The following is a 54834-nucleotide window of genomic DNA, read 5'->3' on the forward strand; positions in this document are numbered from 1 at the left end:
CGGGCTGAGCGCGCTCGGCGCCTGGTCGCTCGACGGCCGCGGCTGCACCGGCCCGGCCGACTGCGACCCCGACCTGACCCGGTTCAGCCTGATCGGTGTCTACGCCGGACAGGTCGCCGCCCTGGTGCTGGGCGCGCTGGCCGCCACCGCCGAGTACGCCACCGGCACCATCCACCCGACCCTGATGGCGAACCCGCGCCGGCCCATCGTGCTGGCCGCCAAGGCCACGGTGGTCACCGGCCTGGTGCTCGGGGCGGGCCTGCTCGGCGTGCTCGGCTCGGTGCTGGCCGGCCGGTTCCTGCTCCCCGGCAAAGGCTTCACCCCGGCGCACGGCTATCCGCTGCTCTCGCTCACCGACGGCCTCACCCTGCGCGCCGCCGCCGGCACCGTGCTGTACCTGGCGCTGATCGCCCTGTTCGCCCTCGGCGCCGGCCTGGCCCTGCGGGACACCGCGACGACCCTGACCACCGTGCTGGCCCTGCTGTTCGTGGCGCCGATGGTCGCACCGTTCCTCAGCGACCCGGCCTGGCAGCGGCACCTCGCCCAGGTCGTCCCCACGGCGGGGCTGGCCGTGCAGACCACGAAGCGGCTGGCCGAGCTGCCGATCGCGCCGTGGGCCGGCCTCGGCGTGCTGGCCGCCTGGGCCGCCGCCGCGCTGGTCGCCGGGACGGCCCGCTTCCTGCTCCGGGACGCCTAACGGCGACGGACCAGCCCATTGTCGTACGCGAAAATGACCGCCTGAATCCGGTCGCGCGCCCCGATCTTGGCCAGGACCCGTCCGACATGCTTCTTCACGGTCGACTCGGTGAGCGTGAAGCGCTGCGCGATCTCGAGGTTGGTGTCGCCCCGGCCGATCGCCTCGAGCACCTCCCGCTCGCGCTCGCTGAGGCTGGCCAGGCGAGGATCGACGGCCGGCTCGGCCGCGGAACGGCTCACGTACGCCTCCATGAGTTTGCGGGTCAGGCTGGGCGCCACCACGGCATCGCCGCTCGCCACGGCGCGGATCCCGGCGAGCAGTTCCTCGGGGCGGGCGTCCTTGAGGAGGAAGCCGCTCGCCCCGGCGCGCAGGCCGGCCAGCACGTACTCGTCGAGGTCGAACGTGGTGAGGATCAGAACGTGGGTGCGGTCGCCGGCGGCGGTGATGCGGCGGGTCGCCTCGATGCCGTCCATCCCGGGCATGCGTACGTCCATGAGCACCACGTCGGGTCGGGCCTGATCGGTCATCCGCACCGCCTCGGCTCCGTTCGACGCCTCGCCCACGACGGTCATGCCGGGCGTGCCGTCCAGCAGCATCTTGAAGCCGAGGCGCTGCAGCGGCTGGTCGTCGGCGATCAGGACGGTCGTCATGCGGGCTCCTTCAGCAGAACATCCACGAGCCAGCCGTCGGTCGTCGGGCCGGCGGCGACGGTGCCGCCGTAGAGGGCCGCGCGTTCCCGCATGCCGACCAGGCGCGGGTTCTCCGGCCCGGACCGCCCGATGCCGTTGTCGCGCACGGTTATCCGTACGCCGTCGTCGCCGGCCGCCACCGTGACCTCGGCGGTGGCGCCCCGGCCCGCGTGCTTGAGGACGTTGGTCAGCGATTCCTGGACGATGCGGTAGACCGCGAGCTGCAGTCCCCGGCCGAGCGTCCGCAGCTCGCCCGACGTGCGCAGGGTGACCGGCACGCCGGCCGCCCGCACGCTCGGCAGCAGCCGGTCGAGGTCGGCGACGCCGGGCTGCGGGCCCAGCTCCGGTCCGTCCTCCTCCTCCCGCAGCACGCCCACCACCGTGCGCAGCTCCGACAGCGCCTGTCGGCCGGTCTCGCCGATCAGGCGCAGCGGCTCGGCGGTCTGCTCGCCCCGGCCGGTGGCCAGCACGGCCGCCCCGTCGGACAGCCCCACGATCACCGAGACGTGGTGGCCGACGATGTCGTGCATCTCGCGCGCGACCCGGGCCCGTTCGTCGGCTACCGCCAGCCGGGCCCGCTGATCGCGCTCGACCTCGAGCCGCGCCGCGCGGTCCTCCAGGGCGGCCAGGTAGGCCCGCCGGGTGCGGACCGCCAGCCCGGCCGCGACCGCCCCGGCGAACGTGCCGGCCAGCAGCAGAAGGATGGCGAGCCGGTGCTCGGTGGCGAGCTGCAGCAGGTAGACCGAGACGAACAACAGGACGGCGGTGGCCGCGACCGCCCCGCCCAGCGCCCGCATCGACGCGCGCGCCGCCACCTCGTACAGCAGAACGAGCAGGACGATCCCGGTGGCGATCCAGATGTCCAGCGCCCACTCGGTGAACAGCACCACGGCGGCGACCACGAACGCCTCGACCGGCCGCCGCCGACGCCACCACAGCGGCACGATCAGGGCGGCGACGGCGACCGCGAGCACGACCGGCGACGGCTGCGGCTCGCTGTGCGGTCCGAACAGGCTCGGGAGGGTGAACAGGAGGATCGCGACGGCGACCGCGGAGTCGAGCAGCCACGGGCGCCGCCGGTCGAGACGGCGCAACCGTGCCCGCTGCTCCAGCAACCACCCGGTCATGGCCCGATTCTTCCCGCCCGGGCCGTCACGCGTCGGCTTTCCTCAGCCGGTAGGCGGCCGCCACGAGGACCGCGGCGACATATCCGGCGAAGATCGCGAGCCCGGTCCCGGGGCCGAGCGTCCCGTCCACGTGGTGCAGACTCATGATCGCGCCGCCCGCGTTGGTCGGCAGATAGGGCGAGATGGCCTCGCCCCACGAGGACGGCAGCAGCCCGGCCAGGCCCGGCACGATCAGCAGGACCGCGGCCAGCACAGCGATCGCGCCGGCGCTGGAACGCAGGAGCGCGCCGAGGCCGACGCCCAGCACGGCGACGAGTCCGAGGTACAGCCCGGCCCCGAAGAGACTGCGCAGCACGCCGTCGTCGCCGAGGCCGAGCGCGGCGATGCCGTCGTGCAGGAGCGGCGACCCGAGCGCGAACGCCGCGAACGCACCGATCGTCATCGTCACCAGCGCGGTGCCCCCGACGATCAGGCTCTTCGACCAGAGCACGGGCAGCCGGGACGGCACCGCCGCGAGCGTGGAGCGGATCATTCCGGTCGAGTACTCGCCGGCCGCCAGCAGGACGCCGAGAACGCCGACGGCGAGCGCCGCGAGGTTGTTGCCGGCCAGCGCGAGGCCGACCGCGTCCATGGTCCTGCCGTCGAAGGCGGCCGAGGCGACGACGCCGAACGCGACCAGGAGCACGGTGGCCGCGGCCGTGGTGATCCAGCTCGATCGCAGCGAGGAGAACTTGGTCCACTCGCCGTAGAGGATTCCGCGGGCGGACAGGCGGTAGGTGCTCATCGGGTTGCCTCCTGAAGGGCGGCGCTCGGCAGGCCGGCGCTGTATTCGACGGCGTCGCGGGTGAGGGTCATGAAGGCCTCCTCGAGGGAGACGGTCTGCGGGGTCAGTTCGAAGAGCGGCACGCCGTACGCGGCCGCCGCCAGCCCGATCTCGCGGGCGCTGCGGCCGGAGACCAGCAGTTCCTCGGCGGCGGTCGAGGTGACCGTCACGCCCGGTCCGGCCAGCACCGTGCGCAGCGCGGCGGGATCGCCGGTCGCGACCTTGACCCCGCCCCCGGCGAACTGGGCGACGAGCTCGTCGACGCCGCTGTCGGCGAGCAGCCGGCCGCGCCCGATCACCACGAGGTGGTCGGCGATCAGCGCGGTCTCGCTCATCAGATGCGACGAGAGCATGACGGTGCGGCCCTCGGCCGCCAGCCCGGCGAGCAGGTTGCGGACCCAGAGCACGCCCTCGGGGTCGAGGCCGTTGACCGGCTCGTCGAGCATCACCACGCCCGGGTCGCCGAGCAGCGCGGCGGCGATGCCGAGCCGCTGGCCCATGCCGAGCGAGAAGCCGCCGACGCGCTTGCCGGCCACCGCCGACAGCCCGGCCATGTCGATCACCTGGTCGACGCGGCGGCGCGGGATCCCGTGGGTGCGGGCGAGCGAGAGCAGATGGCTGACGGCGGTACGGCCCGGGTGCACGGCCTTCGCCTCGAGCAGGACGCCGATCTCCTGCAGGGGCGCGGCGTGCTCGGCGTAGCGCTTGCCGTTGACCAGCGCCTCACCCGAGGTCGGCGCGTCGAGCCCGACGACCATGCGCATGGTGGTCGACTTGCCGGCGCCGTTCGGCCCGAGGAACCCGGTCACCTGCCCCGGCCTGGCCGTGAACGACAGCCGGTCGACAACCGTCTTGGCGCCGTAACGCTTGGTCACATCACGTAGCTGAATCATGGATAAAACGCTACGGAGCGCCACCGGCGGCAGCGGCGTACCACGGGCGGCACTTTCCGGCCGCCCGTGGTACCCAGGTACTACTTGACCGCGCCCGCGGTGAGGCCGGCCTGGATCTGGCGCTGGAAGATGGCGTACACGACGATCATCGGCAGGATCGAGAGCGTCAGGGCCGCGAACAGCGTCGACCACTGCGCGTGGTAACCGGCCGAGACGCTGATCTGCGCGATGCCCTGGGTGAGCAGCAACTTCTGGTCGGAGCCCGGACCGCTGATCACGACCACCGGCAGCAGGTACTGGTTCCACTGGCCGACGATGTTGAAGATCGTGATGCTGACCAGGCCGGAGCGGGCCATCGGCATCATGATCTGGAAGAACTTGCGGGTGTGCGACGCGCCGTCGACCGTCGCCGCCTCCTCGATCTCGTACGGCAGCGTCTTGAAGAACGCGGCCAGGAAGAAGACCGTGAACGGCAGCGAGTAGGCGATGTAAACCAGGATCAGCCCGGTGTATGTGCCGAGCAGCCCCATGTTCTTGAGGATGTAGAACAGCGGGCCCAGCGCCATGAACGTCGGGAACGCGAGACCCGAGACGAACAGGTAGTAGATGAACCGGTTGCCGAAGAACCGGTACCGGGCCAGCACGTACGCGGCCATCGAGCCGAGCAGCATGGTCCCGGCCGTGCTCAGGAGCACCACGAAGACACTGTTGAAGAAGTAGCGCCCGACGTGCGCCTCGCTCCACGCGTCGACGTACGTCTGGAAGGAAAAGCTCTGCGGCAACGCGAACGGCTTGCCCAGGAAGATCTCGGTGTTGGTCTTGAAGGACGCGAGCACCACCCAGATCAGCGGGCCGGCGGTGACGAGCGCCCAGAAGACCAGGCCGATGTGGGCGAGGCCGGTGAACGCGTTGACCTCGCGCTTGGTGCTGGGCTTGCGGCCCGCGCTCTTGGCGGCCGGGGCGGGGACGACGTCGGCGCCTGGGACGCTGGTGAGGTTGGTCATCTCGGTCCCCCTCTCAGGCTTCGATCGACTCGCGCCGCGTGACCCGGAGAGTCAGCGCCGCGAAGGTCAGGGTCAGGAAGAACAGCACGACGCCGATCGCGGAGGCGTAGCCCACCTGCGAGAACTCGAACGTGTTGCGATAGATCATGAGGCTGAGAACCGAGGTCGCGCCGTTCGGGCCGCCCCGGTCGACGGTCATGATGTTGACGATCGCGAACGCGTCGAACGCCGCGATGCCGAGATAGACCCAGGCGACCTGGATCGTGCCCCACAGCAGCGGGATCGTGATCCGGAAGAACAGCGTGAAGCGGGACGCGCCGTCCAGCGCGGCCGCCTCGTAGATGTCGGACGAGATCGACCCCATGCCCGCCGAGAACAGCACCACGTAGAAGCCGATCGCCTGCCAGATCAGCACGACCAGGATGCAGGTCATCGCCCAGCGCTCGTCGGCCATGAACAGCCATGGGCTCCACGAGTCGGGGAACAGGCCGTTGAGCATGCCGCTCTTGTCCGGCCCGAACACCCGGCCGAAGATCACCGCGACGATCGCGAGCGCCAGCAACTGCGGGAAGAAGAAGATGATCCGGTACGCCTTGGAACCGCGCACGCCCCGGGTCACGCCGCCGCGCTGGCTGCCGCCCACGTTGAGCAGGAAGGCGAAGACCAGCGCGATGGCGATCGTGACAATCGGCAGCAGGATCAGCAGGAACAGGTTGTGGCGCAACGACTTCCAGAAGAGGTCGTCGTTCCAGAGCTTCTGGAAGTTCTCGAAGCCGATGTACTTGATGGCGCCGAAGCCCGACCAGCTGGTCATCGCGAGCTGGAAACTCTGGATGTACGCCGCCACCACGAAGGTGCAGTAGAGCGCCACCGGCACGACAAGGAAGCCGATGATGAAGGGATACTTGCCGTGCCGCATGGCGTCTACCTCTTAAGAACTCAGCTGCGGGTGAACTTGGTGACGGAGGAGTCCTTCGCGACCGCTTGGGACGCCGCCTCCATCCGCTGGCAGAACTTGTCCGCGTCGCCGCCCTTGAACATCAGGTCGTTGGCCGCAGCGCGCGACTCGTCGTCGAGCTTCTTGTACCAGGTGTCGAACAGGTAGCCCATGAACACGTCCTTGCCGGCCTTGCCGAGCAGGTCGTTCGCGCTGGTCAGACCGGGAGAGATGGTCTGGCCGTCCGCGGCGCCCGACACCACGGTAAGCGACTTGGTGAGCTTGGTGAAGCCCAGCGCCGCCTCCTTGGAGAGCATGGCCCGGATGTACTCCTTGCCGCCCTGCGGGTTCTTGCCCTTGGCCGCCGCGAAGTAGATCTCGCCGGCCGCCGCGTTGATGGCGGTCGCCGGGAGCTGGTCCGAGGTGGTCACGCTCGGGTACGCGGCCACCGCGTACTCGAAGGTGGGCGGGGTGTCCTTGGCCTGCTCGTTCTCGAGCCAGGAGCCGCAGGGGTAGAACGCCAGCTTGTCCTGGTTCTGCTGCAGCTGGACCTCGGTGTGCTTGAGGCCGAGGAACGTCTTGTTGATGTACTTGTTGCCGATCTCGCCCCAGGCCGCCGCGGCCTTCTTGATCGGGTCGGCCGTCCACGCGCCGGGCTTGAGGTTGTCGATGTCCTTGAGCGCCTGCTCGGTGCCGATCTTGGCGGCGCTGGTGAGCAGGGCACGGACCATGTAGTACGACGCGTTGGCGCCCGCGAAGCCGAACGGCGTGATGCCGGCCGCGTGGATCTTGTCGCAGAGGGCGGTGAAGTCGGCCCACGTGGTCGGGACCGTCCAGCCCTTCGAGTCGAAGAGCTTCTTGTTGTACCAGAGGCCGAAGACGGTGAACGAGTAGTTCATCGCGAACGGCTTGCCGTCGTACGAGCCCTGCTCGACGGCGCCCGGCACCAGCGTGTCGGCGACGGTCTTGCCGGACACGTCCCAGGACGGCGCCGCGAACAGGTCGGTCAGGTCGGCCGCCTGGCCGGCCTTCACGATCGCGCCGAAGTCCATGAGGTTCGAGCCCGAGTTGTTGATCATGTCCGGCGGGGTGCCGGCGTTGATCCGGGGCTGCACGACCGTCGAGATCTGCTCGGTCTGCGAGAACGTGACCTTGGCGTCCGGCCACTTCTTGTTGAACAACGGGGTGTCGACGTCGGTCGAGTACGCGGTGCCCAGACCACCGTTGAAGATGATGATCTCGACGCCCGCCTTGGGGTCGATACCCAGCGGGTTCTCGGCCGACTTGGTGCCGGTCGACTGCTGCTGGGTCTTGTCGTCGTCACCGCCGCCCACACAGGCGCTCAGCATGCCCACCGCGGGGGTGGCCATCAGACCGACGGCGGCCGCGCGACGCAGCAGCGTACGGCGGTCGACCTCGGCCTTGGCGAATATCTCGGTCACAGCATCTCCTCAGTGCTTGTGCTCATCTGTGGGGGATCCGATCAGCCCTTCACAGCACCGGCGGTCAGACCGGTGGCGATGTTGCGTTGGATGATCAAAAAGAAGATCACCACCGGGATCGAGGTGATGATCGCACCGGCCATGAGTGGACCCCAGGCGGTACCGCGGGTTGTCTGGTTCTGCAACAGCCAGGCCATCAGGTTCTGCTTTTCCGGGCTGTTGAGCGTGTTGATGATGATGAATTCGTTCCAGGCCTGGATGAACCCGAAGACGCTGGTGGCGACCAGGCCGGGGCCGGTCAGGGGCAGGATGATCCGCCAGAAGACCTGGCCGCGCGAGCAGCCGTCGATCAGAGCCGCCTCGTCGAGCTCGCGGGGAATCCCGGAAATGAAGCCACGCAACGTCCACACGGTATAGGGCAAGATCAGGACCAAGTAGGTGATACTCACACCGATCAGACTGTTGGTCAAGGACACGCTCTGGAGCATCAGGAAGAGCGGGATGAGCAACGCGATGAACGGCACGAGTTGCACCGCGAGGATGACCAGGATGATCCCCCGGCGGCCGTAGAACTTGAACCGGGCGATGGCCAGCGCGGCCAGGAACCCGACCACCAGCGAGCCGGCCACCGCCAGCAGCGTGATGATCAGGCCGTTGAGCATGTCCTGAAGGAACAGGGGCGCCTTCACGGCCGACAGGAAGTTGTCGAAAGTGGGGTGCTTCGGCCAGAACGTCGGCGTCAGCGCCAGCACCTCGTCGGCCGGCTTGAAGGCGGTGTTGAGCACCCAGTAGATCGGGAACAGCATGAGGATCGAGAAGACGATCCCGGTGGTGTTGGCGGCGATCGTCGCGGCCCGGCTGCGGCCGACGGTGATCACGCCCTCGTCGACCCGCCTGCGGCTGCGGGTGCGCACCGCGGGGGCGCCTGGCGTCGTGGCGACCATCAGTCCACCTCCCCGATCTTGAACATCTGCCGGATGTAGAACGCCATCACGCCGAGCATCAGCAGCACCGTGATCACCGAGATCGCCGAGCCGAGGCTGTACCGAGACTGCCCGAACGCCTGCGTGTACGAGTACGTGGCGAGGGTCTGGTACTGCGGCTCCGGGTGGCCGTCGCGCAGCACCCAGTTCTGGGTGAACAGCCCGAAGTCCCAGATCACCGACAGCGTGGTCACGATGATCAGCAGCGGCTTGAGGATCGGCAGGGTGATGCTGCGCAGCGTCTGCCAGGGCGATGCGCCGTCCACCGTGGCCGCCTCGACGAGCTCCTTCGGCACCTGGGTGAGCCCGGCGTTCAGCGTGATCGCGATGAACGGGATGCCGGCCCAGACGACCAGCGTGGTGATCACGGACCAGCCCTGCCACGGGTTCACGAACCAGCTGTGGTTCTGGTAATCGACTCCGGGCAGCTTGTCGATGACGTAGTTGACGACGCCGAAGTCGGAGTCGGTGATCCAGCGGAAGGCCTGCGCCGCGACCAGCTGCGGCATGGCCCACACGAACATCATCGCGACGATCATGAACAGTCGGACGCCGCGGGCCACCCGGCGCATCAGCAGCGCGATCCCGAGTCCGACGACAACCGTGAAGATCACCGCGACCACCGTGAACGCGACCGTGCGCCAGACGACGGCCCAGAAGTCCGTGTCGGAGAGGACCTTGGTGTAGTTGTCGAGGCCGACCCAGGGGGCAGGGCGGCCGCTGATCAGCTCGCGAAGCCGCATGTTCTGAAAGGACAACTCGACCATCCGCACCAGCGGATAGCCGAGAATCCCGGCGAGCAGCAGCAGGGCGGGGAGCGACAGCAGCCAGGGAAGGCCGGAGGTCTGACGGCGGCGCGGCCGGGTCGCGCGGCCGGGTGCACGGTGCGGTGTGGACCCGCCCGTCCGGCGGGTCGTCGATTCGACGACGGGCATCAACGTTCCTTTGCCGTTTGCGGCCGCCCGCCCCAAGGGGCGGGCGGCGCGTCGGAGGGGATCAGTCGTTGAGGGTGGTGTTCATCTGGTCGTCGGCCCACTTGGCGCCGTCGGCCACGGACTTCTTGCCGGTCAGAACGTCGGTGAGCATCGTCTGCAGGATGTTGCCCTTCTCGACGTCCGCCCACTTCTCCGCGTTCGGGGTGAACCAGCTGCTCTTCGCGGCGAGCGCGGCCGGCGCGATGGCCGGGTTGTCGGTGGCGGCCTTGTCCAGCAGCGAGGTCGAGTTCGGCAGCGCGTTGGCCTTCACCAGGCCGGCCATCGAGGTGCTGTCGGTAAAGGCCTTGATCCACTGAGCGGCCAGCTGCTTGTTCTGGCTCTTGGCGGGGATGCCGAGGTTCGAGCCGCCGAGGAAGGACGGGACGTCGGGCATCGGCGCGGCGGCCAGCTTGCCCTTGACCTTGGTGTCGACCAGCGGGGAGTTCGGGTCGTTCGGGTCCTTCTTGACCTGCTCGGCCGCGCCCTGCTCCCAGGCGTTGCCGTAGAACATGCCCGCCTCGCCCTGGGCGAAGATGCCGGCCTGGTCGTTCTCGTTCTTGGTCGGGTCGGCCTTCGAGTACTTCTTGACCATGTCGACCCACTTCTGCAGGCCCGCGATCGAGGACGGCTGCGAGAGCTGGCCGACCCACTTGTCGCCGTCCTGCTTGGCGATGTCGCCCCCGGAGGCCTTGACCCAGGACATCGCGGCGTACCAGTACTGGCCCGGCATGTAGACGGCGCCGAACTTCGCGTCCGACTTCTGCGCGGTCTGCAGCTTGTCGGCGTCGGACAGGAACTCGTCGTAGCTCTTCGGGGCCGCGGCGATGCCGGCCTTCTTGAACAGGTCGGTGCGGTAGATCAGCACCCGGGCGCCCGCGTAGTAGGGCACGCAGTACGTCTGGCCCTCGAAGTCACAGGCGCCCTTGAGGCCCTGCAGCCAGGTGCCCGAGTTCTCGTAGTCGGCCGGGTTGATCGCCGCGAAGGCCTGCGAGAACACGTACTTGGGGAACTCGGTGTTGCCGAGCTCGATCACGTCCGGCACGTCCGAGCCGGCCAGCGTGGCGTCGAGCTTGGTGAGGTGGTTGGCCCACTGCTGGTACTCGACGTTGACCTGGGCGCCGGTGGCGTCGGTGAACCGCTTGGACGCGTCGTCGACCACGCCCTTCCAGCTGCTCTGCGCGTCGACCATCAGCCAGACCTTGAGGGTCTTGCCCTTGCCGTCAACGGCTCCGGAAGCGGACGTCGTGGGGGAGTTATCGTCGTTGGAGCCGCACGCGGCGGCACCGAGCAGCGTCGCGGCGATGGCCGCGGCTGCAACGATCTTGCGCTTCACGCTTCCTCCTGAGGGGAATATCGTGTGAAAAAGGGGGATGTTTTTCAGTCGTGTCGTGTTCCGTCCTTGGCCGCCTTGTGGCCATGGACGGCTTGAGCGGTGCGTTGAAAGGCCGCGTGCGAACGTTCGTGGGTCCGCTGCGCGACCGCGACGTAAAGAAGATCGAGAACGACCAGCTGGGGATGGCGCGCGCTGAGCGCATCCGGCCGGAACGTCGTCGCCTGGGTAGCGGTGAGCAGAACGATGTCGGCGAGCTCCGCCAGGGGCGACTTGGGAAAGCTGGTCAGGGCGATCGTGGTCGCACCCCGGCTGCTCGCCTCGGCGAGGAGCTCGATCGTCTCGCCCGTCTCGCCCGAGTGCGAGATGCCGAGCGCGACGTCGCCGGGCCGGGACAGAGCGGCGCTCGCCAGGCCGTTGTGCACGTCCGTCCAGGCCCACACCGGCACGCCGATGCGGTGCAGGCTGAACTGCATCTCCTCGCCGACCAGCGCGCTCCCGCTTGCGCCGAAGATGTTGACCCGGTGCGCCACCGCGATCGCCCCCGCGGCCCGCTCCACCTCGGCGAGGTCGAGCAGCGCGGCGGTGTCGTGCATCGCCCGGGTGTCGGCCGCCATGATCTGCCCGAGGACCCGCTCGAGCGGATCGTTGGGCTGGATCTCGCGACCGATGTCCACCGTCCAGCCGGCCGACCGCGCCCGTCCCGTCTCGGCCGCGATGCCGAGCCGCAGATCGGCGTATCCGTCGAAGCCGAGCGCGCGGCAGAACCGGGTGACGGTTGCCGGTGAGGTGCCGCTGCGCTCGGCGAGCTCGACGATGGTGGCTCGCGAAGCCGCCGCCGGATCGGTGAGCACCTGCTCGGCCACCCGCCGGAGCGCGCCGGTGAATTCCGGCAGCAGCGAGCGGACCCGCAGAAGCACTCCGTCCGACGGCTGGCCCTGATCGGCGACCAGGGAGTCGACGACCGCGGTCGGCGCGGCGCCGTCCATCTCTGGCTCGCTCATTGGCCACCCTTTCAGGAAGGACTGTTTACTGTCGCGGTAAAAGTTCTTACTAAACGCCCCTCCATGTCAAGGCCATGGGCGAAGTTTTCAAACCGTTACCTGACCAGCACCGATGAACGCGCGTTTACGGCACCACCACTTGACGCTCATCAATCCGGAAATGTTCTTTACGACGTGACCGCAGTCACATGCGCGGTTTAGTCCTGTTTTGTCCTAGCCCTTTCGGCCAGTCTCGCCTCGCCGCTAGGCCGATAGCTGATCCACCAAAAGGCTGATCTCTCGAACGGTTCGTAACAACGCCGCAACCCCTCAAAACAAGATCAAAACTTTTACCGTACGAGTCCACGACTCCCCGCCGAAGTTCCCCGAACCGGCTTCAGCGGCCGGCCAGGCGTCCCCTCCCGCTGGTCACCCGGCTTCCGGCCCTTGCCGCCCTCACCCACCGCCACTCACTCCCCGTAGCCCTCCCGCGCTCCTGGCGTTGTGCGGCCAATCCCGCTCCGTGGACGGCCGGCCCGGGCTAGCCATGGCCCTGGCTTCTGCCCGGTCGCCGAGGGTCCCGCCGATCGCGCTCGGCGGGCGGTCCCGCTGGCTCGCCATGGCCCCGGGTGGCTGCCGCCGATCTCGCTCGGTCGATGGTCGCGCTGGCGTGCCACGGCCCGGGTGGCTGCCGCCGATCGCGCTTGGGGTGGTCCCGGCCGGCCACGGCCCGGGTGCCAGCCCGGTCGCGCTGGGTACCGCCGAACGCGCTTGGTGAGTGGTCGCGCTGGGTCGCCATGGCCCGGGTGGCTGCCTGGTTGCGGCTGCGGCCGCCCGCGCACCCGGGCGTGGAGATCTAGGAGACCTTCGCCCGCAGGTCCGCGGTCCCCCGGGAAATAGACCGCGATGTGGGACGCGCAGCCACCATGCGGGAGCCCTAGCGCAACCGGCCGCACCCACCGCGACCAGGCAGACCACCCGGGCCATGGCAAGCCCAGGCCCGCCACCCACAAAGCGGGGCAGGCCGCGACAGAAGGGTCAGGCGGACTCGCGGATCGCGTCCGTGAAGGCCTCGGACCGGTGCTCAAAGTTCCGATAACGCCCATAACTAGGCGCCGCCGGGGAAAGCAGAACCACCCCGCCCGACGGAGTCATCTTGCGGGCGAGCCGGACCGCCGCCGGGAGGTCCTCGGCGATCTCCGTCTTCACGCCGGGAAGGCCGGACAGCGCCTCGATGATGCGTGGACCCGAGTCCGGGATGCCGATCACGGTCAGTTCGCGGTCGGTGAGGAATTCGCGTAGCGGAGCGTAGTCGAGGCCGCGGTCGGTGCCGCCGACGAGGACCGTGAGGGGACGGCTCGCGTACGCGTCGATGGCGTGCATGGCCGAATAGGGGCTGGTCGAGAGGGTGTCGTCGACGAAGGTGAGGCCGGAGGGGTCCTCGATCTCGGTCAGGCGGTGCGGGAGTCCCTCGAAGGACTCGACCGCCGCCTGGAGCTCGTCCTTCATGCCGGGGACGTCGACGCCCAGGCCGTCCAGGACGGCCAGCGCCACACAGAGGTTGCGGCCGTTGTGTGCGCCCTTGAGGTGCAGCGCCTCGCGGTGGAAGAGCGGGTCGTCGCTGCAGTGCACCCACTCGTCCTTGATGTGGAACCGCGAGTCGTCGGCGCCGGCCGGGATCGGCGGGAAGCCGTTGAGGTCGCAGAGGCCGCGGATCTCGTCGCGCAGGCGGAGGTCGGCGCCGTTCACGACGATCATCTCGGGGCCGTGGCGCAGCACGTTGAGCTTGTCGCGGTAGTACTCGCGCTCGCCGCCGTGCGCGTCGAGGTGCTCGGGGAACAGCGCGGTCACGACCGCGACCCGCGGCGAGTCGGTCAGGTCGGCGCACTGGTAGCTGGACAGCTCGAGCACGTACAGCGCGGCGGGCGGCAGGTCGAGCAGCGGGACGCCGATGTTGCCGCCGAAGACGTTGGGGCGGCCGACGGCGGCCAGCAGGTGGCTGATGAGGCTCGAGGTGGTGCTCTTGCCTTTGCTGCCGGTGACGCCGATGGTTCGCGCTGCGTTATCGGCCATCCAGAGGGCGCTACCGCCCGTGATCGTCACGCCGCGCGAACGGAGGTCCGCCATCCACGGGTGGGTCTGCGGCACGCCGGGCGAGCGGACGACGACGTCGGCGGTGACGAGCGCGGGGAAAGCGTGGTCGCCACCGGCCAGCGGCGCCAGCGAAGCCAGCTCACCCTCCCAGGGGATGGAGAGGAAGTTCGCGCTGTCATCGACCGCGATCAGGCGCGACGGCTCGTGGGGCGCGATCGCCTGCACCGCGGCCCGGCCCTCCCGGCCCGTGCCCCAGACCGCCACCGACCGGCCGTTCAGGTCTGCCAGACGCACGTCGCATCCCCTCCTCGTCGAGTAGGCCCTGTGTCGGAGTAGGCGCCGGGCTGCGGCGTGGCCCAGCCGCCGTCTGGCCGCACGCCACGAACACCCGAATACAACCCCGGTATTCGGGCGCCCGCGGCGCACACCCAGACGACACCTGGACCTCGCCTCGCTTCGACCCCTACTCCGACACAGGGCCTACTAGTATTGCCGGTCGACCACGAGACAGGAGATTCCGGGTGCGGTTCGACGTCATGCGCTTTCCCTCGTACGCGTTCGACCCGCAGACGGGGGTCGCCACGTTCGACTACGTGCTTGACGGGCCCGAGCCGCTGTCGTTCACCGAGACGATCACCTTCCCGGTCGCCGGCAGGCCCGTGCCCGACGCCTTCTACCGGGTGCTCGACCTGCTGCACGTGGTCGCCGGCGTCAGTTACTACAAGGTCGGCGCGCCGGCCCGGATCGTGGCGCCGACGCCCGTGCCCCGAGCCGCAAGGGACTACTTCACCGCCGTCTACACGCACGGAATGGCCGAGTACGCGTATCGCAACAAGCTGGCGTACGTCCTGGATCTGACGGTCGAGGTCCCCGCGGGCGTGACCGAGCCGGCCGCGCCGGTCGACAATTCGCAGGGGCGCCCGCTGTCGGCGGTCGGCGGCGGCAAGGACTCGATCGTCACGCTGGAGATCCTGCGCGGCGCGGGCCTCGACCCCGTCCCGTTCTCGGTCAACCCCAACCCGGTGATCAAGGCGGTGAACGCGGCCTCCGGCCTGCCCGCGCTGGCCGCCCGGCGCAAGCTCGACCCGAGCCTGTTCGAGCTGAACCGGTCGGGCGCGCTCAACGGCCACATCCCGGTCACCGCGATCAACTCGCTGATCGCGATCGCCACAGCGGCCTGGCACGGCCTCGGCCCGGTGGTGATGTCCAACGAGCGCTCGGCGAGCGACCCCAACCTGATCTGGAACGGCCACGAGATCAACCATCAGTGGTCGAAGGGGCTGGCCGCCGAGGGCCTGCTCCGGGCGGCCGTCGTCGCGCACAGTGGCCTGACCGAGCCGTACTTCTCCTTGTTGAGGTCGTTGTCGGAACTGCACATCGCCCAGCTGTTCGCACGGCACCACGCCTACGACGACGTCGTGACCAGCTGCAACAAGGCGTTCAAGCTGCACGATCCGACCGTCCGGTGGTGCGGCGACTGTCCGAAGTGCCGGTTCGTCTACCTGGCGATGGCGCCCGCGATGGACCGCGACCGGCTCAACCACATCTTCGGCCACGACCTGTTCGCCGATGCCGCGCAGGTGCCGGGCTTCCTGGAGCTGCTCGGCATCGACGCGCACAAGCCCTTCGAGTGCGTCGGCGAGGTCGAGGAATCGCTGGTGGCGCTGTCGATGCTCACCGACGACGCGCCGGTGCTGGTGGCGCTGCGCGCGGCCGTGCCGCCGTCCGCATGGGCCGAGGCGTCCCGCGAGGCGGTGCTCACGCCCGGCGGCGAGACCCACGTGCCCGAGGCGTACGGGAAAATCCTCGACGCCGCCATCGCGTGAGTGAGATCTACGTCGGCAGCGCCGACATCGACGCTCCGAAGGAGCGCGGGTGGCTGCTGGGCCACTTCATGCCGCCCGGCGACCCGCGGCACAGCCCCGAGGTCGAGGTCAAATGGGGTCACCACCCGCGCGACGACCGGCGCGCCGAGTGGGTACGCGGCGAGCACCGCACCGCCGTGCTGTTCCTGATCAGCGGCCGGTTCACGCTGGAGTTCCCCGATCGGCGGGTGACGCTGGCGAACCCGGGCGACTACGTCGTCTGGGGCAAGGGCGTCGACCACTCGTGGCACGCCGAGGAGGAGTCGATCGTGCTCACCGTGCGGTGGCCGTCGGTGCCGGGGTACAAGGTCCCGTGACGATCACTCCGGAGCGTCGTGGTGGATGTGGTCGGGCTGCACGCCGAGCAGGTGCAGCGCCGCACTCGTCGCCGCCAGCATCAGCGGCGGCCCGGCCAGATAGACCTCGTGTTGTGACCACTCCCCATAGGCGGCCACCGCGTCGGTGACCAGGCCCGACGCGTACGGCCCGGGATCGCCTTCGGACACTACCGGCACGACCGTGGCGCGTTTCGCCGCCCGCGCGATCTCCGCGATCTCGGCGATGTCGTAAAGCTCCGCCAGATTTCGTACGCCCCAGAAGACCACCGCCGAGCGCGAGTCGCCGGTGTCGGCCAGCTCGGTCAGCAGCGCCTTCAGCGGAGCGACCCCGGTGTCGCCCGCGATCATCAGCAGATCGCGGTCGGGCCTCACGTGCAGGCCCATGTCGCCCTCGGCCCGGCCGATCCGCACCTCGTCGCCGACCACGGTGTGGTGCACGAGGGTGCCGCTGACCCCGGTCTCGGTCTTGGCCCGCACGTGCAGCTCGACCAGGTCGTCCCGGCGGGGCGCGCCGGCCAGCGAGTACGGCCGCCAGACGCCGGGCACGCGGGAGACCTCGATCCGCGAATACTGCCCGGGGCGGAACGGCATCGGGAGGTACGGGCGGAGGCGGATCACCGCGAGGTCGGGCCGCCGCAGCTCGTGCGACACGACGACTGCGGTCCAGGCCACGGGCTCGTCGTCGGCGGTCTCGCGCATCCACTCGTACACGTGCTGCCAGGTGGATCGCCAGGCCACCTCGAACTCCTGCCGCCACTCCCCGGCCGGCGACCCGGCCCGCATGGCCTCGGCGAGCGCCGCCCCGACGAACTGCAGCCCGTCCGGCGGGACGCCGCAGGCCGCGAGGGCCGCGCCGAGCCGCTCGGCCCCGCTCACCAGCAGCGGCGGCTGGTCGAGGTGATCGACGAGCCAGATCAGGCCCTCGGTCAGCTTCCTCGTCTGCACCTCCGGCGCGCCGGGCAGGGCCACCACCAGGGCCGGATCGGCCTCGAGCAGGGCCGTCCGCAGGCGCCCGGCGACCGCCTCGGCGCCGCCGGCGAAGTCGAGACTTTCCCGCAACAGGCTCTGCGTCTGCCGGAGCAGGGCTTCGTCGGACGCGTCCATGCCGTCCACGGCCGGCACCCGTCCGGGCGCGACCGGCGTCATGCCCTCCGGGCGCGGCTGCCGTACGGGAACGGACCGCTCGCCGGAGGCCCAGCCCGGGCGCAGCAGAGGTTCATGCCCATCCGGGGTCTCGTCGGGCCTGGTCAGCGCCGCGGCCGCGTCGGCGGCGCCGGCGGCCACCGCGTCCGGCGCGGCCTGCCGCAGGCGGATGGCCCGGAGCAACGCCAGCAGGTGCCGGTCGGCCCCCGAACCCGAACTCGATCCGGATGACACAGCCACACCCCCGCTCAGCGGACCACGCGAACAGTACAACCGTACTGCCGCGTCGGGCGCTCCGTCCCCTCAGTGTCGCTGTCGCCTCAGTGCCTCGGTAGCAGTGCCGCCATCGCCGCCCGCGCCTGCCCGTCCGGGTCCGCGCCGAGCGGCCGCAGCACCACGGTGTCGGCGCCGGCCGCATGCAGCGCGTCGACCTGCGCCGGAATATCGGAGGCTGGCCCGAACATCCCGAACACCTCCGACGGCTCGACCCCCAGCCACGCGGCCTGCCCCGCCACCGCGTCGGCCACCGCCGAATCGGTCCGGGCCGGATCGTCGTCCACGTGGATGAAGGCGAACACGATCAGCTCGTGGGCATCCCGGTCCCCCGCCTTCCGCCCCCGGCCGATATGCCCGAGCGCGTCGACGACCTGCGCCGGCCCCGCGCCCTCGGCGAGGATCGTCCCGTCCGCGACCCGCCCGGACAGCTCCAGCGATCGCGGCCGCACCACGCCCGTGACGATCGGCGGCACCTCGGCCGGCGGGTGCACGAGCCGGAGCCCGTCGATCGTGACCTCGCGGCCGTGCAGCACGACCTCGTCGCCCGCGAGCAGCCCGCGTAGGGCCACGATCGTCTCTTCCAGGCGGGCGAGCTTCCGCGCCGGCTCCGCGCCCACCTTTCGCATCCATTCCGGTACGCCGTGACCGACGCCCGCCACCAGCCGGCCCGGATGCACGCGGGCGAGGTTGCCCACCTCCATCGCGAGCAGCGCCGGGTTCCGCAGTGCGACGGGCGCGATGCCGAGCCCCACCCGCAGCCGCCGGGTCGCCGCGAGCGCGAGCGCGGCCGCGCTGATCGACCCGGTCCAGCCGAGGTCCTCGACAACCCAGAGATCGTCCGCACCCAGCTCCTCGAGCGTGGCGGCGAACCCGGTCAACTCCTCGGGCGGCCGCCCCCGGTCGAACATGAACCCGATCCGTGGCCGCGCGCGATCTTCCGTCACGGCCTCACAGTAGCCCTTGGCGTGATCCACTCCATGACGTAATCTGGCCGGGCTTCCGCGCGATGGGCGTGGACACTCCGCATGAGGGAATGAAGCCTGTGATCCGGGTTGGCCTAGCGGCCGCCTGACATCCGCACCGCCGGTTCTGGGGGTGCGTGGGCAAGGCGGTCCGACGTCTCTTTCGTCCTGATCGTTTCCTTTCTCATGCCTAGAGGTAAATACCTTGAACGTGGATGCCCGCATCCAGAATTCGGTCGTCGCCAACCTGGCGGCCCGTCCCGCTCCCGTCGAGTCCGGCCCGTTCGTCATCGGCGTCGATCCCGGTACCGACAATCCCGGCATCAATTACGCGACCCCACGGCCCGGCGCCGACATCACCTCCGCCGACGTTTCGGCGCTGGTGGAGGCATTTAAGAACGTCAATCGCAAACCCCGGCTTGAGTACGTCGTCAACTGCGCGCCCGGACTGGAGGCACTTCTGCTCGCGGCCGGCTTCGCGGTCGAGGAACGACACGAGTACCTGACCTGCCTCTCCGGCTCGTTGACGCCGCCGCCCACGCCCGAGGGTTTCGTCCTTTCCGAACCCGCCACGGACGCGGACCGGGAAGCCATGGTCACCGCCCAGCACGCGGCCTTCGGCGCCCCACCGGCGGCCGTGGACGCCGACGTGGCCCGCATGTCCCGCCTGCAGTCCCGGGGAGGGGTGGCGTTCATGGCGGTCGCCCCCGACGGCACCTGCGTCGCCGGCGGCCAGGCCGTACCGCCCCACGACGCGGTCAGCGAGGTGGCCGGCATCGCCACCCGCCCCGAGTACCGCCGCCGGGGCATCGCGGCCGCCCTGACCGCGGCCGTCACGTCCCGCCTGTTCGCGGCCGGCACCGAGATCGCCTGGCTCGAGGCCTCGGGCCCCGACTCCTGGCGCGTCTACGAGCGCATCGGCTACCGCCCCACCGGCTCTCGCCTCTACATCGCTCTCCCCTAGCCCGCCAGCGGGCGGCGGCCCCGGCCGCCGCCCGGTCGGATTGTTGGGCCGGGACAGCCCGAAGCCGGCGCGCGGAGGGTGAGTTGCAGGTGCCCGCGCCCCGCAGGCAAGGACCTGGCTCTACCTCGTACGGTCAAAGGTTCTTGATGCTGAACACGACGGATTCCGCGAGGTGGGGTGGTTGCGTCGGGTCGGTGAAGGTCTCCAACTCGGTCATGCCGAGACGGCGCATGACGGCGTGGGAGCGCTTGTTGCCGACGGCGGCGATGGCCAGGACCTCGGGGAGTTCGAGCACCTCGAAGGCGTAGGTGATCACGGCCCGGGCGGCCTCGGTGGCGTAGCCGTGGCCCCAGTGTTCGCGAGCCAGGCGCCAGCCGATCTCGACGCCGGTGAACGGGAGCTCCTCGTCGACCGGGTCGAGACCGGCCATCCCGAGCAGCTCGCTTGTGGCCTGTAGCTCGACCGCCCACCAGCCCCAGCCGCGACTGTCGATCTCGCTCCGGAAGTGATCGAGCGAAGCGTCGGACTGTTCGGGGGTTCGAAGGTCGGGGAAGAACTCGCGGACCTCGGGGTCGGCGTTGAGAGCGGCCCAGGCCGGGCGGTCCGAGTCGCGCCACTGGCGGAGGCGGAGGCGGGATGTGATCAGTTCGGTTGTCATGATGGGGTCATTGTTGTCGTAGGTCCCGGATAGGCTGCACGCATGTCCGAGGACCAGCAGCAGGACGAGCAGCAGGACGAGCAGCAGCAGGAGCAGGAGCCCGAGTTTCTGAACCGAGCCGCCCGGCGCGCCGCCAAGCACAAGAAACACACGCACGGTGTGACCTCGGCCCAGGCCGAGAGCCACACGCACGGCCGGGGCACCGTCCCCGCCCGCCGGAGCTACGGAAACCGTCGCACCGGCGGCTGATCACATCGACCGCACCGCCACGACGAGTGGCGGTCGGAGCGCCTACCCGTCGGCGCCGCGTCGGGAGCCCGTCACAATGGCGGGATGGTGGTGCTTCGGGTGGGCGCGGATGATCCGCGGATCGGGGATTACCGGGCTCTGACCGATCTCGAGCTGCGGATCCGGTGGGAGCCGCCCAACGGGTTGTTCATCGCCGAGGGCGAGCTCGTCATCCGGCGTGCGCTCCGGGCGGGGTACCGGCTGCGGTCGGTGCTGGTCGACGAGAAGCGGGTCGAGCAGTTCGCCGACCTGCCGGAGGACGCCGTGGTCTACGCGGCCACGCCCGAGGTCCTGGAGTCGATCACCGGCTTTCACGTGCACCGAGGCGTGCTGGCCTCGTTCCACCGGCCGGAACTGCCCTCGCTCGACGAGCTGCTGGCGGGGGCGACCCGGCTCGCGGTGCTCGAAGGGCTGAACACGCACACCAACCTCGGGGCGCTCTTCCGCAGCGCGGCGGCCCTCGGGATCGACGCGGTCGTGCTGTCGCCCAACTGCGCGGATCCGCTCTATCGCCGCGCGGTGCGAGTGAGCATGGGCGAGGTGTTCGCGATCCCGTACGTGAAGGCCGAGGACTGGCCGGGGGCGCTCAAGACGATCTCGGCGAGCGGGTTCCGGCTGCTCGCGCTGACGCCCGCCGACGACGCCGTGCCGCTGCGGGAGCTGAGCGCGGCCGACCGGGCACGGCCGGCGTTGATGCTGGGGGCGGAGGGGCCGGGGCTCACCCGGGCGGCGCTGGCGGCGAGCGACGTGCGGGTGTCGATTCCGATGCGGAACGGGGTCGACTCACTCAACGTCGCGACGGCGGCGGCGATCGCTTTCTGGGAACTTTCCGGCTAATTCCGGAAACCGTTCACTATCGAAAATTCAGGTCTTTTCCGTACGCCTGCCGATCGTTACCCTCATCCCCGGAGATACACGCTGTAACCCGGGATGTGGGCAAATGCACGAGAAATCCGACAGGATCAGTTTTCTTCCGTGGCTTCCTACCATCGTCGGGGTCATCGCTCTTGTGGGATTCGTGATCGTCACGGTCGTGCGGCTGACGCCGGGGCATTCGACGCCGCGAACTCTGCCACCTCCCGAGCCGGCGTTCACCCTTCCGGGGACCACCTCCGGTCCACAAGTGCCGGTCAGTCTCGTGCCGACGACGGGCAGCACGACCGACGGCGCCGGTACCGGCACCAGCGCCTCGGCCGAGACCGAGGCGCCGGCGCCCACCCGCACCCGGCCGGCGATCATCACCCCGCCCCGCACGACCGAGGCCACCCGCCCGGCCACCGTCACCGGGCGCTATCACGTCCTCGAGTCGTACGGGGACAGCTTCATCGGCGAGGTGCTGCTCACCAACCGCACCGGCACCGGGCAGGACTGGGTCGTCACCCTGACCTACCCGGGCACCCTGCGGACCAGCTGGCTGGAGTCGCTCCCCCAGCCCACGCTCGTGCAGCGCGGCGACACGTACACCTGGACCTCGTCGGTGCCGCTCGCCGCGAGCTCCACCGGCCAGCTGCGGTTCCACTTCGACCGGTCGGGCGGCTCGGACAACCCCGACGCCTGCTCGGTCAACGGGCAATCGTGCAGCTGAAAGCCGGCCGGCTACTCCTTGACCGGGATGGACTGCGACTTCAGCGTCTGGATCGTGCTGGCCTGCGCGTCCTGCAGCGCCTTGAGCAGCGTCCCCTGCCCCGACACCGCCGCCTTGAACCCGTCGGACGCGTCCGCGTACGTCTGTGTCATCGTCGGCCCCCAGGTGAAGTCGGGCTTGACCTGCCCGGACGCCGTCGAGAAGACGTCGTAGATCTTCTGGTCGCCGTAGAACGCGACGCCCTCCGACAACGCCGGCAGCGCCGAGCCCGACTTCGCGGCCGGGTAGAGGTTGGCGACCTTGTTGAGCTCGGTCAGCGCCTCGCTCGACGTGTTCAGCCACAGGGCGAACTTCGCCGCCTCGTACGGGTGCTTGGAGCCCTTGAAGACCGCGGTCGACGAGCCGCCCCAGTTCCCGGCGACCTGGTCACCGGCGTTCCACTGCGGCATCGGCGCGACCGCCCACTTGCCCGACGTCTTCGGCGCGCCGGTGGCGATCGAGTTGGCGCCCCACACCGCCGAGACCCAGGTCCACGCCTTGCTCTCGTTGTACGCGTTGTTCCACTCGTCGGTCCACGGCGGCACCGCCGACACGAGCTTCTTGTCGATCAGGTCCTGCCAATAGCCGGCGACCTTCGTGGTGGCCGGGTCGGTGAGGTCGACCGTCCAGTTCGTGCCGTCGTTGGTGAACCAGTGTGCGCCGGCCTGCCACGCGAAGCCCGCGAACTGGTTGATGTCGGAGTTCGAGAAGTTCGTGATATAGCCGCCCGCCGCCTTCACCTTGACCGCGGCGTCGGCGTACTCCTGCCAGGTTGTCGGCACTTTGATGTTGTTCTTCTCGAAGAGATCCTTGCGGTAGAACAGCGCCATCGGGCCGGCGTCCTGCGGTACCGCGTAGACGTGCCCCTGCTCGCCGAAGCTCACCTGGTTCCAGGTCCAGTCCACGAACTGGTCCTTGGCCGCGGTCACGTCGGAGCACCCGGCCAGGTCGGTGAGCCCGTCCTGCACCCGGAAACTGGGCAGCGCGTCGTACTCGATCTGGCCGAGGTCGGGCGCGTTGCCGGCCTTGAGCTGGTTGAAGAAGTTCTGGTACGTGCCGCCGTTGCCGTTCGGGCCGGTCTGCACCGTGACCTGGATGGCCGGGTTGGCCTTGTTCCAGATGTCGACGACCTTCTGGATGTCGGGCACCCACGAGGTGAAGGTCAGCGTGACCGGCCCGCTCGCCGGTGCGCACGACGCGGCGGTTTTTTCGGCGCCCGAGGAGTCCGTCGAGGAACAGGCGGTCAGGGCGAGCGTGGACAGAAGTACGACTGCGATGGAGCGTCGCATTTTGCCTCCCATAGCGAGGGGATTTATTTGATCGATCCGGCACCGAGGCCGCTGCGCCAGAAGCGCTGCAGTGCGAGAAAAGCGATGATCATCGGCGCCAGCGAGACAAAGGCGCCGACCAGGACCAGGCCGCGCAATTCCGGCCGCTGGTCCACCTGCGAATTCCACGTGTAGAGCCCGAGCGTGACCGGGAACAGTTTCTGGTTCCCGAGCATGATCAGTGGCAGCAGGAAGTTGTTCCACACGGCCACGAAATGGAAGAGGAAAATCGTCACGAAGGCCGGTGCCATGAGGCGTACGGAAAGGGTGAAGAACGTGCGGACCTCGCCGGACCCGTCGATTCTGGCCGCCTCCAGGAGCTCGTCCGGAACGGACGAGGCGGCATAGATCCGGGCGAGATAGACCCCGAACGGGTTGACCAGGCTGGGCAGGAAGACGGCCCAGAACGTGTTCGCCGCGTGCGCCTTGCTGAACAGCAGGAACAGCGGCAGCGCGAGCGCGGTGGCCGGCACGAGCACCCCGCCGAGCACCACGTTGAAGATCGCCTCGCGGCCCGGGAAGCGGTACTTGGCCAGCGCGTATCCGCACATGCCGGCCAGCAGCGTGCCGAGCGCCGCCGCGCCGACCGTGTAGCCGACGCTGTTGACCAGCCAGCGGACGAAGATCCCGTCCTGATAGGTCAGCACCGCGCGGACGTTCGCGCCGAGCTGGAAGTGGTCGAACCAGAGCCCGACCCCGCGGCCGCCGGACTTGGTGGCGCCGACGAACAGCCACCACAGCGGGGTGAGGAAGTAGACCGTGCAGACGGCCATGACGAGCATGGCGGCGGCACGCCGGGTAAGCACGGTCATCGGGCGTCCCTCCGCTGGGTGAACACGGTCATCGGGCGCCCCTCCGCTGGGTGAACTTGAGGAACGAGAACGAGAGCACGAACGTGGCGAGCGCGAGCACGACCGAGAACGCGGCGGCCAGGTGGAAGTTCGGCACCGACGAGGTGGCGTAGACGGTCAGGTTCGGCGTGTACGTGCTCGACACCGCCGACGAGAAGCTGCGGAAGACCTGCGGCTCGGCGAGCAGTTGCAGCGTCCCGATGATCGAGAAGACCGTGGTGAGCACGATCGCCGGCCTGACCATCGGGATCTTGATGGACCAGGCCGTGCGGATCACGCCGGCGCCGTCGATCCGGGCCGCCTCGTAGATCTCCGGCGGGATCGCGAGCAGCGCCGAATAGAGGATCAGCATGTTGTAACCGACGTAGACCCAGGTCACGACGTTGGCGATCGACCAGAGCACGAGGTCGGCGCCGAGCAGATCGAGGTTCGCGGTGACCGCGGTGAACGGCGACAGATTCGGCGAGTAGAGGTAGCCCCACATGATCGCCGCGACCACCCCGGGCACCGCGTAGGGCAGGAAGAACGCCAACCGGAAGAACCGTTTGCCGCGCACCAGGCCGGAGTCGAGCAGCAGCGCAAGGATCAGCGCCAGCCCCAGCATGATCGGCACCTGCACGACGCCGAACAGCAGAACCCGCTCGACCGAGTGCCAGAACGGCGAGTCGGTGAAGACCCGGCGGTACTGCGCGAGGCCGCCGAAGACCTCGCGGGCCGGGCCGAAGGTGCCGGTGCGCTCGACCTTGTAGAGCGACTGCACGATCGCGTACCCGATCGGCACCAGGTAGAAGAGCGCGAACAGCGCGGCGAAGGGGGTGACGAAAAAGGCGATGGCGGGCAGGTGCCGTCGTGCGCCGCGAGGTCCGGTCACGGCCGTTCCCCTTCCGCTTCTGCCAGCACGCGTACGCCCCCGGGCGGCACCCGCACGAAACCGCTGTCCAGGCGTTCCCCGCTGATCAGGTCGGTGCCGGTCAGCGCGACGTCGATCTCGCTCGAGCCGTGGTTGATCGCGAACACGAATGATTTGCCGGATTTGCGCCGTCGCACGATCTCGACCTCGCCGTCGTTCTCAGGCCCGGTGGGCGTGACGCCCGCGGCGTCGATGGCCGCTCGCAGCGCCTTTCGCATGCCCGATTTATCCAGGAATGTTGCTAGATACCAGGCGTTGCCCGCGCCGAAGCGGTTGTGGGTGATCGCCGGCACGCCGGGGAGTGGCCCGTCCAGATAGGAGGCCACCGTCGCCGCCGTCGTGGTGCGGAGACGCTCGGCCCAGAGGCTCGCCGTGCCGCCGTTGTCGAGCGTGATCGTGGTGCCGGGCAGCAGCGGGGCGAACTGTTCGGCGTTGACCCCGAGCACCTCCCGGAACGCCCCCGGATAGCCGCCGGCCCGGATCCGGTCGTCCTCGTCGGCGATGCCGCTGAAGAAGGTGACGAGCACCGACCCGCCCTCGTCCACGTACTTCCGGATCCGGGCCGCCTGTTCGTCGGTCACGAGATAGAGGCACGGCACCACCACGAGGCGATACCGGTCGAGGTCACCGTCCGGGTTGATCACATCGGTGGTCACGCCGAGTTCGCGCAGTCCCCCATACGCCGCGTGCACCTGATCGAGGTAGTTCAGGGCGGTGGACGGCCGCCCCTCCTGTTCGGCCGCCCACCACGACTCCCAGCTGAACAGCACCGCCGTGTCCGCCTCCACCGTGGAGCCGGCGACGTCGGCGAGCCGCCGCAGCGCGTACGAGAGATCGAGGACCTCGCGCCACTGGCCGGTGTCGGTCCCGGCGTGCGGCACCAGCGCCGAGTGGAACTTCTCGCTGCCCTGCCGGGAGGCGCGCCACTGGAAGAAGCAGACCGTGTCGGCGCCGCGGGCCACGTGGGTGAGCGTGTTGCGCAGCATCTCGCCCGGCCTCTTCGCGAGGTTGTGCGGCTGCCAGTTGACCGCGCCGGCCGCCTGCTCCATGAGCATCCACGGCCGGCCGCCGGCCAGCCCCCGGGTCAGATCGGCGGCGAAGCTGAGCTCGGCCGCCGGGTCGCCGAGGCGGTGGTCGAGGTAGTGGTCGTTGGCGATCACGTCCATCCGCGGCGCCCACCGCCAGTAGTCGAGCTCGCGGATGTGCGCGGTGACCATGAAGTTCGTGGTGATCGGGATCGTGCTGTGCGCCCGCAGCACCGACGCCTCGGCCTCGTAGTAGGCGAGCAACTCGTCCGAGGAGAACCGCCGGAAGTCGAGCATCTGGGCCGGATTGCGCATCGACAGCGCCGCCCGGGGCGGGAGGATCTCGTCCCACTCTCCGTAGCGTTGGCTCCAGAACGTCGTACCCCATGTGGTGTTGAGGTTTTCTATTGATTTATAGCGATTTTTTAGCCAGAGCCGGAACGCGGCGCCCGACTCCTCGCAGTAGCAGAGCGTGTTGTGGCAGCCCAGCTCGTTGGAGATGTGCCAGAGCGCGACCGCCGGGTGGCCGCCGTAGCGCTGGGCCACCTGCTCGACCAGCTCCATGGCGTGCTTGCGGAAGACCGGCGAGCTCGGGCACCACGCCTGCCGGCCGCCCGGGTAACGCAGGGTGCCGTCGGCCGCCATCGGCAGGACCTCCGGGTGCCGGGTGGACAGCCACGGCGGGGGCGAGGCGGTCGCGGTGCCCAGGTTGATCCGGATGCCGTTGCCGTGCAGCAGCTCGACGATCCGGTCGAGGCGCTTGAAGTCGTACTCGCCGGGCCGCGGCTCGAGGTCCGACCAGCCGAAGACGTTGATCGCCACCAGCCCGATCCCGGCGGTCCGCATGAGCGCGACGTCCTCGGCCCACACCTCGGCCGGCCACTGCTCCGGGTTGTAATCGCAGCCCAACGTGATCAACGAAGGTTCCTCTCCCTGCCTGTGCACGTGCACACATTTCCGGGCCGAGAACCGCCGAGGTCAAATGTGTGAACGTGCACACACTAGGATCGGGTGTGACCTGCGTCAAGAGGCGGAAAGTTAGAGTCTCCCTGTGAAGTCCGGAAAGCGCGCCACCGTCCACGACATCGCCGCGGCCGCCGGGGTCTCCCGCGGCACGGTCAGCCGCGTGCTCAACGGCGGTTACGTGTCGGCGGCCGCGCGCGCCGCGATCGAGCGGGCCATCCGCGAGGTCGGCTACGTGCCCAACACGGCCGCCCGCAACCTGGTCATGCAGCGCTCACAGGCGATCGGCTTCATCGTGCTCGAGCCGCATTCGCTGTTCCTCGAGGACCCGAACATCGGCGGCATCATGCTCGGCGCCAACGCGACGCTGTCGGCCGCCGATTACCAGATGGTCAACCTGGTCGTCGACTCCGAGCGCGACACCGCCCGCATCACGCGGTACCTCAGCGGCGGTTTCGTCGACGGGGCCATCATCGTCTCGGCCCGCAGCCACGACCCCATCATCCAGGTGGTGGGCGGCCTCGCGCTCCCGTCGGCCTTCGTGGGCCATCCGCGCGATTTACACCCCGAGATTCCGTACGTGGGAATCGACAACCTCGCGTCCGCCGAAGAGATCACCCGGCGTCTGGTCACCACCGGCCGCCGCCGCGTCGGCATGATCGCGCCCGCGGTCGACCGCGACTCCGGCGCCGACCGCCTGATCGGCTTCCGGCGCGCCCTGGGCCCACTGTTCGACGAGTCGCTGGTGGCCGAGGTGCCGCTCTACGATTTCGCCTGCGGCGCCAAGGGCATGCGCACGCTCCTGGAACGCGACCCGACCATCGACGGCGTCTTCGCCGGCTCCGACGCGGTGGCGGCCGGCGCGATGGAGGCCCTACGCGAGGCGGGCCGCTCCGTCCCCGCCGACGTAGGCGTGGTCGGCTTCGACGACAGCTCGTGGGCCCAACGCACCCGCCCCACCCTCTCCACAGTGCACCAACCGGCCGGCGACATCGGCGAACACGCCGCCGACCTGGTCCTACGCCAACTACGAGGCGAAGACATCCCCCAACGAGGCCTGCTGCTCCCCTCCCCCATCGTCTGGCGCGCCTCCGCCTAGGTGCCTGCACTGCCACCACTTTCAACCCGCAGACCGCGCCGACCCGCCATCATGACGCCCTCATCGCGGTGCTGCTCAGCGCCAGATCCGCGCAAACGCCCGTTCGGCGGCGGCCACGGGCAGGGTGGATCGCAGTCGTTTCTCGCTCTCGCAGACCTTGGAATACACCTCGACTGCCAATGCTGCGGTCCAAGCCGGCGTCATCTGCCGGTCGCCATGCGGTCCGGCTCCGAGCAGCACGGCCCTCATGCGGTTGCTGGTGCTCGCGAACCGCTGCTCCCAGCAGCGGAGCGCCGAGCATGTCTTTGTCGAGCGCTGACGCCGCGCAACCATGGGGGTGCAACGCGCCTTCATCGCGGCATATGAGTATGGCACTTATGGGACGGAACGCGGCTATCGACGGTTACCGGTCGGGCTCGAACGACGCGGAACCGGGTTAGCCACGAATGCCGCCGCGCTAAGTCAGACCGGCTCGGTGGCCGACTATCGAAAGAACAAACCCAGCGACGAGTCCTCCGACAGTGAGTACCACGTCGCGGAGCCTCGAGCTTGCCCGATCACCCCTGCCCTGCTGCTCGAGATCTTTAATTGCAAGATCGATATCTTTGATTGCGAGATGCAGTGTTGCGTTGCTGGATTCCCTTAGGCCCTTCAGCCGACCTTCATAGGCCTCAACGTCTACCTGCAGGGTGCGGCGCCTATCCCTGATTGATTCCAATTGGGACTTTCGGAGCGTCTCCTCGACCCTCAGTCGGAATTTCTCCCGCCGCGCGCTTCGGATATTCCACAAAATCAAAAACGGACTGATCCAGCAAGCCGCCCATACAACCTCAAGGAGCGACGCCGACGATGACTGGCCACCTTCCGTCGACGCCGCGCCGCTCAACAATGTCGGAGCTGCTACATAACTCAATACAGCAGCCAGGCTGAGGCCGACAGCGAACCATACAGCCACGCGGATCGACCGCCGGTATGGCTCTCCACCCTCGCGCCACCACGCCGGGTGCTCGGGTATTTCATCGTCACTCAGCGACCTGGAGGCTAGGACCGTCGCCGTCATCCGGCGGTCGTCTCGCAGAGAGTAGCGCCTGCCCCCATATTGCAAGGGAATAAGCCACATACCCGCAACTCCGATCACGATGCCGGCCGCATGTCGAACCAGACCATGAGTCGTCAATTGAAAGATCAGGCTAGCCACAATACAAGCGAAAAAGCAACCGAGTGCCTTGAGTAGGGGTAGATCGATGACCGTATTCTTCCTGCGAGGTTCGATAGCCCCTCCCATGGTCGATAGCTCCATGGTACCCCGGCCCCGCAATCGGTTCGAGGCCGGCATAAGTCGTCCAGGCCGCCGAAGAATGCAGGAATCTCGGTCTGTAATTCATGATCATCAGTGTGGGCGAGACCCTATCGCGTACTTTATTCGGCATGTCTGTGTGCGTCGGCGGCCTTTCCTGTCCTCATCGCGGTTTGATGCGTGCCGGGTGGACGCTCGGCAGGTGATGCGGGCCGCGGGCCGTGCGAGGCCTGCTGTTGGGGTAGTCCCGGCGCCGGGAGGCCTTGGGGTGTGTTCAGGTTCCGGAGGCCATGTAGGCGGCGAGGATGTCGTTGGGGTGCCGGTCGAGGTTCTTACGTGCCCGGTCGTAGCGCATCGTGGTCTTCGGGTCGGCGTGCCGGGCGGCGATTTGCACGTCGCGCAGGCTGACGCCCGCGTCCAGCATGGTCGTGACGAACGTGTGTCTGAGCATGTGCGGGTGCATGCGCGGCATTCGGATCCCGGCCGTCTCCGACAACTGCTGGAGCCGGCGGGTCGCGGCGTGCCGGGCGATCCGCCGACCGAGCGTGTTGCGCAGGATCGGCCCCTGCAGTCGTCCGTCGACGGCGTGCTCGATCGCCCGGGCCACTGCCGGCGGCAGTGGGACCGGTGCCGTCTTGTCGCCGTTGCCGCGAATCTTCAGGACACGGTGGCCGTGTTGTTCGCCGAGGTCGGTGATGTTCGTGCCGCAGGCTTCGAAGATCCGCAAGCCGAGTAGGCCGAGCATCGCGATCAACGTGAAGTCGTTGCGGTGGCTGACTGCCGCGCGGCGCTGAGCAGGGCTTCGAATTGCAGGTGCCCGAGTCCGAGGGTGGGTGAGTCGGTCGGCATAGATGGCCGGCGTACGTGGTCGGCGGGCGAGTGGGCCAGGATCTGGTCGATGACGCACACGCGGTGGAAGCCGACCACGAAGAACAATCGCCGGGAGACGGTGGAGGGCTGGTATCGGCGGATCTCTGCAACCAGCGCACGTATCGTTCGATCTCGGCCGGCCAAAGATCTACCATGACGTATGTCTGACGAGACTGCGCAAGGCCCGGATTCGTTCAGATCGGTCGATCCACCGCTGGTCGAGTTCGAGATTGACTGCAGAGAGCTGATACCGGGTCATCGCGTCGTGTTGACCGGGTTGTCCGACAACGGCCGCTCGCGGTCCGATCTCACCTCTCGCGAGCAGGAAGTCGCATGCCAGATGGTGTCGCTGGAGTATGCCTTGATTCCCGGCGTGCGTCCCGACGAGGTGGTGGAGGGTTTCGACGAGGGGTTCGTGCTGCTGACGGGTTATCACGCTGACGTGGAGTTGCCGTGGACCACCGCCGGGTTCCACGGCATCGGTCCGGGTGGAATCGAGTTGTTCGAGGGCGGTGAGCGCACGAACGGCACTCTGGGCCCGTGGCCAGTACCCGACAGTGCTCGAAGGCTGACATTCGTGCTCCACCGCCCGCCGTCTTCACGGGTCGACCCGCACACGCCGGTAGTCGGAACGCTCGAGGTCGACCTTGTGCAGCGAGTCGCAGAGTGGGCGATGGAAACCTCTTGAAGCGAACTGATGTGCCAAATGAGCGCGTCAGCGTCGGAGGAGGCGGCGGTACCAGCGGTCGGGCGTGGGTGAGGATGAGTTGGCTTGCGCCGCGATCTGGTCGTCCTCCGGATTGACAATCCAGCGGGTACTCCCGGATTCGGTCCGGTCAACGAACAGGTGATGATTCCCGGCAGTGATCGCCCGTATGGCAGCGCGGGCATCCTCGGCGGTCTCGCGGTCAGGATGCCCGAGAGCGTCACGCAATACCCGGATGGCGTCATGCCGTAGGGAGTAAGCCAGCACTTGGCAAGCCCGGTAACGAACCAGCGTGGCGCGATCACTGACGGCTTCCATGCCCAACCCGAACGCGTCCTGGCTCGTCCGGGCGTATCTGATGCTGTGGAAGACGAGACGGACGCGTCCCTGATAACGGGTGGCCGTCGGGTACGCCGCGGCCAGATACGGCACCACGTCGACACCAAGCAGGCGCAGCCGAACCCACGCCTCTTCGGCCTCCGACTCAGTCCGCGCGGTAGCGACCACCGCTACCAGCCGCCGAGTCTCGTCGTCCTCCATGCCTACATACTCACCCGCCGGCAGCGCTTTCGGAGCCCTCGCGCGAACCAGCGAAGCACGCTGCTCCGCAGGTGGCCTCACCGCTCCGGGTCCACTCTGCCCGCACGGCAGCCTGTCGTCGTCATTCGCGCGTCGGGTCAGGATTCGGCGGCGCGACCGGGGCGGCCTGGCGGGGTGACCGACCTCGGAACGGACCACGAGGCTCGTCGTGCCGCGCGGTTGAGCCCGGGCGGACCGGACCGGACGGTTACCTGATCGGGGGATTTGCGGTCGGCGGCGGTTGTGGATGTTTGTCGGGCCATACGATGCCCGGAAGCGTCGAAAGGTTGGGCCGAGCGTGGGTGGGCGAGGTGTGAGGTCGTGCCGGCGGCAGGAGGCGTAGCCGATCTGGTTCCGCACGACCATTTCTGTTTCGTGTACGACCGGGACGCCGATGCCCGCCGTGCGGTTCTCGACTACGCCGTGGCCGGGTTTGCCCGGCGGGAGCGGGTCTGCGTGCTCACCGCCCACGACGCGGCCGTCGCCGAGATCGGCAGCGATCTGCGGGTCGCCGGCCTGCCCGTGGATGATCTCGTGGACGGCGGGGTGCTGGTGTTTGGCTCCGCGTCTGAGGCGTTTCTCGCGGGTGGGGTTTTTGAGCCCGACGCCCGGCTGGACGCGTGCGCCGACGCGGCCCGATCCGCGGTGGCCGATGGTCACACCGGATTGCGCGTCTACGCGGAGACCCATTTTCTGGCCGATCATCCCGACGTGCTGGCGGTGTGGCCGGTGTACGAGCTACGCGCCGACCTGCTTCTCAAACAGATCCCCATGACCGCGGTATGCGCGTACGACGCCCGCCGGTGGGCTTCCGGCAATCTCATGCTCGCCGAAACCCTGCACACCCGCCGATCCCGTGACCAAGGCTTCAGCCTGCATGCCGGCCGGGACGGCATGCTGCGGTTGGCGGGCGACATCGACAATGTTGTCGCCGATCAGGTGCATCGACTGCTGGTCGAAACGGCAGAGGCCAGGGCGACCGGCGTGCTTGACGTCAGCGGCGTGACCTTCGTCGACGTCAGCGGCGCACGAGGGATCGGCATGGCATGTGAGGTGATCGCCGGCCGGCACGGGCCGACCACGGTGCGAGGCGCTACACCGCTGCTCCGCAAGATCTGGAGACAGTCCAACTGGTCCGATTTCTTCCCCAATGTGATCCTCAAGGACTGACTGACAATGATCAGCGCAACGCTCATTCACGAAGCGCTCATCTACGACGATGACGACGGGTTCGTCTCGGCCCTCACCCCGTTCCTCACCGATGGCCTGCGCGACGGCGAGGCCGTCGTCGCAGCCGTTACCGCGCACAACATCGACCTGCTCCGGCAGGGCCTCGGCGCCGACGCCGGCAAGGTCACCTTTATCGACCGCGACACCTGGTACGTGCGACCCGCGTCGACCATCGCCGGATGGACAGACCTGCTCAACACCGCACAGGCACAGGGCTCACGGTCGATCCGCATCGTCGGCGAGGTCGCCTTCGGTATGCCTGCCAGACGCGACACCTGGATCCGGTACGAGTCGGCGATCAACGACGTCTTCGCCACGGCACCCGCCTGGATAATCTGCCCGTACGACACACGCCGCTTGCCGGAGAAGGTCGTCAGCAGTGCCCGGCGTACCCACCCGGTCGTGCGCGCCGACCAGCGCGAGCCGTCCCGGCTGTACCAGCGCCCCCGCCGGCTGCTGCGCGCCATCGCCGAGCCGGTCCCGCCGATCCGCAGGGAACCGCTGGTCGTGGTGAGCCTGGACGTCCCGATGAGCGCGCGCCGTGCCCGTTACGTGGTCCGGGCGGTGGTCGAGGGCCTCGGCTGGCAGCGGCCGGCGATCGACGATCTCTTACTGGTGGTCACCGAGATCGCCGTCAACAGCCTCGTCCACGGCCGCGGTGATCGCGACCTCAAGGTCTGGGTCGAAGACACCACGATCATCTGCGAGGTCACCGACCACGGCGACGGGTTCAGCGACCCACTCGTCGGCTACCGCCCACCCGCTCGATCCGGGCACCACGGCATGGGCCTCTGGATGGCCAACCAGCTCAGCGACTGGCTCGCCATCGACCACCACGACGGCACAACCCGCGTCCGGTTCTGCTTCAGCCGCTGACAATGGGGACCACCGGCGGGGCCGGACTGGGTCGGGGAGGGACGCGAGCGTGAGGGAACGCACCGGCCGGAACGGTCGCGCGCCGGGGCGCGAGGGACGACGGCGCTGATCCGGCGAAGGCGGGACTTTTCTGTCCTCGTACGATATGGGGATTTTTAGGCCAAATCGCTGGGATTGCGGCTGAAGACGAACGTGGCAATGTCGAGTTTTTCGACCGTGCCATCCGGGGCGCGGAGCACGCGCAGCACCTCGCCCTCGTTCTCGCCGTCGACGCCTCGCCAGCGATCGGGCGATTCGCGGACGAAGCGGGACCAATGGTGTGGGCCGGTCAATTCGAGGGTGTCGCCGGCGGCGTGGATCTCGTGCTCGCGGCCCATCCACCACCAGCGGCCGGTCAGCGCGGCGGCCTCGCCCTGGGGCGGCGTCGGGGGATGCCAGGGCGCGGGCGGTGCGGGCTCGCCATCCAGCGCGGTGGTCAAGGCCTCGAGCGCGACCTTGCGGATGTGGGTTTTTTGCAGGCCGTACGCGTTGGCGAACGCGATCACGCCGAGCCGGCTGCGGCGGTGCACCGCCAGATGGGCCACGTAGCCGGGCATGGAGCCGCCGTGGCCCACGAAGACGCGCTCGCCGACCCGGAAGAGCTGCAGGCCCAGGCCGTAGCCGCCGGTCCAGGACTCCAGATCGCTGATCACCACCGGTGCGCACATCTCGTCGACCGTTTCGCGGGGCAGGACGGCGGGCGCCGGGTCGGTGAGGAACGCGGCCCACTTGGCCATGTCGGTGACGGTGGACCAGAGCTGGCCGGCGGGGGCCATCGCGCCCGAGTCGAGACGTGGTTCCTCGTGCAGGCTGTCGTCCAGGGCGTGCACCACGAAGCCCCTGGCGAACGGCTCCATCGGGGCGTATGTCGTTCGTTTCATGCCCAGCGGATCGAGCACCCGTTTGCCGGCCAGCGTCGTCCACGATTCGCCGGTCACCCGCTCGAGCACGGCGCCGAGCAGGCCGTACGCGAGATTGGAGTACCGGTAGCGGCGGAACGGCGGGCCGGACAGCTTGTCGTAGCCGAGATCGGCGAGCAGCTTGTCGACGTCGCCGCCGGTGGTGCGTTCCCACCACGGGCCGTCCGGCTCGCGCTGCAGGCCCGAGACGTGCCCGAGCAGCTGGCGCAGCGTCACCCCGCCGATCGCGGTGCCGGGCAGATGGCGGTAGAGCAGGTCGTCGAGGGCGAAGAAACCCTCGTCGCGCAGCTGCATCACCAGCGTCGCGGTCAGCGTCTTGGTGATCGAGCCGATGCGGTACTGCGTCTTGGCGTCCGGCACCGGGTGCTCGCCGACGCCCGCGAAGTGCAGCACCGCGCGGTCCCGGACGATCGCCAGGACCAGCGACGGCGCACGTCCCTGGGCCTGGGCCCGGGCGGCGATCTCGTCGACCCGGCGGGCCGTCTCCGGCAGCAGCGACGGCGGCAGCGACACGGTGGACCCTCTCGACGTGATGGCTATTCTGAACAACTGCTGTGGCTACGCCAGGATGCGGCATTCGCGGAGCGTGCGTGGCCGTGCAACGATCGAAGAGTGGAAGCGATTCTCTGGATCGTGCTCGGCATCGCCTTGGCGATCGCCGAGGCTTTCACGGCCACCCTTCTGATCATCTTCTTCGCAGTGGGCGCGTTCGCGGCGGCCGGCGCCGCCGCGCTCGGTGCTCCGCTGCTGCTTCAGGTCATCGTCTTCGCCCTGGCCTCGGGCCTTTCCGTCGGCGCGCTCCGGCCGATCATCCTCCGGCACGCCAAGACCGCTCTCGAGACCGGTGACACGCCGTTCGGCATCGAGGCGATGCAGGGCAGCCACGGCACGGTGATGGAGGAGGTCGACGGCGAGCGCGGCATGATCAAGCTTGAGGGCGAGATCTGGCAGGCCCGTTCCTTCGACGGCACGGAGAAATACCTCCCGGGCGAACGTGTCCGGGTTGTCAAGGTCATCGGCGCCACGGCCATCGTGTGGCGCGATGACCTGCCCGACATCTAGAGCATCTAGAGAGGCGCCATGACAGCAGTGATCGGCGTACTGGTAATCGTGATCGTGGTGTTCGCCATCGTCACGCTGCTCCGGTCCATCCGCATCGTTCCGCAGCAGCGGATGGACGTGGTGGAGCGCCTGGGCAAGTACAAGCGCACCCTTACCCCGGGTCTGAACGTGCTGGTCCCGTTCGTCGACGCGGTGCGCAGCAAGGTGGACATGCGCGAGCAGGTCGTCTCCTTCCCGCCCCAGCCGGTGATCACCTCGGACAACCTGGTCGTGTCGATCGACACGGTCCTGTACTTCAAGGTCGTCGACCCGGTTCGGGCCACGTACGAGATCTCCAACTTCCTTCAGGCCATCGAGCAGCTGACGGTGACGACCCTGCGTAACGTCATCGGCTCCCTCGACCTGGAGCGCGCCCTGACCAGCCGCGAGGAGATCAACCGCCACCTCTCCACGGTGCTCGACGAGACCACCGGCCGCTGGGGCATCAAGGTCACCCGCGTGGAGATCAAGGCGATCGAGCCGCCGCCGTCGATTCGCGACTCGATGGAGAAGCAGATGCGCGCCGAGCGGGAACGACGCGCCACCATCCTCAACGCCGAGGGCCACAAGCAGGCCCAGATCCTCACGGCCGAGGGTGAGAAGCAGGCCGCGGTGCTGCGGGCCGACGGTGACCGGCAGTCGCGGATCCTGCAGGCCGAGGGCCAGGCCAAGGCGATCCGCACGGTCTTCGACGCGATCCACACCGCGAACCCGTCGCAGAAGGTGCTGGCCTACCAGTACCTCCAGGCGCTGCCGCAGATCGCGAACGGCTCGGCGAACAAGGTCTGGATCGTCCCGACCGAGTTGACCAAGGCCCTCGAGGGTCTGGGCGGCGCGCTCGGCGGGCTGGCCAACATGGCCGGCGACGTTCCGCGGGCGTCCGTCAACGCGGACGAGGTGGAGCGCGAGGCGGCCGCCGCGGCCCAAGCGGCGGCGGATGCGGCGGCCCAGGTGGACGAGCAGGTGCGGGTGGCCGAGGCGCAGGTCTCGGGAGATCCGGACCGTACGGCTGCGCTGCCGGCGCCGGAGCCGATCCCGCCGTCGGCCGCGCTCGGCGGGGCCGACTACAACGGAGTGGCGGAGCGCGAGCGCGCCTGAGCCGTTGACTGACGGAAACGGCCGGCCCGATTGTCGGGGCCGGCCGTTTCGTGTTTGGCCGGTCAGTCGGTGGAGCTGCCGGCGGCGCTGGCGGTCGGCTCGGGAGCGCTTGGGTCGGCGCTGGGCTCCTCGCTGGGGGCGGCCGAAGCTCCGCCGTCGCCCGCGCCGTTGTCGCCCGCGCCCGCGCCGGCGATTCCCGCGGCGGCCTTGGCGTCGGCCAGCGCCAGGCAGGTCTGGAGCAGCGACTTCTGGGCGCTGGCCACCGCGGCTGCGGCGGCCGCGTTCTGGTCCGCGGCGCCCGCGGCGCCCTCTTCACCGGCGGCTTGCTCGCCGGCGGCCTGTTCCCCGGCGGCCTTGTCGTCGGCCGCCTTCATGGCCTTGGCCCACTTCGCGGCGAGCTTCTTGGCCTTGGCCTTCTTCGCCGCGGCGCCCTGCTGCGCCGCGCCCTGCTCGCCCTGCTGCGCCGAGCCCTGCTGGGCGGCACCGGCCGAACCCTCGGCCGCCGCCGCGTCGGCCGCGAACGTGTCACAAGCCGTCTCGAGAGCTTGCGCCGAGGCGAGAGCCGCGTCCCCGGCACCCTGCTCCTCGACCGGCGCGAGCTTCTCGCCGTCGCAGAGCACGTCGGCCGCCTTGATCTCCAGCTTCGTGCACTGGGAGACGTCGAACTGCTGCCCTTCCACCGTGATCACATCGGCGGCCTTCGGGGTGGTGCTGGCGGATGCGAGCTGAACGCCGGCGAGCCCGGCCGCGACCAGAACACCGCCGATGACGACGGCACCGAGCACTTTCCGCCGGTCGGGCCCCTGGTTCCTTCGGTACGCACGCGATCTCATCATCACTCCTCGTTCGTGGACGTCGATGTGGTCGGTCGGCCCCCTGTACGGACCCCACCCGCGCACGGGTTCAACGCTCTCCGTCGCCGCCCCTCGCCCGAGCCCGCGTTTCCGCAGCTCACCGGGCCGAGAATAATTTTGAAATCGATCGACCCAGTCACCCGCCCGATACCAACGCCCGACCTGAACGTTTTCTGGGTATTTATCAGCTTTTCTGGCAATCACCTGCGAGTCATGGGGACATTTGGAATGCTCGGCGCAGGATCCCGACGGTTGCCCCCGGTCCGCTCGGCCGGAGCCCACACGAGGCGGCACCATGAGCACCAGCCATCACCACACGGCCAGCGGCCGGCCGCTGCGGGTCTCTCCGGCCTGGGTAGGCGGCGCCCGCCCGCCCCTCGACACCCCCGATCAAGACCAAGATCAAGATCACTTGCTTCCCGTACGGGAGGCAGTCTGGGTCTGGTCGGTACGGCGCTACGCCCGCCTGGCGCTCTGGGCACTACCCGCCGCCGCGGTCCTCGACGGCTGGCTCACCCTGGGCATCGGCACCCCGCCCGGCCCGCTCGCGGTGTCCCTGGCCGCCGACTGGCTCGCGACGATCGCCATGCTGGCCCTGTCCGCGGTGCTGGCCGGCACGCGCACCCGCCGCTCCGCCCTGGCCGGCCTCCTGATCGCCCTGGCCGGCACGATGCTGACGCTCCCGCTCGCGGCCCTGCCCGCCGGCACCCTGGCCGAGGGTGCACCCCTGACGGTCGACCAGCTCAAACTGGCCGCCGCGGCCGCCACCGCCGTCACCGGCACCGGCTGGCTCCTGCTCGGCTGGGCCGTCTTCCGCTCCCGGCTGGTCAACCCCGCCGACGGCGTCCTCCTGATGCTCGCCGCCGTGGCGATCGGCGCCGGCTCCTACGCACGACAGCCCCTGCCGACGGTCGGCGCCCTGCTCCTGCTGGCCGCGGGCACCGGCCTGGCCTGGACCGGCTCCCGCCTGATCCCCCGCGCATAGCCCGGCCCGATCCTCGACCTCAACCGTCACCGCACCGCCGACATAGCCCAGGCATTCAGTTGGATCAGGGCCGTATGCCGGCGTGGGACGGCGAAGAGAGCGCGTCGAGAATCAGGGTGAGGCCGAAGTCGAACTCGGCGCCGAAGTCGTACCCGGGCTTGAGGATGTGCTCGGTGGTGAACTCGATCAGGTGCGGGTAGAGGTCGGGAGCGCTCGACGGCATCATCGAGGTGGCGACCTCGGTGACGGTCTCCGGGCCGTTGATGGGCAGCGCCGACTCGGACAGCGCGAACCCGAACACGTAGCTGTCGATCAGGGCGAACGCGTGCGCGGTCATGGCCATGGAGAAGCCCGCCGATCGCAGCGAGCCGATGACGGCGTCGTGATGGCGCAGCGTTGCCGGGCCGGGGTGGGTTCGCGATTGCAGCAGCGGGATCGCCCACGGGTGCCGGCGCAGCACGGCGCGGGCCGACGCCGACCGGCGACGCATCTCGGTCCGCCAGTCGCCGTCCGGTGCCGGCAGCTCGATCTCGCTGAAGACGCGGTCGACGATGCCGTCGATGATCTCGCTCTTGTTGGCGACGTAGTAGTACACCGACATCGGCTTGACGCCGAGCTCGTGGGCCAGCGAGCGGATCGTCAGTGATTCCAGGCCGCCCGCGTCGGCGATCGCGAGGGCGCCTTCCAGCACCCGCTCCCGGCTGAGCGGCGCGCGTGCCGGGCGCTCGCCGCTGTCTGTTTTCACGATTCTGCCTCCAGCCATCGCTGATTCGTACTTTGTACTGTAGCTTTCGTACTTAGTACGGTGGGAGTGCCCCGCCGAGCCGGAGGGAAGCCATCATGAGATCCGCTCACCACACCGCCACCCATACCGACCCGGCCACGGCCGGCCGCTCGATGCGGGCGATCGTGCAGGACCGGTACGGCTCGGCCGACATGCTGCGCCTGGCCCGCATCGACCGGCCCGAACCGACCGCCGGTCAGGTGCTGCTGCGCGTGCAGGCCGCCGGCCTCGACCGGGGAACCTGGCACCTGATGACCGGCCGGCCGTACCTGATGCGCCTCGTCTGCGGTTTGCGCGGGCCGAAGCGCCGGGTCCCCGGCCGCGACGTCGCCGGCACCGTCATTGCCGTCGGCCCCGGCACCACCGGGTTCGCGGTCGGCGACGAGGTGTACGGGATCGGCCAGGGCTCGTTCGCGGAGTACGCCGTGGCCCGGGCGGACAAGCTGGCCCGCAAGCCGGCCAACGCCACCTTCGCGCAGGCCGCCGCCGTACCGGTGTCGGCACTGATCGCCCTGCGGGCATTGCGCGACGTCGGCCGGGTCCGAGCCGGGCAACGGGTCCTGATCACCGGAGCGTCCGGCGGCGTCGGCAGCTACGCGGTTCAACTGGCGACAGCGTTCGGCGCCGAGGTCACCGGCGTGGCCAGCACCGCCAAGCTCGAGCTGGTGCGCTCCCTCGGGGCCGTCCACGCCCTGGACTACACCCGGCAGGACTTCGCTGACGGCGCACCCGGCTACGACCTCATCCTCGACATCGCGGGCAACCCCACGCTGTCCCGGCTGCGGCGTGCGCTAGCGCCCCATGGCACTGCGGTGATCGTCGGTGGCGAAGAGGGCGGCGACTTCAGCGGCGGCATGAACCGCCAGTTCCGGGCGCTGGCCCTGTCACCGCTGGTGAAGCAGCGACTGGCCATGGCCATCGCCGACGAACGCGGCAGCGACCTCGTCACGCTGGCGGAACTCATCGAGGCGGGCTCCGTGACGCCCAGCGTCGACCGGACCTACCCGCTGGAAGACGCGCCCACTGCCATGCGGCACCTGGAATCCGGCGCCGTCCGCGGCAAGACCGTCATCACGCCGTGAAACGCCTGATCGCGGTCACCGTAGGCATTCTGTTTTTCGTTCAGATGGCCACCGCCATGGCCGGCTCCTCGTTGATCGAAGCATTTGTCGACGGTGAGGCCGGACAGGGCCGATACCTTCTGAAGGAACTGCAAGTAGTGCCGAACCACCTGCTCTGGGTATACATCCCGACAGCTGCGGGCGGCCTGATCCTCACCTACCTCCTCTTTGTCTCACGATTGGTTCCTCGACCCATCGCGATACTCGGCATCGTGGGATATGCCGCACTTTCCCTCGGGGTGCCGCTCGACCTCCTCGGCGTCCTCAACCTGAATGACGGGTCCGGGCTTGTGCTGCTCGCCCCCGGTGGACTGTTCGAGGCCGTCGTCCTGCCGATCTGGTTGATCGCGAAGGGCTTCACCGCACCGCCATCCGCCAAGATTTTCACCGCACCGGCTCTGGCACCAGCAAGCTGACCAAATTTGGATCGCACGCCGCGACCGCCGCTGACGAGTTCAGCGTTGTGGCGCCAGCAAGGCTGGGAGCTTCCAAGACTATCTATTTCCGGAGGAAGGAAGCACACTGCGCGTAGTGAGCGGCGTTGGCCGATCACGAATCGCGGTCCCCCGCAAAATGTGGGAGCGGGCTGCACTGAGGAGAGCACGATGAGGATAACGAACGCGAACCTCATGCGCTGGGCGGGCTTATGCGCCGTGATAGGCGGTTTGTGTTACGTATTTGTTGGCATATTCCACCCAGCAAATGTGCCGGCGTCAGTGATCACTACGCGGTGGGCGACAGTTCACGTGGTTGCCTGCGCCATGTCCTTCTTCGGGCTGCTCGGCCTGGTCGGACTCTACGCCAGGCAAGCAGTGAAGTCCGGTTGGCTCGGCCTGGCAGGCTTCATCTTGCTGAGTCTATGGATGGTCGTCAGCATGGGCTTCAGCTTTGTTGAAGCATTCATACTGCCGCATATGGCGACCGCCAGCCCGGCCCTCGTGGATGGCTGGATGAAAATGTTCAACGGCGGCACCAGCACAATGAACTTAGGAGCCCTGCCAACGCTGTGGACACTCACCGGGCCTGTCTATATTCTCGGTGGCCTCCTGTTCGGCATCGCGACGTTCCGGGCGCGCATTCTTCCTCGCGGCGCCGCCGTGCTGCTTGCCCTGGGGACTGCGTTAGCGCCCCTTGCGGGCCAACTTTCCCTCGCCGCGCAGCCGAAGATCGCGATACCGACGGGACTGGCCCTGGCCTGGTTGGGGTACGCGCTCATGGTTGAGCGGCAAGCGCCGGCCGTACCAGTCGAGGACCACCAAGCGATCCAAGCAACCGTATGAGTACCACCGCTGCCTCATCGCACAGAAGGATCTCGCTAGCGGCGGGCATCGCCTACGTCCTCACCTTTGTCTCCATACCGACACTGGCGCTTTACAACTCGGTCAAGGGTGCGAACTACGTTCTCAGCCCGGGACCAGACACTGCTGCCTTGGTCGGTGGCCTCCTGGAAATCATCGTGGGTCTCGCCGGTATCGCCACCGCCGTCATTCTGTTTCCGATACTCAAAAAGCAGAACGAGTCGTTCGCGCTGGGTCTCGTGGCGGCCCGCATTCTGGAGGCCGCCACCATCTTCGTCGGTGTCGCCTTCCTCTTGTCGATCGTGACGTTGCGACAGGACGGTGCGGGCGCGGATGCGCTGGGCGTCAGCCATGCGCTCGTCGCCCTCTACGACCGAATCTTCCTCCTCGGTCAGAGCTTCATGCCCGCGGTTTGCGACCTGCTCCTGGGGTTCATGCTGTACAAGTCGAATCTGGTGCCGCGACGACTATCGCTGATCGGCATCGTTGGCGCCCCCGTCCTCGTTCTCGGCTACCTCGGAATCATGTTCGGCGCGATTGACCAGCACGGCGCTTTGGCGGGGCTGTCCGCACTCCTGGTCGCGGTATTTGAGTTCTCGCTCGGTGTCTGGCTCATAGTCAAGGGATTCAACCCTGAGGCGGTCGTCGCACTTGAGTCCGAACACCCGCTCGTTGACCAGAACCGCACACCGGCGGCCGCATCTGTCAGACAGATAGATGGCGAGACGCAAATTGACCAGGTGCGCGCTTCTGGCCGATGAGCGGACACGCCGCCCACCCGCCACGCGTCGGACCGCGAGGGGTGTTCGTTGCCGCGCCCTTTGCTCTGCTTACCAATACGCGCCGTTCGGCCCGCCTGCGCACGGTGGCTCGGGGCATGGACTGCAGAGCGGCTGCGCGTAGGGGTAAGCAGAGCAAACGGTGCCCGCGGTATCCGGATCTGCCGGCTCCACCGGCTGAACCCGAAGGAGAAGCTGACCGGCTGCCGGCCACCGGGCATACCAGCTCGCGCGCCGCCCGGCTCCGCCGATCGCGGCGGGAGCGTGCCAGGCGCGCTCGGGCCGCCCCCGACCGAGGCTGGAGATTGACGCCGAACCCTCACACCGTCGAGGCGTCGAACGCCCGATCCTGCAGTTCGCGTTTCGACCAGGCAGCGAGGCGAACGCGTTCTACGGGGAGGTCGCCGACGTCGAGAAGGCCGATCTCAAGGAGACCTTCACGTTCGGGCGGGAGGATGAGGCCGGCGGCCACTACCGGGAGCGGGAGACCGCGGCATCGGTCGACTGATGCCGACCAATCGGGCGCAGGCCGGCGCGGCCACACCGCCGGTGAGCTTGGGTGCGGTCAGGCGGGATCTGCCGGGACGGCGAGGGTGGCGAACGGGAGGGGACAGTCGGGGCAGGTGCAGTTGGTGAGGCTGTCGCAGTGGGCTTCGACGACCTCGGTCAGCGTGTGGCGGATTGCGGTGAGGTCGGCTATGCGGGCGTCGATCTCGGCGATTTTGTCGATGGCTCGGCGGCGCAGGTCGGGGGTGGGGTGGCGGCGGCCGGTGTCGAGGAGGTCGGCTACCTCGTCGAGGGTGAAGCCCAGGCGCTGGGCGGCCTTGATGACGGTGAGCAGGGCGACGGTGTCGGGTGGGTAGAGGCGGTGACCGCCGGTCGAGCGGATCGGCTCGGTGAGCAGGCCGCGGCGCTCGTAGTAGCGGAGGGTCTGGATGTTGACGCCGGCCAGGGCGGCGACCTCGCCGGTGCGCAGCGCGGCCCGCACGGGTCAGCCCTCTCGGCTCGACGACGCGGCCGCCGCGCGCTCGGTCAGCGTGGCGAGCACCTCCGCGTAGGCGGCGGGGACCTGGATATCGAGAGTCAATGCCTCGGAGAGCGTGAACGTGAAGAACGAGCAGCACTCGGTCTCGCGGGCGGTCAGGTCGCGCACGGTGTCGGCCAGGCCGGCCGGGCCGGTCAGGTGCAGGCGGGCGTGGGTCGGACTGAGCGTGTCGACCCGGCGGACCGCGGTGGCGAACAGGGCGTCGAACTCGGCCAGCCGCAGCGGCCGCTCGGCCGTGGGCAGGGTGCACGCGTCGGGCACGGAGAAGGTCATGGGTCGACGGTAAGCCTGTACCTGGGTACCGGATGCAAGCCGCGTACCCGGGAAAGTTTGGCGCGCCCGGGAAGGCGCGACCGCCGGACCCGGGTGGCATGCTCCGGGAAGCGGCAACATCGGGCCGCGGGAGGAGCGGGGTCATGACCAAGGTGGTCGCCGACATCTCGGTGTCGCTGGACGGTTTTGTCACCGGGCCGGATGCCGGCCTCGAGCTGGGTCTCGGCCGCGGCGGTGAGGGCCTGCACACGTGGGCGCTGCAGCCCGACGCGATCGACCGTGCCGTGCTCGAGGAGTCGGTCGCCGCGACCGGGGTCGTCATCATGGGGCGGCGGCTGTTCGACATCATCGACGCGCCCGGCGGGTGGAACGACGAGATGGGCTACGGCGCCGACCTGGCCGCCGAGCCCCCGGTGCTGGTGGTGACCCGCAACCCGCCGGAGAAGGTGCGTCTGGCCGACCGCATGACGTTCGTGGTCGACGGCATCGCCAGCGCCGTGTCCAAGGGCGTCGCCATGGCGGAGGATCGCGACGTCGTCATCATGGGCGGCGGCGAGACGATTCGCCGGGCGTTCGAGGCCGGGCTGGTCGACGAGCTGCGCCTGCATCTCTCCCCGGTGCTGCTGGGCGGCGGCACCCCGCTCTTCGACGGCGCCGCGCCGCGGGCCCTGCGCCAGATCCACGTGCGCGTCTCGGGGCACGCGACCCATCTGACCTACCGCGTGGACTGATCGGCGGCCGCCACCGAGGAGGTTCGCAGGAAGGCGACCGCCGCCGGCGTGGGGTTGAAGTCGCTCCAGGCCAGGTATTCGACCCGGGCCGGCCCGTCCTCGACCGGGATCGTCACCACGTCCGGGATGCCGCGCACGAAACGGGAGGGCAGCAGCGCCACGGCCAGGCCCTGGCGGATCAGGCCGATGAGCAGGTCGGTGGCCATCGCCTCGAAGGCGACCTCGCGCTCCAGCCCGGCCGCCGCGAAGGCGAGATCGCTCTGCGCTCGACCGGCTGTGGCCGCGGGGAAGTCGGCGAACGGCTCGCGCGCGAGCGTCGGCAGGTCGACCCGCGACGAACCGGCCAGGGGATGGTCTCGGGCCACCACGGCGACGTGCCGGTCGTGGTTGAGGGCGCGGAATCGCACGCCGCGCGGCTTCACCGACTCGGGCAGGCCCAGCACGGCCACGTCGACCTCGCCCGCGCGGATGGCGGCGGCCAGGTCGTCGCTGCCGGCCGAGCGCAGGACGATCCGTACCTGCGGGTGCCGGCGGTGGAAGTCGCGCAGGGCCAGCGGCAGGTCGATGCCGGTCACGGTCGGGATCATGCCGACCGACAGGCGGCCGCGGATCTCCCCGGTGGCGGCCGCCGCGTCGGCAACAGCCCGGTCGGCGGCCTCCAGGCAGGCGCGGGCCGCGGGCAGGAAGGCCTCCCCGGCCGCGGTCAGCGCCACCCGGCGGCTGGTGCGGGCGAAGAGTCTCGTGCCCAGCTCCCGTTCCAGCGCGGCGATCTGATGACTCAGCGCCGACTGCACGACCAGGCACTGCTTGGCGGCCCGGGTGAAGTTCCCGGTGCTCGCGACGGCCAGCACGTAACGCATCTGCTGCAGCTCCACCGATCTATCGTGATACGAGATCGCTGCGTTGAAAAGTATGTGTTGGACTCATCGATAGGTCCGGGCCGACGCTGAGCTCATGACAACGAAGACCACCGCCCTCACCGCTCTGGCCCCGGCCGTCTGGGGCACCACGTACATCGTCACCACCGAGCTGCTGCCACCCGCGCACCCGATGTTCGCGGCCCTGATGCGCGCCCTGCCCGCCGGCCTGATCGCGCTGGCCATCACCCGTACCCTCCCGAAGGGCGTCTGGTGGTGGCGGTCGCTGGTCCTGGGCGCCCTCAACATCGGCATGTTCTTCCCGCTGCTGTTCCTGGCGGCCGAGCGCCTGCCCGGCGGCGTGGCCGCGACGCTCGGCGCGACCCAGCCGATCATCGTGGCGTTCCTGGCCGTGGCGGTCCTCGGCGAGCGCCTGTCGACCTGGCGGCTGGCCTGGGGGCTGGTCGGGGTGGCCGGCGTCGGTCTCGTCGTGCTGGGCCCGGGCGCGGCTCTCGACGCGACCGGCATCGCGGCCGGGCTGGCCGGCGCGGCCGCGATGGGTCTCGGCGTGACGCTGACCAAGCGCTGGGGCCGTCCCGAGGGCGTGCGGCCGATGGCGTTCGCCGGCTGGCAGCTGACCGCGGGCGGCCTGGTCCTGGTGATCCCCGTGGCGCTGACCGAGGGCGTCCCCGCGCACGTCGACGCGCCCGCGATCGGCGGTTACCTGTGGCTGGGGTTGGTGGGCGGACTCCTCGCGTACACCATCTGGTTTGCCGGCCTGCGCAAGCTGCCGGTGACCGCGACCGCCCTGCTCGGCCTGCTCTCGCCCCTGGTGGCGGCGACGGCCGGCGCCGTCTTCCTCGGCCAGAGCCTGAGCCTTCCGCAGCTGGCCGGCTTCGCCCTCGCCCTCGCCGCCCTCGTCGCCGGTCAGCTGACCCCGTCCGCGTGGCCGGTGTCGCACCCCCGGCCGAAGGCAGCAGAGTTGGTGTCATGACCGCGCTGCCCCTCGATGGCGCCACCGAGTGGCTCGACACCCGGCCCGACCTTCACGGCCGGGTCGTCGTCGTCAACTTCTGGACGCTGACCTGCATCAACTGGATCCGGCAGGCGCCCTGGATCCGGGCCTGGGCGCGGGCCTACCGCGACGACGGGCTCGTGGTGGTCGGGGTGCACACGCCGGAGTTCTCGTTCGAGCACGACCCGGCGCTCGTGCGGCGGGCGGTGCGGGATCGCGGGCTCAAGCACCCGATCGTCATCGACAACGACAGTGCGATCTGGACGGCTTTCGACAACAACTACTGGCCGGCGCTGTACTTCGCCGACCGGGACGGTGTGATCCGCGATTTCCACATCGGCGAGGGCCCGTACGCGGAGCCGGAGCGCACGCTGCAGCGGCTGCTCGGCGTCGACCGCGAGCCGGTGACCGTCGCGGCGAGCGGCATCGAGGCGCCGGCCGACTGGGACCATCTGCGTACGCCCGAGACATACCTTGTGGACGGCACCAGGGCCGCCGGAACCTATCTGCCCTTCAATCGATGGGGTACGGCCGGGGAGTGGTCGATCGGCCGCGAGAAGTCCGTGGTGGACGAGCCGGGCGGCAGTCTCGCCTGTCATTTCCGGGCCCGCGACGCGCACCTCGTGCTCTCGCCGGGCGACCGCGCGGAGATCCCGTTCCAGGTCTTCCTCGACGGCGAGCCGCCCGGCGCGCACCACGGGACCGATGTCGACGAGGACGGCCGCGGCGTGCTGCGCGAGGGGCGGCTCTACCACCTGATCCGTCAGGCGGACGGCGTACGCGAGGTGACCGTCGAGATCGCGTTCCTGGACGCGGGCGCCGAGGCGTACGCCTTCAGTTTCGGCTGAGTCGAAGACAGGCCGAGACCGAGACCGAGGCCGAGCGCGACGACGGCGACGCCGAACCAGACCAGCAGCCCGGGCATCGCTCCGCCGAGGGCGACCCCGGTCGCGGCGGCCGAGATCGGGGCGATGCCGGTGAGCAGGCCCGCCCTGGCCGCGCCGACGCGTTCCACGCACGTGTACCAGAGGACGAACGCCATCGCCGTCACCCCGACCGCCAGATACGCCCCGGCCAGCAGGTCGGCGCTGTTCAGCCGGAGCACGGCGCCCGGGCCCTCCCACGCCACGCCGGTCACCGCGAACAGCGCGGCCGCCATCCAGGTCGAGTGGACCGAGACGCCGATCGGGCCGTGCCGGCCGAGCACGGGAACGGCCAGCAGCGTGAAGCCGGCCTCGCAGGCGAAGGTGACCAGCGCCCACAGCAGCCCCACGCCGTCGGCACGGCCGAAGCCCTGCACGAGCGCGGCGCCCGCGGTCACCACCAGCGCGGCGGCGACCAGCCGGGGCGCGGGCGTGTGCCCCTCCAGCAGCGGCCCGACGACCGCGAGCAGCACCGGCACACAGGCGACCGCGACGCCGAGCACGGCCGGTTCGGCGTGCCGGGCGCCGAGGACCAGGGCGAGGTTGAAGACGAACATGCCGGTCACCACGACGCCGCCCAGCCAGAGCCACTCGGCGCCGCGGGGTCGGATCAGTCGGCGGCCGGTGACCCGGGCGAACAGGGCCAGCAGCAGACAGGCGACCGCGTAGCGCAGGCACTGCACGGTCAGCAGCGGGGTGTCGGCGAGAACGCCGGAGACGGCCACGCTGCCGCCGACGAAGACCATGCCGGCGGCGCCGGCCAGGAGCGGAAAGGGTGTCACGCCAGGAATGCTTCCGCCGGGTATGGTCCGATTGAAGGACCAATCCGGGGCCGTAAAAGGAGGACCAATTTCTGGTTCGGACTTTCTGCAGCTACGCGCGGAGGACGCCCCGGTCAAGGGCCTGACCGCGTGGCTGACCGCCGGCCTGCGGGACGCGATCGCCGGCAACCGGCTCGCCTCCGGCGCCCGCCTGCCCGCCACCCGGATGCTCGCCGCCGACCTCAAGATCTCCCGGGGCGTGGTGGTCGAGGCGTACCAGCGGCTGATCGACGAGGGCCTGGCGACGGGCCGCACCGGCGCCGGCACGACCGTCATAGGAAATACGCATAAATCGGATAGGTCGAGCGATCGCCGCAAGGCGCTCGACGGCATCCGCCTGCCGCTGCCGCCCAGCGACGAGATCGACATCGACCTCTCCCCCGGCGTGCCCGACTTGTCGGCGTTCCCCCGGGCGCAGTGGCTCCGAGCCGAGAAGGCCGTCCTCGACGAGATCACCAGCCAGGATCTCGGGTACGGCGACCCGGGCGGCACTCCGAGGCTGCGCGCCGAGCTGATCGGCTGGCTGCGGCGCACCCGGGGCATCCGGGCCGAGCCCGACGACGTCATCGTGGTCGGCGGCGTCGCCCAGGCCCTCGCGCTGCTGGCCCAGACGCTCCGGCGGGCCGGCGTGACCGCCGCCGCCGTCGAGGACCCCGGGTCGCGCGGGGCGCGGGACCAGATGGCCCATTGGGGCGTACGACCCGAGGCCGTCCCGGTCGACGACGAGGGCATCCGGGTCGACCGCATCACGCAGGAGGCGGCCGTGCTCACCCCGGCCCACCAGTTCCCGACCGGGGTGGTGCTCAGCCCGGCCCGCCGCCGCGCGCTGCTCGACTGGGGCGGGCTGGTCGTGGAGGACGACTACGACGCCGAGCACCGCTACGACCGGGCGCCGGTCGCCGCGCTCCAGGGGTCGGCGCCGGAGCGGGTCGCGTACGCGGGAAGTGTCTCGAAATCGCTCGCCCCCGGGATGCGGCTCGGCTGGCTGATCGCCCCGCGCCGTCTCCAGGCCGCGCTGCTCGAGGCCAAGCACGACTCCGACCTGGGCAACCCGGCCATCCCCCAACTCGTGCTGGCCCGGCTGCTCGCGTCCGGCGACTACGAGCGACACCTGCGACTCGTCCGCTCCCGGCAGCGCCGGCGGCGGGACGCCCTGCTCGCCGGCCTGCGCCAGCATCTGCCGCACGCCACCGTCACCGGCGTGGCCGCGGGCCTGCACCTGCTCATCCTGCTGCCCGGGCCCATCCCTGACACGCGCCTGGCCGAACAGGCGGCCGCGAGCGGCGTACTGGTGCATCCTCTGTCGTGGCACCGCCTGGAACCCGGCGCACCCGGCCTGGTCCTCGGTTATGCGGCGCAGCCGCCCGATCGTCTCGCCGAGGCCGCGCAGCGGCTGGGGCGAGCCCTCACCCCACCGTGACGAAATCGATGAGCCGCTCCATCGAGTTGATCAGCGGGGTCTCCACGTCCTTGTAGCTGCTCACCTCGCGCAGGATGCGCCGCCACATGTCGGCGGGCTCGCGGACGCCGAACGCCTCGCAGACGCCCTCCTTCCAGTTGCGCCCGGGCGGGATGACCGGCCACTTCTTGATGCCGACCCGGTCGGGCCTCACGGCCTGCCAGATGTCGACATAGGGGTGGCCGGTGATCAGCACGTTGGGGTCCTTGACCGCGGCGACGATGCGGCTCTCCTTGGAGCCGGCCACCAGGTGATCGACGAGCACGCCGAGGCGGCGGTCCTTCGACGGCTGGAATTCCGCGACCTTGGAAGCAAGATCGTCGATGCCGTCCAGCGGCTCCACGACCACGCCCTCGATCCGCAGGTCGTCACCCCAGATGCGCTCGACCAGCGCGGCGTCGTGGATGCCCTCCACCCAGATGCGGCTGGCCTTGGCGACCTGCGCCTTGACCCCGTCGACGGCGATCGAGCCGGAAGCGGTGACCCGCCGCTGGGCCGGGGTTGTCGCAGCAACAGGCCGCCGGAGCGTGACCGGCCGGCCGTCGAGGAGAAACCCGGCCGGCGCCAGCGGGAAGTTGCGCCGCTTGCCGAAGCGGTCCTCCAGCACCACCGCGCCCAGCTCGAAGCCGACCACCGCGCCGCAGAAGCCGGAGTCGGCGTCCTCGACCACCAGATCGGGCTCGGCATCCACCTCCGGAATGACTTTCTTGCGACGCCACTGCCCCTTGAGCACGTCCTCCCCATACATGCAAGGCACGGTAACCCGTGCGTTGGGACACGCCCTTTCTGACGCTCCGGCCGAGACAACCTTCCCGATGGGCACGTACCCTTGCTCGCATGTCCCCCGCTGCTGATGCGGCCACTCGCACCGCGCGGCGCTCGACCCGGTTCGTGGCCTGGGTGCGCGCCTGGCGCGCGGGCTTGGTGCCGTTCGACGAGCTGGCCGGTGAGATCGCCGCCGACGAGGAGCACCTTGTCGCCGACGCGCCCGGCACCTGGACCGACGTGCCCCTTCCCCACGGGCTGCCCGTCTTCGCCAAGGTTCACCCCGACGAGATCCGCCTGGTGCTGCCGGCGCCGGGCGATCCGCGCGGCCTGCCCGGTCCCGGCGAGCTGACCGGCGCCGCCATGGTGGCCGGCGAGGCGGTGATGACGCCGCACTTCGGGGTGGTGCCCGAGGTGCGCCGGCACACGTCCGGCTCGGGCGTCGAGTTCGAGACCGTGCTGTGGCGGGTCTTCCCCGTCGCGGAGTACAAACCCGTGTTCCAGATGGGCGCGGCCGAGGCCGAGGCCGAGTTGGCCACCGCGCTCGGCGAGGCCACCACCCGGCTCACCAAGCTCGACGTGGCGCAGTGGAAACCCGAGCTGGCCGGCGCCCTGCAGGCGCTTCGCCGGCCGGAGAGCACCGCCACCCTGCCGCCCGGTTTCGACCCTCGCTCCCGCCGGTTGTTCGCCCGCGCGAGCGTGCTCGACCAGGTGCTGGCGCTGGCCGAGACCAGCGCGCCGGGCGGCGCCATCAACGGGTACGAAGCACAACAGCGCGACGCGGCGCTGCGGCCCCTCATGTCGGCGTGCCGCCAGGCGCTCGTGGCGGCCTGCAACTCGCCGCTTCATGCCTGACAAATTCGCGCACTGCACGTTCTGCGGGGCGCGGTTCACGCCCGGCCAGGCCTGGCCGCGCCGCTGCACGGCCTGCGGCGAGACCAGCTACCAAAATCCCAAGCCGGTCGCGGTGGCTCTGCAACCGGTGGGTGCGGGCCTTTTGGTCGTACGCCGGGGAATCCCGCCCGCGCGTGACCGGCTCGCCCTGCCCGGCGGCTACATCGACGTCGGCGAGACCTGGCAGGCGGCCGCCGTCCGTGAGCTGTTCGAGGAGGTCGGGCTGACCGCGGACGCCGGCGAGGTGCACCTGTTCGACACGGTGAGCGCCCCGGACGGCACCCTGCTGGTCTTCGCCCTGCTCCCGACGATCAAGGAAGGCTCCACGATTCCGCCCTCCCGGCCGAACGAGGAGACCCTCGGCTGGGAGGTCCTCTACGGCCCGACCGAGCTCGGCTTCAGCCTGCACACCGCCGCCGCGGCCCGGTTCTTCGTTCAGTCCTGACTCAGGTCGAGGACCTCGACCGTCACCCGCACGGTGTCGCCGGGGGCGAGCGACTGCGCCGTGCGGACCGCCTTCTTGACGGGGAGCACGTACGCGCCGCTCTTGGCGTCCGGGAAGATCGACGTGCGCCACGTGGTGACGCCGACGCGGGCCTCGACCCGCACCGAGCCGAACCCGCGGCGCTGTCCGTCCGTCAAGTCGCGGATCTCGTCGGAGGCGTCGACGGGCAGGCTCACGAACGTCCAGCTGTCGTCGCGGCGTGCCTCCCAGACCCACAGCTCGGCCTCGAAATCAACAAGCACGGAAGTCAGGATCGCACGACCGCGGCGACCGCGGCCGGTCAGACCACGAGGGACTCCACGCGGGTGCTGGCCACCGGTGTGCTGCCGAGCAGCTCGAAGCCGCCGAACGCGATCAGCACGTTCCGGTCGCCCAGGAACACGTGGTCGGCCGAGAGCGAGCTGCGGCCGACCGCGAGCAACGGCGACAGCGTCTCCCAGCGGTCGGCCTTGGCGTCGTACCGCTCGGTAGTGCGCAGCGCCACGCCGTCGCCCTGGCCGCCGACCGCGTAGACATTCTTTCCGGCGACGGCGACGCCCGGGTTGCCGCGGCCGGTCTTCAGCGGCGCCACGGTCGTCCAGGTATCGGCGTTCGGGTCGTACCGCTCGACTGTGGTCTGCGAAACCGCGTTGTCGTCGCGGCCGCCGATCGCGTAGATGTGTTTGTCCACCACGGCGAGCTTGAGCAGTCCGCGCTTCGTGTTCATGGGCCGTCGGCTCCGCCATTTGTCCTCGCCGACGTCGTAGACGTCGACCGCGTCCGTGGCTGTGTCGTCCGCGTCGAAGCCACCGACCACGTAGATCTGGTCGTCGATCGTGGCCGCGCCCGCTCCCCCGCGCCCGCCGGGCAATGGACGCCCGGTCTGCCAGGCGTTCCCGAACGGGTCGTAGACCTCGGTGAGGTCCACTGTCTTGTCGCCGACGAACCCACCGAACACGTAGATCCGCTCGGACGCCGCCGCGGCCGCCGAATTCCCCCGCGCCGTGGGCATCGGCGCCACCTTCGCCCATTTGCCGCTGGATCGATCCAGCCGCTCCACTGAGGCGAGCTCCGCGCCGAACCCCGTCGTAAACCCCCCGATCGCGTACGCCGTCTTGAACGTCGCGTTGATCAGCCCGCCGCGACCCACGTTCAGCGGCGATGCCGGTAACCACATGTCCGTGCCCCCTTCAGTCGGATATCGGGCCCAGCCTCTGCCGGATCGCCCGGTCCGGGCCATACGACGTTCGTCGTACGGTGGCGGCATGGCACAGCGGATGACGCTCCGCGATCGGGACGTACGGACCCTGCTGCGGATCGCCGAGCCGGACGAGGCGGCACCCGGCCCGAGCCTGCTGCCGTGGTCGGTGCTGAGCGGCCTCCAGGCGCTGGTCGGCTGCGACGCGGTCGCGTTCTTCCAGCTCGACAGCGATCGGGAGCGGCTGGTCTGGGGCCAGGATCTCCCGGCCGACCTTCCGGCCGACGAGAGCGCCTTCTGGGTCCACTATCGCGACTGCCGCCCGTGCAGCTATCCCGACGACTCGGGCGACCTCGCGAGCGTCACCACTTTCTCCGACTTCTACTCGCTCCGGGAACTGCGCGCCACCGGCATGTACGCCGATTACCTGCGCCCCGCCGGGATGGAGCGCGAGATCATGGTGTGCCTGCCCAGCCCCGCCCGGCGTACGGTCAGATTGGTCTTGTTCCGGGGTCCCGGCCCGGATTTCGGTGAGCGCGACCGCGCGCTGCTCACCCTGCTCCGGCCCCACCTGCATCGCCTGCACCGGGCCGGCGCCGCGGCGGACCAGGAGCTCACCGACCGGCAGCGGCAGTTGCTCGGGCTGGTCGCGGCCGGGTACACGAACGGACAGATCGCCCGGCGGCTCGGCCTCGCCGACTCCACGGTGCGCAAGCATCTGGAGAACATCTTCGATCGGCTGCAGGTGCACAGCCGGGCGGCGGCGGTCGCCCGGCTCGACTCCATGGTTTCATGAGCACCCGAGGCTCACTCGAGGAGGACTCATGCCCCGGTCCGGCAAGGCCGGCTCGCTGACCTACCTCGCGGTGGTCCGGCGCCCAGCGCTGCGCCGGATCCTCCCCGGGATGCTGGTCTCGGCGCTGGGCGACGGCATGAGCCTGGTCGCGGTGGCGTGGCTGGCGGTGCGCATCGCCCCACCCGGCCAGGCCGGCGTCTGGACGGGCCTGGCCGTCGCCGCCTACGCCCTGCCGGCGACGCTGGGGGCCGCGCTGCTCGCCCGCCCGGTGCGCGCGCTGCGCGCCGCCCAACTGGTCGAGGCCGACGCTTGGCTGCGCGCCGTCACGCTGGGTTTGGTGGCCTTCCTCGCGGTGAGCAATCAGCTTTCCCCATTGCTGTACGCAGGGTTACTCGCACTCTCATCGCTGTTGCACGCGTGGGGGAACGCCGGCGCGTACACGCTGATCGCCGAGCTCCTCCCGGAAGAGGACCGCCTGGCCGGCAATGCGCTGCTGTCCACCTTCACCCAGGCCGCGATCGTGGTGGGCCCGGCGCTGGCCGGCATCCTGGCCGCCCTGACCTCTCCCGGCTGGGTGATCGCCGTCGACGCCGTGACCTGGGCTTTCCTGGCCGTCTCGAGCCGGACGGTCCCGGCGGGCCCGCCCCCACCCGCACCCGAGACCGGCGGCTGGCGCACCATCCGCGACCGCCCCCAGCTGCTCGGCCTGGTAGCGGTGACGGCGCTCTTCTTCTTCCTCTACGGCCCGGTCGAAGTGGCACTGCCC

Annotated in this window: 58 protein-coding genes (2 of these 58 cut by a window edge); 26 read left to right on the forward strand and 32 right to left on the reverse strand. The window is 69.6% G+C overall.

Annotation, left to right across the window (positions count from 1 at the left end; genetic code table 11):
- On the forward strand, positions 1–697 hold the 3' portion of the coding sequence (locus A3CQ_RS0106225; RefSeq protein ID WP_020510060.1) for a hypothetical protein. It extends 89 nt beyond the left edge of the window; the window shows 697 of its 786 coding nt (coding positions 90–786); the start codon falls outside the window, past its left edge; its stop codon occupies positions 695–697.
- Here the strand turns inward: A3CQ_RS0106225 and A3CQ_RS0106230 are convergent.
- The 12 genes from A3CQ_RS0106230 to murD form a co-directional block, all read right to left on the reverse strand.
- On the reverse strand, positions 694–1347 hold the full coding sequence (locus tag A3CQ_RS0106230) for a response regulator (protein ID WP_020510061.1): 654 nt from the start codon (positions 1345–1347) through the stop codon (positions 694–696). The two genes, A3CQ_RS0106225 and A3CQ_RS0106230, sit on opposite strands and share 4 nt — an antisense overlap.
- The gene (locus tag A3CQ_RS0106235) at positions 1344–2513 is read right to left on the reverse strand and encodes a sensor histidine kinase (protein WP_020510062.1); all 1170 of its coding nucleotides are present in this window, start codon (positions 2511–2513) and stop codon (positions 1344–1346) included. Before A3CQ_RS0106235 ends, A3CQ_RS0106230 begins: the two co-directional genes overlap by 4 nt.
- 25 nt (positions 2514–2538) lie before the next feature.
- Positions 2539–3297 carry an ABC transporter permease gene (locus A3CQ_RS0106240; protein ID WP_020510063.1) on the reverse strand — a complete coding sequence of 253 codons (759 nt, stop codon included), beginning with the start codon at positions 3295–3297 and terminating at the stop codon, positions 2539–2541.
- Positions 3294–4229 (reverse strand): ABC transporter ATP-binding protein, encoded by a 936-nt coding sequence (locus A3CQ_RS0106245; RefSeq protein WP_040431363.1) that lies wholly within the window; start codon positions 4227–4229, stop codon positions 3294–3296. The genes A3CQ_RS0106240 and A3CQ_RS0106245 overlap by 4 nt, the downstream gene beginning before the upstream one ends.
- An 80-nt stretch (positions 4230–4309) precedes the next feature.
- The gene (locus tag A3CQ_RS0106250; RefSeq protein ID WP_020510065.1) at positions 4310–5233 is read right to left on the reverse strand and encodes a carbohydrate ABC transporter permease; all 924 of its coding nucleotides are present in this window, start codon (positions 5231–5233) and stop codon (positions 4310–4312) included.
- Between the two features lie 13 nt (positions 5234–5246).
- Positions 5247–6152 (reverse strand): carbohydrate ABC transporter permease, encoded by a 906-nt coding sequence (locus A3CQ_RS0106255; RefSeq protein ID WP_020510066.1) that lies wholly within the window; start codon positions 6150–6152, stop codon positions 5247–5249.
- 20 nt (positions 6153–6172) lie between these two features.
- A complete protein-coding gene (gene ngcE / locus A3CQ_RS0106260; RefSeq protein WP_020510067.1) occupies positions 6173–7612 on the reverse strand; it encodes an N-acetylglucosamine/diacetylchitobiose ABC transporter substrate-binding protein in 1440 nt (479 codons plus the stop codon).
- Between the two features lie 41 nt (positions 7613–7653).
- The gene (locus A3CQ_RS0106265) at positions 7654–8556 is read right to left on the reverse strand and encodes a carbohydrate ABC transporter permease (protein ID WP_020510068.1); all 903 of its coding nucleotides are present in this window, start codon (positions 8554–8556) and stop codon (positions 7654–7656) included.
- On the reverse strand, positions 8556–9530 hold the full coding sequence (locus A3CQ_RS0106270; RefSeq protein ID WP_020510069.1) for a carbohydrate ABC transporter permease: 975 nt from the start codon (positions 9528–9530) through the stop codon (positions 8556–8558). Before A3CQ_RS0106270 ends, A3CQ_RS0106265 begins: the two co-directional genes overlap by 1 nt.
- 61 nt (positions 9531–9591) lie before the next feature.
- On the reverse strand, positions 9592–10902 hold the full coding sequence (locus A3CQ_RS0106275; RefSeq protein WP_020510070.1) for an extracellular solute-binding protein: 1311 nt from the start codon (positions 10900–10902) through the stop codon (positions 9592–9594).
- 44 nt (positions 10903–10946) lie between these two features.
- Positions 10947–11903: a MurR/RpiR family transcriptional regulator gene (locus A3CQ_RS0106280; RefSeq protein WP_026205388.1), complete on the reverse strand. Its 957-nt coding sequence runs from the start codon at positions 11901–11903 to the stop codon at positions 10947–10949.
- Between the two features lie 1017 nt (positions 11904–12920).
- Positions 12921–14270, reverse strand: coding sequence for a UDP-N-acetylmuramoyl-L-alanine--D-glutamate ligase (gene murD, locus A3CQ_RS0106285; protein ID WP_020510072.1), 1350 nt, complete (start codon positions 14268–14270; stop codon positions 12921–12923).
- Positions 14271–14512: 242 nt separating this feature from the next.
- On the opposite strand from murD, the gene A3CQ_RS0106290 reads away from it, so the two are divergent.
- Positions 14513–15802, forward strand: coding sequence for a MurL-like N-terminal domain-containing (locus A3CQ_RS0106290; protein ID WP_051115172.1), 1290 nt, complete (start codon positions 14513–14515; stop codon positions 15800–15802).
- Positions 15799–16158, forward strand: coding sequence for a cupin domain-containing protein (locus A3CQ_RS0106295; protein ID WP_020510074.1), 360 nt, complete (start codon positions 15799–15801; stop codon positions 16156–16158). Before A3CQ_RS0106290 ends, A3CQ_RS0106295 begins: the two co-directional genes overlap by 4 nt.
- A 3-nt stretch (positions 16159–16161) precedes the next feature.
- On the opposite strand, the gene A3CQ_RS0106300 is transcribed toward A3CQ_RS0106295, so the two are convergent.
- Positions 16162–17556, reverse strand: coding sequence for a hypothetical protein (locus A3CQ_RS0106300; RefSeq protein ID WP_020510075.1), 1395 nt, complete (start codon positions 17554–17556; stop codon positions 16162–16164).
- Between the two features lie 86 nt (positions 17557–17642).
- The gene (locus A3CQ_RS0106305) at positions 17643–18542 is read right to left on the reverse strand and encodes an LLM class flavin-dependent oxidoreductase (RefSeq protein ID WP_026205389.1); all 900 of its coding nucleotides are present in this window, start codon (positions 18540–18542) and stop codon (positions 17643–17645) included.
- A 229-nt stretch (positions 18543–18771) separates the two neighbouring features.
- Here A3CQ_RS0106305 and A3CQ_RS0106310 point away from each other — a divergent pair, with 229 nt between their 5' ends.
- Entirely contained in the window at positions 18772–19524 is a 753-nt protein-coding gene (locus tag A3CQ_RS0106310) for a GNAT family N-acetyltransferase (RefSeq protein WP_026205390.1), read from the forward strand.
- 133 nt (positions 19525–19657) lie between these two features.
- Here the strand turns inward: A3CQ_RS0106310 and A3CQ_RS0106315 are convergent, their stop codons facing one another.
- On the reverse strand, positions 19658–20182 hold the full coding sequence (locus A3CQ_RS0106315; RefSeq protein ID WP_020510078.1) for a GNAT family N-acetyltransferase: 525 nt from the start codon (positions 20180–20182) through the stop codon (positions 19658–19660).
- A 42-nt stretch (positions 20183–20224) separates the two neighbouring features.
- Here A3CQ_RS0106315 and A3CQ_RS0106320 point away from each other — a divergent pair, with 42 nt between their 5' ends.
- From A3CQ_RS0106320 to A3CQ_RS0106330, 3 genes are all read left to right on the forward strand, one after another.
- Positions 20225–20431: a hypothetical protein gene (locus tag A3CQ_RS0106320; protein WP_020510079.1), complete on the forward strand. Its 207-nt coding sequence runs from the start codon at positions 20225–20227 to the stop codon at positions 20429–20431.
- An 84-nt stretch (positions 20432–20515) separates the two neighbouring features.
- Positions 20516–21307 (forward strand): TrmH family RNA methyltransferase, encoded by a 792-nt coding sequence (locus tag A3CQ_RS0106325; protein WP_020510080.1) that lies wholly within the window; start codon positions 20516–20518, stop codon positions 21305–21307.
- Between the two features lie 286 nt (positions 21308–21593).
- Positions 21594–22055, forward strand: a complete 462-nt coding sequence (locus A3CQ_RS0106330) for a cellulose binding domain-containing protein (protein WP_157295361.1) — start codon at positions 21594–21596, stop codon at positions 22053–22055.
- Positions 22056–22066: 11 nt separating this feature from the next.
- Here the strand turns inward: A3CQ_RS0106330 and A3CQ_RS0106335 are convergent, their stop codons facing one another.
- From A3CQ_RS0106335 to A3CQ_RS0106350, 4 genes are read right to left on the reverse strand one after another with little or no spacing between them, the layout of a single operon-like run.
- Positions 22067–23383 (reverse strand): ABC transporter substrate-binding protein, encoded by a 1317-nt coding sequence (locus A3CQ_RS0106335; RefSeq protein WP_020510082.1) that lies wholly within the window; start codon positions 23381–23383, stop codon positions 22067–22069.
- Between the two features lie 23 nt (positions 23384–23406).
- Positions 23407–24234: a carbohydrate ABC transporter permease gene (locus A3CQ_RS0106340; protein ID WP_020510083.1), complete on the reverse strand. Its 828-nt coding sequence runs from the start codon at positions 24232–24234 to the stop codon at positions 23407–23409.
- A 28-nt stretch (positions 24235–24262) separates the two neighbouring features.
- Positions 24263–25144 (reverse strand): carbohydrate ABC transporter permease, encoded by an 882-nt coding sequence (locus tag A3CQ_RS0106345; RefSeq protein ID WP_020510084.1) that lies wholly within the window; start codon positions 25142–25144, stop codon positions 24263–24265.
- On the reverse strand, positions 25141–27126 hold the full coding sequence (locus A3CQ_RS0106350; protein WP_020510085.1) for a beta-galactosidase: 1986 nt from the start codon (positions 27124–27126) through the stop codon (positions 25141–25143). Before A3CQ_RS0106350 ends, A3CQ_RS0106345 begins: the two co-directional genes overlap by 4 nt.
- Before the next feature lie 133 nt (positions 27127–27259).
- Here A3CQ_RS0106350 and A3CQ_RS0106355 point away from each other — a divergent pair, with 133 nt between their 5' ends.
- Positions 27260–28270 (forward strand): LacI family DNA-binding transcriptional regulator, encoded by a 1011-nt coding sequence (locus A3CQ_RS0106355; protein ID WP_020510086.1) that lies wholly within the window; start codon positions 27260–27262, stop codon positions 28268–28270.
- Positions 28271–28345: 75 nt separating this feature from the next.
- On the opposite strand, the gene A3CQ_RS61615 is transcribed toward A3CQ_RS0106355, so the two are convergent.
- Together A3CQ_RS61615 and A3CQ_RS62015 are read right to left on the reverse strand one after the other, a co-directional pair.
- Positions 28346–28519, reverse strand: coding sequence for a hypothetical protein (locus tag A3CQ_RS61615; protein WP_169516260.1), 174 nt, complete (start codon positions 28517–28519; stop codon positions 28346–28348).
- Between the two features lie 1322 nt (positions 28520–29841).
- On the reverse strand, positions 29842–30312 hold the full coding sequence (locus tag A3CQ_RS62015) for a tyrosine-type recombinase/integrase (RefSeq protein ID WP_211216459.1): 471 nt from the start codon (positions 30310–30312) through the stop codon (positions 29842–29844).
- Between the two features lie 285 nt (positions 30313–30597).
- On the opposite strand from A3CQ_RS62015, the gene A3CQ_RS0106365 reads away from it, so the two are divergent.
- Positions 30598–31125 (forward strand): hypothetical protein, encoded by a 528-nt coding sequence (locus A3CQ_RS0106365; RefSeq protein ID WP_020510088.1) that lies wholly within the window; start codon positions 30598–30600, stop codon positions 31123–31125.
- A gap of 27 nt (positions 31126–31152) precedes the next feature.
- On the opposite strand, the gene A3CQ_RS0106370 is transcribed toward A3CQ_RS0106365, so the two are convergent.
- Positions 31153–31683, reverse strand: a complete 531-nt coding sequence (locus tag A3CQ_RS0106370; protein ID WP_020510089.1) for a hypothetical protein — start codon at positions 31681–31683, stop codon at positions 31153–31155.
- A gap of 360 nt (positions 31684–32043) precedes the next feature.
- Between A3CQ_RS0106370 and A3CQ_RS0106375 the strand changes: the two genes are divergently transcribed.
- Entirely contained in the window at positions 32044–32892 is an 849-nt protein-coding gene (locus A3CQ_RS0106375) for an MEDS and STAS domain-containing protein (protein ID WP_020510090.1), read from the forward strand.
- Positions 32893–32898: 6 nt separating this feature from the next.
- On the forward strand, positions 32899–33828 hold the full coding sequence (locus A3CQ_RS0106380; RefSeq protein ID WP_020510091.1) for an anti-sigma factor RsbA family regulatory protein: 930 nt from the start codon (positions 32899–32901) through the stop codon (positions 33826–33828).
- A 155-nt stretch (positions 33829–33983) separates the two neighbouring features.
- Here A3CQ_RS0106380 and A3CQ_RS0106385 read toward each other — a convergent pair whose 3' ends face one another.
- Entirely contained in the window at positions 33984–35300 is a 1317-nt protein-coding gene (locus A3CQ_RS0106385) for a serine hydrolase domain-containing protein (RefSeq protein WP_020510092.1), read from the reverse strand.
- A gap of 99 nt (positions 35301–35399) precedes the next feature.
- Here A3CQ_RS0106385 and A3CQ_RS0106390 point away from each other — a divergent pair, with 99 nt between their 5' ends.
- Together A3CQ_RS0106390 and A3CQ_RS0106395 are read left to right on the forward strand one after the other, a co-directional pair.
- Positions 35400–35849, forward strand: coding sequence for an NfeD family protein (locus tag A3CQ_RS0106390; RefSeq protein WP_020510093.1), 450 nt, complete (start codon positions 35400–35402; stop codon positions 35847–35849).
- An 18-nt stretch (positions 35850–35867) separates the two neighbouring features.
- Positions 35868–36986: an SPFH domain-containing protein gene (locus tag A3CQ_RS0106395; protein ID WP_026205392.1), complete on the forward strand. Its 1119-nt coding sequence runs from the start codon at positions 35868–35870 to the stop codon at positions 36984–36986.
- Between the two features lie 62 nt (positions 36987–37048).
- Here the strand turns inward: A3CQ_RS0106395 and A3CQ_RS0106400 are convergent, their stop codons facing one another.
- Positions 37049–37819: a hypothetical protein gene (locus A3CQ_RS0106400; RefSeq protein ID WP_063713542.1), complete on the reverse strand. Its 771-nt coding sequence runs from the start codon at positions 37817–37819 to the stop codon at positions 37049–37051.
- A gap of 316 nt (positions 37820–38135) precedes the next feature.
- Here A3CQ_RS0106400 and A3CQ_RS0106405 point away from each other — a divergent pair, with 316 nt between their 5' ends.
- Positions 38136–38825 carry a hypothetical protein gene (locus tag A3CQ_RS0106405; protein WP_026205393.1) on the forward strand — a complete coding sequence of 230 codons (690 nt, stop codon included), beginning with the start codon at positions 38136–38138 and terminating at the stop codon, positions 38823–38825.
- A 64-nt stretch (positions 38826–38889) separates the two neighbouring features.
- Here the strand turns inward: A3CQ_RS0106405 and A3CQ_RS0106410 are convergent, their stop codons facing one another.
- The gene (locus tag A3CQ_RS0106410) at positions 38890–39570 is read right to left on the reverse strand and encodes a TetR/AcrR family transcriptional regulator C-terminal domain-containing protein (RefSeq protein ID WP_020510097.1); all 681 of its coding nucleotides are present in this window, start codon (positions 39568–39570) and stop codon (positions 38890–38892) included.
- A gap of 152 nt (positions 39571–39722) precedes the next feature.
- Here A3CQ_RS0106410 and A3CQ_RS0106415 point away from each other — a divergent pair, with 152 nt between their 5' ends.
- The 4 genes from A3CQ_RS0106415 to A3CQ_RS0106430 all read left to right on the forward strand — a co-directional run bounded on the left by A3CQ_RS0106415 (position 39723) and on the right by A3CQ_RS0106430 (position 42789).
- A complete protein-coding gene (locus A3CQ_RS0106415; RefSeq protein WP_026205394.1) occupies positions 39723–40691 on the forward strand; it encodes an NAD(P)-dependent alcohol dehydrogenase in 969 nt (322 codons plus the stop codon).
- Positions 40688–41146: a DUF4386 family protein gene (locus tag A3CQ_RS0106420; protein WP_020510099.1), complete on the forward strand. Its 459-nt coding sequence runs from the start codon at positions 40688–40690 to the stop codon at positions 41144–41146. Before A3CQ_RS0106415 ends, A3CQ_RS0106420 begins: the two co-directional genes overlap by 4 nt.
- A 189-nt stretch (positions 41147–41335) precedes the next feature.
- Entirely contained in the window at positions 41336–42010 is a 675-nt protein-coding gene (locus tag A3CQ_RS51710) for a hypothetical protein (protein WP_063713521.1), read from the forward strand.
- Positions 42007–42789 carry a DUF4386 domain-containing protein gene (locus A3CQ_RS0106430; RefSeq protein WP_020510101.1) on the forward strand — a complete coding sequence of 261 codons (783 nt, stop codon included), beginning with the start codon at positions 42007–42009 and terminating at the stop codon, positions 42787–42789. The genes A3CQ_RS51710 and A3CQ_RS0106430 overlap by 4 nt, the downstream gene beginning before the upstream one ends.
- Before the next feature lie 583 nt (positions 42790–43372).
- Here the strand turns inward: A3CQ_RS0106430 and A3CQ_RS0106440 are convergent.
- Positions 43373–43795, reverse strand: a complete 423-nt coding sequence (locus A3CQ_RS0106440; protein WP_020510103.1) for a MerR family transcriptional regulator — start codon at positions 43793–43795, stop codon at positions 43373–43375.
- 3 nt (positions 43796–43798) lie between these two features.
- Positions 43799–44125 (reverse strand): hypothetical protein, encoded by a 327-nt coding sequence (locus tag A3CQ_RS0106445; RefSeq protein WP_020510104.1) that lies wholly within the window; start codon positions 44123–44125, stop codon positions 43799–43801.
- 143 nt (positions 44126–44268) lie between these two features.
- Here A3CQ_RS0106445 and A3CQ_RS0106450 point away from each other — a divergent pair, with 143 nt between their 5' ends.
- On the forward strand, positions 44269–44856 hold the full coding sequence (locus A3CQ_RS0106450; RefSeq protein WP_020510105.1) for a dihydrofolate reductase family protein: 588 nt from the start codon (positions 44269–44271) through the stop codon (positions 44854–44856).
- Here A3CQ_RS0106450 and A3CQ_RS0106455 read toward each other — a convergent pair.
- The gene (locus A3CQ_RS0106455; RefSeq protein ID WP_020510106.1) at positions 44841–45731 is read right to left on the reverse strand and encodes a LysR family transcriptional regulator; all 891 of its coding nucleotides are present in this window, start codon (positions 45729–45731) and stop codon (positions 44841–44843) included. The two genes, A3CQ_RS0106450 and A3CQ_RS0106455, sit on opposite strands and share 16 nt — an antisense overlap.
- 79 nt (positions 45732–45810) lie before the next feature.
- Between A3CQ_RS0106455 and A3CQ_RS0106460 the strand changes: the two genes are divergently transcribed.
- Entirely contained in the window at positions 45811–46707 is an 897-nt protein-coding gene (locus tag A3CQ_RS0106460) for an EamA family transporter (RefSeq protein ID WP_020510107.1), read from the forward strand.
- Entirely contained in the window at positions 46704–47576 is an 873-nt protein-coding gene (locus A3CQ_RS51715) for a redoxin domain-containing protein (RefSeq protein ID WP_020510108.1), read from the forward strand. The genes A3CQ_RS0106460 and A3CQ_RS51715 overlap by 4 nt, the downstream gene beginning before the upstream one ends.
- On the opposite strand, the gene A3CQ_RS0106470 is transcribed toward A3CQ_RS51715, so the two are convergent.
- The gene (locus A3CQ_RS0106470) at positions 47492–48433 is read right to left on the reverse strand and encodes a DMT family transporter (RefSeq protein WP_020510109.1); all 942 of its coding nucleotides are present in this window, start codon (positions 48431–48433) and stop codon (positions 47492–47494) included. The two genes, A3CQ_RS51715 and A3CQ_RS0106470, sit on opposite strands and share 85 nt — an antisense overlap.
- Positions 48434–48455: 22 nt before the next feature.
- Here A3CQ_RS0106470 and pdxR point away from each other — a divergent pair, with 22 nt between their 5' ends.
- On the forward strand, positions 48456–49892 hold the full coding sequence (gene pdxR / locus A3CQ_RS0106475; RefSeq protein WP_051115144.1) for a MocR-like pyridoxine biosynthesis transcription factor PdxR: 1437 nt from the start codon (positions 48456–48458) through the stop codon (positions 49890–49892).
- Here the strand turns inward: pdxR and A3CQ_RS0106480 are convergent.
- Entirely contained in the window at positions 49879–50679 is an 801-nt protein-coding gene (locus A3CQ_RS0106480) for a DUF3097 domain-containing protein (protein WP_040431368.1), read from the reverse strand. The two genes, pdxR and A3CQ_RS0106480, sit on opposite strands and share 14 nt — an antisense overlap.
- Before the next feature lie 89 nt (positions 50680–50768).
- Between A3CQ_RS0106480 and A3CQ_RS0106485 the strand changes: the two genes are divergently transcribed.
- Positions 50769–51551 carry an Rv1486c family protein gene (locus A3CQ_RS0106485; protein ID WP_020510112.1) on the forward strand — a complete coding sequence of 261 codons (783 nt, stop codon included), beginning with the start codon at positions 50769–50771 and terminating at the stop codon, positions 51549–51551.
- Complete coding sequence (locus A3CQ_RS0106490; RefSeq protein ID WP_020510113.1) at positions 51544–52035, forward strand: NUDIX domain-containing protein; 492 nt, start codon at positions 51544–51546, stop codon at positions 52033–52035. The genes A3CQ_RS0106485 and A3CQ_RS0106490 overlap by 8 nt, the downstream gene beginning before the upstream one ends.
- Here the strand turns inward: A3CQ_RS0106490 and A3CQ_RS0106495 are convergent.
- Together A3CQ_RS0106495 and A3CQ_RS0106500 are read right to left on the reverse strand one after the other, a co-directional pair.
- Entirely contained in the window at positions 52026–52337 is a 312-nt protein-coding gene (locus tag A3CQ_RS0106495; protein WP_020510114.1) for a DUF1905 domain-containing protein, read from the reverse strand. The two genes, A3CQ_RS0106490 and A3CQ_RS0106495, sit on opposite strands and share 10 nt — an antisense overlap.
- A 38-nt stretch (positions 52338–52375) precedes the next feature.
- Positions 52376–53251, reverse strand: a complete 876-nt coding sequence (locus tag A3CQ_RS0106500) for a Kelch repeat-containing protein (RefSeq protein ID WP_026205397.1) — start codon at positions 53249–53251, stop codon at positions 52376–52378.
- Between the two features lie 88 nt (positions 53252–53339).
- Between A3CQ_RS0106500 and A3CQ_RS62565 the strand changes: the two genes are divergently transcribed.
- Both A3CQ_RS62565 and A3CQ_RS0106515 read left to right on the forward strand, forming a co-directional pair.
- A complete protein-coding gene (locus A3CQ_RS62565) occupies positions 53340–54068 on the forward strand; it encodes a helix-turn-helix transcriptional regulator (RefSeq protein WP_245577011.1) in 729 nt (242 codons plus the stop codon).
- 28 nt (positions 54069–54096) lie between these two features.
- Positions 54097–54834, forward strand: partial view of an MFS transporter gene (locus A3CQ_RS0106515; RefSeq protein WP_020510117.1) — the 5' portion only. Its footprint extends 474 nt past the window's final position; only the first 738 of its 1212 coding nucleotides appear in the window; the start codon lies at positions 54097–54099; its stop codon lies off the right edge, out of view.

This window comes from Paractinoplanes globisporus DSM 43857 (assembly GCF_000379645.1).
Lineage (GTDB): Bacteria > Actinomycetota > Actinomycetes > Mycobacteriales > Micromonosporaceae > Actinoplanes > Actinoplanes globisporus.

What these genes read in the sequence shown, in the direction of transcription:
- A3CQ_RS51715 (WP_020510108.1), top strand. Translation starts at nt 46,704, where the DNA reads ATGACCGCGCTGCCCCTCGATGGCGCCACCGAGTGGCTCGACACCCGG.
- A3CQ_RS0106270 (WP_020510069.1), bottom strand. Translation starts at nt 9,530, where the DNA reads ATGCCCGTCGTCGAATCGACGACCCGCCGGACGGGCGGGTCCACACCG.
- A3CQ_RS0106230 (WP_020510061.1), bottom strand. Translation starts at nt 1,347, where the DNA reads ATGACGACCGTCCTGATCGCCGACGACCAGCCGCTGCAGCGCCTCGGC.
- A3CQ_RS0106370 (WP_020510089.1), bottom strand. Translation starts at nt 31,683, where the DNA reads ATGGAGGACGACGAGACTCGGCGGCTGGTAGCGGTGGTCGCTACCGCG.
- A3CQ_RS0106430 (WP_020510101.1), top strand. Translation starts at nt 42,007, where the DNA reads ATGAGTACCACCGCTGCCTCATCGCACAGAAGGATCTCGCTAGCGGCG.
- A3CQ_RS0106315 (WP_020510078.1), bottom strand. Translation starts at nt 20,182, where the DNA reads ATGACAACCGAACTGATCACATCCCGCCTCCGCCTCCGCCAGTGGCGC.
- A3CQ_RS51710 (WP_063713521.1), top strand. Translation starts at nt 41,336, where the DNA reads ATGAGGATAACGAACGCGAACCTCATGCGCTGGGCGGGCTTATGCGCC.
- A3CQ_RS0106255 (WP_020510066.1), bottom strand. Translation starts at nt 6,152, where the DNA reads ATGCGGCACGGCAAGTATCCCTTCATCATCGGCTTCCTTGTCGTGCCG.
- A3CQ_RS0106325 (WP_020510080.1), top strand. Translation starts at nt 20,516, where the DNA reads ATGGTGGTGCTTCGGGTGGGCGCGGATGATCCGCGGATCGGGGATTAC.
- A3CQ_RS62015 (WP_211216459.1), bottom strand. Translation starts at nt 30,312, where the DNA reads ATGCTCGGCCTACTCGGCTTGCGGATCTTCGAAGCCTGCGGCACGAAC.
- A3CQ_RS0106365 (WP_020510088.1), top strand. Translation starts at nt 30,598, where the DNA reads ATGTCTGACGAGACTGCGCAAGGCCCGGATTCGTTCAGATCGGTCGAT.
- A3CQ_RS0106240 (WP_020510063.1), bottom strand. Translation starts at nt 3,297, where the DNA reads ATGAGCACCTACCGCCTGTCCGCCCGCGGAATCCTCTACGGCGAGTGG.
- A3CQ_RS0106485 (WP_020510112.1), top strand. Translation starts at nt 50,769, where the DNA reads ATGTCCCCCGCTGCTGATGCGGCCACTCGCACCGCGCGGCGCTCGACC.
- A3CQ_RS62565 (WP_245577011.1), top strand. Translation starts at nt 53,340, where the DNA reads ATGGCACAGCGGATGACGCTCCGCGATCGGGACGTACGGACCCTGCTG.
- A3CQ_RS0106265 (WP_020510068.1), bottom strand. Translation starts at nt 8,556, where the DNA reads ATGGTCGCCACGACGCCAGGCGCCCCCGCGGTGCGCACCCGCAGCCGC.
- A3CQ_RS0106460 (WP_020510107.1), top strand. Translation starts at nt 45,811, where the DNA reads ATGACAACGAAGACCACCGCCCTCACCGCTCTGGCCCCGGCCGTCTGG.
- A3CQ_RS0106405 (WP_026205393.1), top strand. Translation starts at nt 38,136, where the DNA reads ATGAGCACCAGCCATCACCACACGGCCAGCGGCCGGCCGCTGCGGGTC.
- A3CQ_RS0106380 (WP_020510091.1), top strand. Translation starts at nt 32,899, where the DNA reads ATGATCAGCGCAACGCTCATTCACGAAGCGCTCATCTACGACGATGAC.
- A3CQ_RS0106340 (WP_020510083.1), bottom strand. Translation starts at nt 24,234, where the DNA reads ATGACCGTGCTTACCCGGCGTGCCGCCGCCATGCTCGTCATGGCCGTC.
- A3CQ_RS0106445 (WP_020510104.1), bottom strand. Translation starts at nt 44,125, where the DNA reads ATGACCTTCTCCGTGCCCGACGCGTGCACCCTGCCCACGGCCGAGCGG.
- A3CQ_RS0106500 (WP_026205397.1), bottom strand. Translation starts at nt 53,251, where the DNA reads ATGTGGTTACCGGCATCGCCGCTGAACGTGGGTCGCGGCGGGCTGATC.
- A3CQ_RS0106320 (WP_020510079.1), top strand. Translation starts at nt 20,225, where the DNA reads ATGTCCGAGGACCAGCAGCAGGACGAGCAGCAGGACGAGCAGCAGCAG.
- A3CQ_RS0106235 (WP_020510062.1), bottom strand. Translation starts at nt 2,513, where the DNA reads ATGACCGGGTGGTTGCTGGAGCAGCGGGCACGGTTGCGCCGTCTCGAC.
- A3CQ_RS0106490 (WP_020510113.1), top strand. Translation starts at nt 51,544, where the DNA reads ATGCCTGACAAATTCGCGCACTGCACGTTCTGCGGGGCGCGGTTCACG.
- pdxR (WP_051115144.1), top strand. Translation starts at nt 48,456, where the DNA reads ATGGTCCGATTGAAGGACCAATCCGGGGCCGTAAAAGGAGGACCAATT.
- A3CQ_RS0106415 (WP_026205394.1), top strand. Translation starts at nt 39,723, where the DNA reads ATGCGGGCGATCGTGCAGGACCGGTACGGCTCGGCCGACATGCTGCGC.
- A3CQ_RS0106250 (WP_020510065.1), bottom strand. Translation starts at nt 5,233, where the DNA reads ATGACCAACCTCACCAGCGTCCCAGGCGCCGACGTCGTCCCCGCCCCG.
- A3CQ_RS0106395 (WP_026205392.1), top strand. Translation starts at nt 35,868, where the DNA reads ATGACAGCAGTGATCGGCGTACTGGTAATCGTGATCGTGGTGTTCGCC.
- A3CQ_RS0106280 (WP_026205388.1), bottom strand. Translation starts at nt 11,903, where the DNA reads ATGAGCGAGCCAGAGATGGACGGCGCCGCGCCGACCGCGGTCGTCGAC.
- A3CQ_RS61615 (WP_169516260.1), bottom strand. Translation starts at nt 28,519, where the DNA reads ATGAGGGCCGTGCTGCTCGGAGCCGGACCGCATGGCGACCGGCAGATG.
- A3CQ_RS0106400 (WP_063713542.1), bottom strand. Translation starts at nt 37,819, where the DNA reads ATGAGATCGCGTGCGTACCGAAGGAACCAGGGGCCCGACCGGCGGAAA.
- A3CQ_RS0106245 (WP_040431363.1), bottom strand. Translation starts at nt 4,229, where the DNA reads ATGATTCAGCTACGTGATGTGACCAAGCGTTACGGCGCCAAGACGGTT.
- A3CQ_RS0106290 (WP_051115172.1), top strand. Translation starts at nt 14,513, where the DNA reads ATGCGCTTTCCCTCGTACGCGTTCGACCCGCAGACGGGGGTCGCCACG.
- A3CQ_RS0106480 (WP_040431368.1), bottom strand. Translation starts at nt 50,679, where the DNA reads ATGTATGGGGAGGACGTGCTCAAGGGGCAGTGGCGTCGCAAGAAAGTC.
- A3CQ_RS0106335 (WP_020510082.1), bottom strand. Translation starts at nt 23,383, where the DNA reads ATGCGACGCTCCATCGCAGTCGTACTTCTGTCCACGCTCGCCCTGACC.
- A3CQ_RS0106450 (WP_020510105.1), top strand. Translation starts at nt 44,269, where the DNA reads ATGACCAAGGTGGTCGCCGACATCTCGGTGTCGCTGGACGGTTTTGTC.